This window comes from Pseudorhodobacter aquimaris (assembly GCF_001202025.1).
GTDB lineage: Bacteria > Pseudomonadota > Alphaproteobacteria > Rhodobacterales > Rhodobacteraceae > Pseudorhodobacter > Pseudorhodobacter aquimaris.
Genome location: NZ_LGHS01000075.1, coordinates 1 through 41989, shown reverse-complemented (window position 1 = coordinate 41989; position 41989 = coordinate 1). Strand labels below are relative to the sequence as shown.

General features: G+C 60.2%; 47 protein-coding genes and 4 pseudogenes. 15 read left to right on the top strand and 36 right to left on the bottom strand.

Annotated features, from left to right (window positions below):
• The first annotated feature begins 80 nt into the window (after positions 1-80).
• The 5 genes from AKU94_RS16870 to AKU94_RS16850 all read left to right on the top strand — a co-directional run bounded on the left by AKU94_RS16870 (position 81) and on the right by AKU94_RS16850 (position 1913).
• Entirely contained in the window at positions 81-293 is a 213-nt protein-coding gene (locus AKU94_RS16870; protein WP_050528426.1) for a hypothetical protein, read from the top strand.
• A 32-nt stretch (positions 294-325) separates the two neighbouring features.
• Complete coding sequence (locus AKU94_RS16865; protein WP_050528425.1) at positions 326-625, top strand: hypothetical protein; 300 nt, start codon at positions 326-328, stop codon at positions 623-625.
• Entirely contained in the window at positions 622-984 is a 363-nt protein-coding gene (locus AKU94_RS16860; protein WP_050528424.1) for a hypothetical protein, read from the top strand. Before AKU94_RS16865 ends, AKU94_RS16860 begins: the two co-directional genes overlap by 4 nt.
• A gap of 103 nt (positions 985-1087) precedes the next feature.
• Positions 1088-1315, top strand: a complete 228-nt coding sequence (locus AKU94_RS16855; RefSeq protein ID WP_050528423.1) for a hypothetical protein — start codon at positions 1088-1090, stop codon at positions 1313-1315.
• Positions 1305-1913 (top strand): DUF3489 domain-containing protein, encoded by a 609-nt coding sequence (locus AKU94_RS16850; protein ID WP_408633709.1) that lies wholly within the window; start codon positions 1305-1307, stop codon positions 1911-1913. The genes AKU94_RS16855 and AKU94_RS16850 overlap by 11 nt, the downstream gene beginning before the upstream one ends.
• A 21-nt stretch (positions 1914-1934) precedes the next feature.
• On the opposite strand, the gene AKU94_RS16845 is transcribed toward AKU94_RS16850, so the two are convergent.
• From AKU94_RS16845 to AKU94_RS16830, 4 genes are read right to left on the bottom strand one after another with little or no spacing between them, the layout of a single operon-like run.
• The gene (locus AKU94_RS16845) at positions 1935-2162 is read right to left on the bottom strand and encodes a DUF7220 family protein (RefSeq protein ID WP_050528422.1); all 228 of its coding nucleotides are present in this window, start codon (positions 2160-2162) and stop codon (positions 1935-1937) included.
• Positions 2159-2668, bottom strand: coding sequence for a hypothetical protein (locus tag AKU94_RS16840; protein WP_157056593.1), 510 nt, complete (start codon positions 2666-2668; stop codon positions 2159-2161). Before AKU94_RS16840 ends, AKU94_RS16845 begins: the two co-directional genes overlap by 4 nt.
• Positions 2665-4029 carry a site-specific DNA-methyltransferase gene (locus AKU94_RS16835; protein WP_050528420.1) on the bottom strand — a complete coding sequence of 455 codons (1365 nt, stop codon included), beginning with the start codon at positions 4027-4029 and terminating at the stop codon, positions 2665-2667. The genes AKU94_RS16840 and AKU94_RS16835 overlap by 4 nt, the downstream gene beginning before the upstream one ends.
• A complete protein-coding gene (locus AKU94_RS16830) occupies positions 4026-5285 on the bottom strand; it encodes a site-specific DNA-methyltransferase (RefSeq protein WP_050528419.1) in 1260 nt (419 codons plus the stop codon). Before AKU94_RS16830 ends, AKU94_RS16835 begins: the two co-directional genes overlap by 4 nt.
• 775 nt (positions 5286-6060) lie before the next feature.
• Here AKU94_RS16830 and AKU94_RS16825 point away from each other — a divergent pair.
• Both AKU94_RS16825 and AKU94_RS16820 read left to right on the top strand, forming a co-directional pair.
• Positions 6061-7359: a DUF4062 domain-containing protein gene (locus AKU94_RS16825; RefSeq protein ID WP_050528418.1), complete on the top strand. Its 1299-nt coding sequence runs from the start codon at positions 6061-6063 to the stop codon at positions 7357-7359.
• Positions 7356-8387, top strand: coding sequence for a PIN domain-containing protein (locus AKU94_RS16820; RefSeq protein WP_050528417.1), 1032 nt, complete (start codon positions 7356-7358; stop codon positions 8385-8387). The genes AKU94_RS16825 and AKU94_RS16820 overlap by 4 nt, the downstream gene beginning before the upstream one ends.
• Positions 8388-8603: 216 nt before the next feature.
• Here the strand turns inward: AKU94_RS16820 and AKU94_RS16815 are convergent, their stop codons facing one another.
• From AKU94_RS16815 to AKU94_RS16785, 7 genes and pseudogenes are all read right to left on the bottom strand, one after another.
• A complete protein-coding gene (locus AKU94_RS16815) occupies positions 8604-9263 on the bottom strand; it encodes a beta/alpha barrel domain-containing protein (protein ID WP_050528416.1) in 660 nt (219 codons plus the stop codon).
• On the bottom strand, positions 9260-9913 hold the full coding sequence (locus tag AKU94_RS20560) for a hypothetical protein (RefSeq protein WP_050528415.1): 654 nt from the start codon (positions 9911-9913) through the stop codon (positions 9260-9262). The genes AKU94_RS16815 and AKU94_RS20560 overlap by 4 nt, the downstream gene beginning before the upstream one ends.
• Positions 9914-9944: 31 nt before the next feature.
• Positions 9945-10358: pseudogene (locus tag AKU94_RS20555) on the bottom strand (DNA cytosine methyltransferase); the annotation flags it as partial.
• Between the two features lie 71 nt (positions 10359-10429).
• Positions 10430-11455, bottom strand: coding sequence for a helix-turn-helix domain-containing protein (locus AKU94_RS16800; RefSeq protein ID WP_050528413.1), 1026 nt, complete (start codon positions 11453-11455; stop codon positions 10430-10432).
• Positions 11452-11847, bottom strand: a complete 396-nt coding sequence (locus tag AKU94_RS16795) for a nuclease (RefSeq protein WP_050528412.1) — start codon at positions 11845-11847, stop codon at positions 11452-11454. The genes AKU94_RS16800 and AKU94_RS16795 overlap by 4 nt, the downstream gene beginning before the upstream one ends.
• The gene (locus AKU94_RS16790) at positions 11844-12113 is read right to left on the bottom strand and encodes a hypothetical protein (RefSeq protein ID WP_050528411.1); all 270 of its coding nucleotides are present in this window, start codon (positions 12111-12113) and stop codon (positions 11844-11846) included. The genes AKU94_RS16795 and AKU94_RS16790 overlap by 4 nt, the downstream gene beginning before the upstream one ends.
• Positions 12110-12367: a helix-turn-helix transcriptional regulator gene (locus AKU94_RS16785; protein WP_050528410.1), complete on the bottom strand. Its 258-nt coding sequence runs from the start codon at positions 12365-12367 to the stop codon at positions 12110-12112. Before AKU94_RS16785 ends, AKU94_RS16790 begins: the two co-directional genes overlap by 4 nt.
• A 569-nt stretch (positions 12368-12936) precedes the next feature.
• On the opposite strand from AKU94_RS16785, the gene AKU94_RS16780 reads away from it, so the two are divergent.
• Positions 12937-14256, top strand: coding sequence for a tyrosine-type recombinase/integrase (locus tag AKU94_RS16780; RefSeq protein WP_050528409.1), 1320 nt, complete (start codon positions 12937-12939; stop codon positions 14254-14256).
• Here AKU94_RS16780 and AKU94_RS16775 read toward each other — a convergent pair.
• Positions 14237-14848, bottom strand: a complete 612-nt coding sequence (locus AKU94_RS16775; RefSeq protein WP_050528408.1) for a hypothetical protein — start codon at positions 14846-14848, stop codon at positions 14237-14239. The genes AKU94_RS16780 and AKU94_RS16775 overlap by 20 nt on opposite strands.
• Positions 14849-15044: 196 nt before the next feature.
• Between AKU94_RS16775 and AKU94_RS16770 the strand changes: the two genes are divergently transcribed.
• The 3 genes from AKU94_RS16770 (at position 15045) to AKU94_RS20070 (ending at position 20094) form a co-directional block, all read left to right on the top strand.
• Positions 15045-16037: a helix-turn-helix transcriptional regulator gene (locus AKU94_RS16770; RefSeq protein WP_050528407.1), complete on the top strand. Its 993-nt coding sequence runs from the start codon at positions 15045-15047 to the stop codon at positions 16035-16037.
• Positions 16038-16264: 227 nt separating this feature from the next.
• A complete protein-coding gene (locus AKU94_RS20075) occupies positions 16265-17716 on the top strand; it encodes an SIR2 family protein (RefSeq protein WP_198144935.1) in 1452 nt (483 codons plus the stop codon).
• The gene (locus tag AKU94_RS20070; RefSeq protein WP_198144934.1) at positions 17716-20094 is read left to right on the top strand and encodes a hypothetical protein; all 2379 of its coding nucleotides are present in this window, start codon (positions 17716-17718) and stop codon (positions 20092-20094) included. The genes AKU94_RS20075 and AKU94_RS20070 overlap by 1 nt, the downstream gene beginning before the upstream one ends.
• Positions 20095-20210: 116 nt before the next feature.
• Here the strand turns inward: AKU94_RS20070 and AKU94_RS16760 are convergent, their stop codons facing one another.
• Complete coding sequence (locus AKU94_RS16760; RefSeq protein WP_157056592.1) at positions 20211-21119, bottom strand: hypothetical protein; 909 nt, start codon at positions 21117-21119, stop codon at positions 20211-20213.
• A gap of 707 nt (positions 21120-21826) precedes the next feature.
• Here AKU94_RS16760 and AKU94_RS16755 point away from each other — a divergent pair.
• Positions 21827-22468, top strand: a complete 642-nt coding sequence (locus AKU94_RS16755; RefSeq protein ID WP_083445111.1) for a hypothetical protein — start codon at positions 21827-21829, stop codon at positions 22466-22468.
• A 92-nt stretch (positions 22469-22560) separates the two neighbouring features.
• Here AKU94_RS16755 and AKU94_RS16750 read toward each other — a convergent pair whose 3' ends face one another.
• Both AKU94_RS16750 and AKU94_RS16745 read right to left on the bottom strand, forming a co-directional pair.
• Positions 22561-22821 carry a DUF6552 family protein gene (locus tag AKU94_RS16750; RefSeq protein WP_050528405.1) on the bottom strand — a complete coding sequence of 87 codons (261 nt, stop codon included), beginning with the start codon at positions 22819-22821 and terminating at the stop codon, positions 22561-22563.
• The gene (locus AKU94_RS16745; protein ID WP_050528404.1) at positions 22811-23515 is read right to left on the bottom strand and encodes an SDR family oxidoreductase; all 705 of its coding nucleotides are present in this window, start codon (positions 23513-23515) and stop codon (positions 22811-22813) included. The genes AKU94_RS16750 and AKU94_RS16745 overlap by 11 nt, the downstream gene beginning before the upstream one ends.
• 98 nt (positions 23516-23613) lie before the next feature.
• Between AKU94_RS16745 and AKU94_RS16740 the strand changes: the two genes are divergently transcribed.
• A complete protein-coding gene (locus AKU94_RS16740) occupies positions 23614-24486 on the top strand; it encodes a LysR substrate-binding domain-containing protein (RefSeq protein ID WP_050528403.1) in 873 nt (290 codons plus the stop codon).
• A 131-nt stretch (positions 24487-24617) separates the two neighbouring features.
• On the opposite strand, the gene AKU94_RS20995 is transcribed toward AKU94_RS16740, so the two are convergent.
• The 11 genes from AKU94_RS20995 to AKU94_RS16695 all read right to left on the bottom strand — a co-directional run bounded on the left by AKU94_RS20995 (position 24618) and on the right by AKU94_RS16695 (position 32847).
• Positions 24618-24725 carry a Pam3-gp28 family putative phage holin gene (locus AKU94_RS20995; RefSeq protein ID WP_456300042.1) on the bottom strand — a complete coding sequence of 36 codons (108 nt, stop codon included), beginning with the start codon at positions 24723-24725 and terminating at the stop codon, positions 24618-24620.
• Complete coding sequence (locus AKU94_RS16735) at positions 24694-25452, bottom strand: C40 family peptidase (protein ID WP_232295798.1); 759 nt, start codon at positions 25450-25452, stop codon at positions 24694-24696. The genes AKU94_RS20995 and AKU94_RS16735 overlap by 32 nt, the downstream gene beginning before the upstream one ends.
• Positions 25453-25596: 144 nt before the next feature.
• Positions 25597-25887, bottom strand: coding sequence for a DUF6127 family protein (locus AKU94_RS16730; protein WP_050528402.1), 291 nt, complete (start codon positions 25885-25887; stop codon positions 25597-25599).
• Positions 25884-26882 (bottom strand): hypothetical protein, encoded by a 999-nt coding sequence (locus AKU94_RS16725; protein ID WP_050528401.1) that lies wholly within the window; start codon positions 26880-26882, stop codon positions 25884-25886. Before AKU94_RS16725 ends, AKU94_RS16730 begins: the two co-directional genes overlap by 4 nt.
• Positions 26879-27700, bottom strand: coding sequence for an SPRY domain-containing protein (locus AKU94_RS16720; protein WP_050528400.1), 822 nt, complete (start codon positions 27698-27700; stop codon positions 26879-26881). Before AKU94_RS16720 ends, AKU94_RS16725 begins: the two co-directional genes overlap by 4 nt.
• Positions 27697-28371, bottom strand: coding sequence for a DUF2793 domain-containing protein (locus AKU94_RS16715; protein ID WP_050528399.1), 675 nt, complete (start codon positions 28369-28371; stop codon positions 27697-27699). The genes AKU94_RS16720 and AKU94_RS16715 overlap by 4 nt, the downstream gene beginning before the upstream one ends.
• A gap of 48 nt (positions 28372-28419) precedes the next feature.
• Positions 28420-29010, bottom strand: coding sequence for a hypothetical protein (locus AKU94_RS20550; RefSeq protein WP_050528398.1), 591 nt, complete (start codon positions 29008-29010; stop codon positions 28420-28422).
• Positions 29011-29172: 162 nt separating this feature from the next.
• On the bottom strand, positions 29173-29397 hold the full coding sequence (locus tag AKU94_RS20545; protein ID WP_232295797.1) for a hypothetical protein: 225 nt from the start codon (positions 29395-29397) through the stop codon (positions 29173-29175).
• On the bottom strand, positions 29340-31550 hold the full coding sequence (locus AKU94_RS16705; RefSeq protein ID WP_232295796.1) for a phage tail protein: 2211 nt from the start codon (positions 31548-31550) through the stop codon (positions 29340-29342). Before AKU94_RS16705 ends, AKU94_RS20545 begins: the two co-directional genes overlap by 58 nt.
• The gene (locus AKU94_RS16700; RefSeq protein ID WP_232295795.1) at positions 31537-31803 is read right to left on the bottom strand and encodes a hypothetical protein; all 267 of its coding nucleotides are present in this window, start codon (positions 31801-31803) and stop codon (positions 31537-31539) included. Before AKU94_RS16700 ends, AKU94_RS16705 begins: the two co-directional genes overlap by 14 nt.
• A 183-nt stretch (positions 31804-31986) precedes the next feature.
• On the bottom strand, positions 31987-32847 hold the full coding sequence (locus tag AKU94_RS16695; RefSeq protein WP_050528396.1) for a phage BR0599 family protein: 861 nt from the start codon (positions 32845-32847) through the stop codon (positions 31987-31989).
• Between the two features lie 281 nt (positions 32848-33128).
• Between AKU94_RS16695 and AKU94_RS16690 the strand changes: the two genes are divergently transcribed.
• Positions 33129-35219 carry an acyltransferase family protein gene (locus tag AKU94_RS16690; protein WP_050528395.1) on the top strand — a complete coding sequence of 697 codons (2091 nt, stop codon included), beginning with the start codon at positions 33129-33131 and terminating at the stop codon, positions 35217-35219.
• Positions 35220-35642: 423 nt separating this feature from the next.
• Here AKU94_RS16690 and AKU94_RS16685 read toward each other — a convergent pair whose 3' ends face one another.
• The 8 genes and pseudogenes from AKU94_RS16685 to AKU94_RS16665 form a co-directional block, all read right to left on the bottom strand.
• Positions 35643-36800, bottom strand: coding sequence for a hypothetical protein (locus tag AKU94_RS16685; protein WP_050528394.1), 1158 nt, complete (start codon positions 36798-36800; stop codon positions 35643-35645).
• On the bottom strand, positions 36793-37089 hold the full coding sequence (locus AKU94_RS19835; protein ID WP_157056591.1) for a phage tail tape measure protein: 297 nt from the start codon (positions 37087-37089) through the stop codon (positions 36793-36795). The genes AKU94_RS16685 and AKU94_RS19835 overlap by 8 nt, the downstream gene beginning before the upstream one ends.
• 189 nt (positions 37090-37278) lie before the next feature.
• Positions 37279-37911 carry a hypothetical protein gene (locus AKU94_RS19830; RefSeq protein ID WP_157056590.1) on the bottom strand — a complete coding sequence of 211 codons (633 nt, stop codon included), beginning with the start codon at positions 37909-37911 and terminating at the stop codon, positions 37279-37281.
• A gap of 72 nt (positions 37912-37983) precedes the next feature.
• Positions 37984-38223 (bottom strand): hypothetical protein, encoded by a 240-nt coding sequence (locus AKU94_RS19825; RefSeq protein ID WP_157056589.1) that lies wholly within the window; start codon positions 38221-38223, stop codon positions 37984-37986.
• Between the two features lie 846 nt (positions 38224-39069).
• Positions 39070-39271: pseudogene (locus tag AKU94_RS20945) on the bottom strand (hypothetical protein); the annotation flags it as partial.
• Positions 39272-39399: 128 nt separating this feature from the next.
• Positions 39400-39552 (bottom strand): DUF7697 family protein, encoded by a 153-nt coding sequence (locus AKU94_RS20540; RefSeq protein ID WP_456300041.1) that lies wholly within the window; start codon positions 39550-39552, stop codon positions 39400-39402.
• Positions 39553-39635: 83 nt separating this feature from the next.
• A complete protein-coding gene (locus AKU94_RS16670) occupies positions 39636-40073 on the bottom strand; it encodes a hypothetical protein (RefSeq protein WP_050528393.1) in 438 nt (145 codons plus the stop codon).
• A 3-nt stretch (positions 40074-40076) separates the two neighbouring features.
• Positions 40077-41015: pseudogene (locus AKU94_RS16665) on the bottom strand (phage tail tube protein).
• A 107-nt stretch (positions 41016-41122) separates the two neighbouring features.
• Between AKU94_RS16665 and AKU94_RS16660 the strand changes: the two are divergent.
• Positions 41123-41332 (top strand): hypothetical protein, encoded by a 210-nt coding sequence (locus AKU94_RS16660; protein ID WP_050528392.1) that lies wholly within the window; start codon positions 41123-41125, stop codon positions 41330-41332.
• Positions 41333-41372: 40 nt separating this feature from the next.
• Here AKU94_RS16660 and AKU94_RS20535 read toward each other — a convergent pair.
• Together AKU94_RS20535 and AKU94_RS16655 are read right to left on the bottom strand one after the other, a co-directional pair.
• Positions 41373-41507: pseudogene (locus AKU94_RS20535) on the bottom strand (acyl-CoA transferase); the annotation flags it as partial.
• A gap of 28 nt (positions 41508-41535) precedes the next feature.
• Positions 41536-41989: integrase core domain-containing protein (locus AKU94_RS16655; protein WP_157056588.1), on the bottom strand; the 454-nt coding region annotated here is incomplete at its 5' end.

Below are 41989 nucleotides of genomic sequence, written 5' to 3'. Positions count from 1 at the left end.
GCGACGCACTCGAAGAGGCCTTTGAAGCTGGACGCCGCTCCGCTGAAACCACCACACCCCAATCCTGAAAGGACACGACCATGGCCATCGCCACCACCGCCGACACGACACGCATCTTTATCGACCGCAGCCGCTTCATCGAGGCCATGAGCGTGACCACGCTGCAGAACCACTTCAATGACCTCAGCCTGAATTCCGAGGTCTTCGAGATGGCGGGACGGGTCGGGATCGACTGCCTCACCTTTGAGTTGGCCGATGTCGTCCCCGTCCTGAAACAGCACGGGCTCATCTGAGCCCGTGTGAAACCCGCAACACGGAGACACTCATGAGCACGCGCGCGCAGATCGCCATCGAAGTCAGGCCCGGGGAATGGGCCCACGTTTACTTCCACTATGATGGCTACCCCGGCCACATGTTGCCCGCACTGGCGCGCTGGACACCCGAAGACATCCTCGCCGCACGCGAGATCCGGCAGGTGCGCGCAGATCAGATCGAGGGGTTTGAGCACCCCCGAAACCCAATCCTCCTGTCGCGCCCGACCTGCCACTTCTGTCATCTCTACATCTGGCAGGACGGCGCTTGGGCCGAGATCATCCCCGACCCCTGCGAAAGGCCCCTGCCATGACGCTGCCTCTCAATTGCCTGCCCGAGGGCGAGACCCTCGCCGATCTCGCTCGCCGCGAGTGTGCCATCGGCTTCGATCTGCGCTTTTGCCGCAGCGTGGCCGTATCCGAGCACGACCGCGACACTGTTACCTGCGACCCGACCGAAGCGGAGTTTGCCACGATTTATGCCCTGACAGATCTGGGCGAGGCCATCGCCATTCATGACATGGGGCTCTCTAGCGCAGGGGCGGACGAGGTGGCCGCCGTCGCCCGCGCGCTGTTTGTCGCCATGATCAACGCACGGCGTGACCCACCCGACGCAGCACAACGACACGAAGCCGAGCAGGCGGCGCTGACCGGTTCCCACCAGGTATATTGATCATAAATCAATGATATTGCTCGTTATTGCCTACACTAAACACCCCATCAGAGCGATTGTGATTACACGAAAACGATGCAACTCACCGAAGGATGACCAAGCCATGACCACACGCCGCGCCACCGACAACTCCAAAGCCCTCGACGCCTTCATGGCCACCAAGGTCCAGATCGACGTCATGCTGGAACGCCTGAAAGCCCTGAGCGATGACCATTTCGAGACCGACCCCGACGAGATCAACTGGGGCGATGTCGGCACCGTGAACCACTATGCCAGCCTGCTGCGCCAGATCACCGACAGCGCCTTCAAGGAGGGCGAGCATGCCGCCTGATCCCGCCCAGCGTAACCAGATCGAACAGGAGCCCGTCATGCCGAAACTCACTGACACCCAGACCATCATCCTGAGCGCCGGGGCCCAACGCCCCGACAACATCGCCCTGCCGCTGCCCAAAGGGCTGCACGGTGCAGCGGCGAAGATGGCCGTCACCAAAATGATCGCACATGGCTGGCTGCAGGAGGTCGACGCCAACCTGCGCCGGGGCGAACCTCTCTGGCGCGAAACCGGCGATGGCCATGGCACCACGCTGGTGGTGACCGATGCGGGGCTGTTGGCCATCGGGATTGAGCCGGTGGTGGCCAGCACGGTGACCAACCTGCGCAATGCCGAGCCGGAGCCGGACCCGCAGCCGACCGCAGCGGAGACGCCGAAACCGGTCACCATCCGCGAAGGGACCAAGCAGGCCCAGATCATTGCGCTGCTGCAGCGCCTTGAGGGTGCAGCGATCACCGAGATCGTGGCGGAGACTGGCTGGATGGCTCATTCGGTACGCGGCATGATCTCCGGGGCGCTGAAAAAGAAGCTTGGCCTTCCCATTGCCTCTGAAAAGGTCGATGGCAGAGGCACAGTGTACAAGCTGGACGCGGCCTGACGCCCTGCGTCACCGCACGGATCAGCTGCGATGTGGACGAGAGCACCAGCGTTCGAAAAGGCGGCGAAGCGTGTAGCTGCGCAGCAATGAGATACCCATGAAGATCGCGCCGATGGCAAGGTTCTCGCCCAAGCTCGGATGCAGCCCGAACCATGGGAACACCACGATCTGGGTCGCCAGCGCCAGCGCATAGCCCACAGCCACATTGGTAATGGCCTCGATCAGCGACATGCGGCGCGACTGGGTCATATCACCGGTCCCAGAATCTGAAATTCCTCTCGGATGACCTTGGCGGTCTCGGTCGCCTGCAATTCATTGAACACGCGCGCTGCAATGCGGCCCACATTCACGATGATGCAGGCGTTCTCGTTTGGCGCGATCAGCAGCTCCTCGTATTCGGTATGGCGCAGGAACTCACACGGGGCCTCAAAGGTGAGGTGGTCGTCACTCGGGCGGATCAGCCAAAGCACGCCGGCGCAATCATCCGGCGCGTCGATCCGACCCTGCAGAAACGGTGACAGGTGTTCTTGCACCAGCCCGAATGCGACAGACGGACCAAAGCCGAGCTTGCGCAGGTCCTGTGCCGCCGCAACCGCCACAACATCTCTCCAGCTATACCAGCGCGCCTTTCCGGGCTTTGGCGTGTCTTCCGGCCGAAAGTCGTTCCGGGATATGGCTTGGTTCAGGTCCGCGCGTGTGATCGGAATGGTCCGTATGAGGTCGGCGTTTCGCCAGATTGGGACGTCGATAATCATTTCTGTCGTGTCTCCCTGCCAATGGTGGTCTCGTTACGATTTTCCAGCTGTGCCTTTCGCCCCGTCGCCATCTCCCACCGCCGCACGGCCACGTCGCAATAAACCGGGTCCAGCTCCATCGCGAAGCAGCGTCGCCCCGCGCGTTCGGCGGCGACGATCTGGGTGCCGGAGCCGCAGAACGGTTCATAGATCAGGTCGTTGGCATCGCTGAACGCTGCCAGCACAGCCTCGACCAATGCCACGGGGAACACCGCTGGGTGCGATCCGGCAGCGCCCAGTCCACCCTTATGGCGCATTATCCGAAACACGCTGTCGGGGATGCGGTGGCTTTGGATCGCGTTGCCGGTGCCGGTCTTGGCGTGAACGGTGCCGTCTGCCCCGCGCAGCCCACCGCCGCCAAGGGTTTCGCCAGCGTGCTTGGACGGGACGGTCTTGTGTGGTTTGCGGGGCGCGCGGTTGAAGTGGAAAATGAACTCGTGCGACGGGGCCAGGCGGCCTTGCCAATCGCCCGGCAGGCCGGGGCCCTGATCCCACACATACCAACCAAAGCGTCGCCAGCCAGAGCTGCGCATCCATTCGACCCATCCTTCCCAATAGGGCAACCATTCGCCATCGCGGTGCACGAGGCCGAGGTTGACCAGAAGCTGGACGTCGTCCGTGACCGGGGCCGCGGTAAACACGCCCTGCATCAGCGCATCCCAATTGCCGAGTTTTTCTTTGGCCGCGCCGTAGGCGCGCTGTTGGGCGTAAGGCGGCGAGGTGAACATCAGCGTCGCTTGCTCGCCCTGCATCAGCTTGGCCACGGCGGCAGGATCGGTAGCATCGCCACAGCACAGCCGGTGTTTGCCCAGCACCCAGATATCGCCCGGTTTGGTGATCGGTTCGGCTGGCGGTTCGGGGATCGCGTCGGCGGCATCGTCGGAAATCTCCGGTCGATCATCGGCGTCGGCCAATAGTGCATACAATTCATCCTCGGGGATCCCGATCAGCCCGAGGTCGAAATCCTCTATCAGCAGCGCCTGCAATTCTTGCAACAGCAAGGCCTCGTCCCAGCCGCCCATCTCGGTCAACTTGTTGTCGGCGATGCGATAGGCCCGGCGCTGCGCCTCGGTCAGATGACCCAGCACGATCACCGGGGCTTCGGGCAGTCCGAGCTGGGCGGCAGCCAGGACACGGCCGTGCCCGGCGATCAACTCGCCATCGGCGGCGACCAGCACTGGCACGGTCCAGCCGAACTCGGCCATGCTGGCGGCGATCTTCGCCACCTGGTCAGCGTCGTGGGTTTTGGCGTTGCGGGCATAGGGCTTCAGTCGTGCGAGGGGCCAGTGTTCGATCCGGCCGGGCAGCAGGGGCACGTTCATGCCGCCAGCCTTTTCGCCTTCAGGTCGGCGAAGGTCTCGCCAGTATCGGCCAGCAGGGCGTTGGCACCGGTGAATTGCTGCCAGCGCTCGATGGCCACATCGACATAGGCAGGGTTCAACTCGATGCCAAAGCACACCCGCCCGGTGGTTTCTGCCGCAATCAGCGTGGTGCCCGATCCCATGAACGGCTCATAAACCGCCTGACCCGGGCTGGAATTGTTCAGGATCGGGCGGCGCATGCATTCGACCGGTTTCTGCGTGCCATGCACGGTGGCCGCGTCCTGGTCCTTGCCGGAGATGTGCCAAAGCGTGGTCTGTTTGCGGTCCCCCGCCCAGTGGCCCTTGCCGGTCTTCTTGACGGCATACCAGCAGGGTTCATGTTGCCAGTGATAATCACCCCGGCTGAGGACAAGGCGGTCCTTGGCCCAGATGATCTGTGACCGGACGGCGAAACCCGCCGCAACCAGGCTCTCGGCCACCTCGCCCGCATGCAGCGCGCCGTGCCAGACATAGGCCACGTCGCCGGGGAACAGCGCCCATGCTTCGCGCCAGTCGGCCCGGTCATCGTTCAGCACCTTGCCGGTTCTTTTGGTCTTCGCGGCCCCCGCCTGGTTGCGCCAGGACGGATCGTATTCCACGCCATAAGGCGGGTCGGTCACCATCAGCAGCGGGCGCACGTCGCCAAGCAATCGCCCGACCACATCGGCGGATGTGCTGTCGCCGCAGATCAGCCGGTGCGATCCAAGCTGCCACAGGTCGCCCGCCACCGACACCGGCGTGACCGGCGGTTCCGGAATGTCATCCTCGCCCTCGACCGCGCCGCCCTCGACCTGATCCGGATCGCGCAACAGGGCGTCCAGATCTTCGTCGGCGATCCCCAGCAGCGACAGGTCGAAATCCTCGGCCAGCAGCCCAGCGATCTCGTCGCGCAACATGGCCTCGTCCCACTCGCCCAGCTCGGTCAGTTTATTGTCGGCGATTCGGTAGGCCCGGCGCTCGGCCTCGTCGAGGTGGCCGAGCCGGATCACCGGTACGTCGGTTAACCCCAGCATGATCGCAGCCAACACCCGGCCATGACCGGCAATCAGCTCACCATCGTCGGCCACCATGCAGGGCACGGTCCAGCCGAACTTGGCCATGCTGGCGGCGATCTTCGCCACCTGATCGTCGCCGTGCATCTTGGCATTGCGGGCATAGGGGCGCAGCCTGTCGAGCGGCCAAGTCTCGATCTGGCTCGGTGCGAAGACCAGGTCCATGGGCGGTTCTCATTTGGGGCAGGGCGGACGTGCCGAAGCGCGCCGGGCAATGCCAGGGACACGATCGGGATCCGCGATGTGGAGGGAAAAGAAAGCGCCCGCGAGGGTTTTCCTCCGGGCGCAATTCTTCGATGATTAATAGGTAGGTCAAGGGGGCTAGAAATGTCAATCCATTTTCTGCCTTGGAATCAACGTGTTCAGAGATGGCCGGAAGCTTCTGGCGGAGAGATGCGTTCCTATGGTGGCTACTGGCGAGGGTGGCTTCCGTCAGGTGGCCGCCCTGGCTTCCGAAAGAAATCCACCTTGCCCACGCTGCGTGCCGGGTAAGTCACTGATAATGAGTCATAATGCCGAGGCGATCTGTGGGGGTGGCTTCCAAGTGGCTTCCCCGGTGAAAAAGCCACGCGCTAGCGAAATGCCGCGCTAAGCCCCCCCGTATACGCTGAAGGTCCGGGAGGAACCATGCCAGGGGGGACTGCGGTCGCTACCGGCCATGAGCGGCCAGCTACTGATGGTGAGGCGCTGCAATGCAGCTTCGCCAAAATGGTCATCCGTGCTTGCTGCGGCATTTTTGACGAGCAGTGTTCGCTTTACGGACATTTCGGTCATTCTAGGAGTACTCGCTTTTACTGGACGCAGACTACCACCGACATTTTAAAGAGCAGGTTGGGCGCGCAGTACTCCCCAGCGTTTAGAGCTCAAGACGAGAATAGCTATCCGAACGCCTTGACACGAGTGCCAATCCCCTGTGTCTGGAGGTCGTAGGAGTGCACCAATGTCCACCAAACTTCGAGTATTTGTTAGCAGCACGATGAGAGATCTAGGTGATGCGCGCCGGGCGGTCATCAAGAGGCTGATTGCGCTTAACTTGGAGCCAGTCAACGCAGAGGGAATGCATCCAGACGGCGGCACGAGCTGGGAGGTTATCCGTTCTGAGATCGATAGTAGCCATCTATTCGTCCTGATTAGCGGGGAGACGTATGGCTGGATACCCGACTCCGGTCCCGGCGCCGGTGAGGGCAGGTCGGTCACTCACATGGAAGTCATGCACGCAAAGACACTCGATCTGCCGATACTGCCGTTCTTCAAGTCTCTGAACTATGATTCGCCTCGTGGTACCCTCGATGCGAACGCCCGCGACAATTTCAGGCGCGAGATCGCAGAGTGGGGAGCTGGTAGGTTTCGGCAGGAATTCAAATGGAGTGATGACCTTGAGCGAGCGGTAGCAGATGCGCTACTCGACCTTTTCCAAGGTTCCGTCCTCAAGGAACTTACATCGCGGACCCGTCCGCAGAGTTTCGCACCAATCACCTCGAGTAATGCCGCTTTAGGTCGTGTATCCATTCCTGCTGGTTTTGTCGGTCATGACCCCGTGCTATTCGTCGGCGCCGGCATTTCAGCGCCTGCGGGATTGCCAACGGCGGCAGTGATGACCGAACTTTTTGGTGCGCGTCTGTCTCTTGGCGTAGATGGCGATCAGCTGCTCGGGCGACATAGGTTCGCCGACGTGGCGGCCGCCTTGGAACTGCGTTACGGTCGAAGAGAACTCGAACGCACGGTGGTCCAAGCTTTCGATATGGCGCAGGGGGTCATCCCGACCCCCGGCCATCTCGCCGCGGTGTCGAGTTTCCGCCACATCGTCACGACAAACTACGACGATTTATTCGAACGTGCCGCAGTTGAGAAAGGTATCCCTCACACGGTGCTCCATTCGAATGGAGCAACACTGGGCGAAGGCACGGATCTGACCATCTTTAAAATAGACGGGTCGATTGCGTGCCCTGGTAGCCTCATAATAACAGAAGACGACGCTGCCCGCGTCCGTGCTAATGGGCCGTATTGGGACACTATCGCGGCCGCGATAGGTGACCGACCCGTGGTGGTCATCGGCCATTCGCTCCGAGACGAAAATGCCCGGAAAGTCCTCAAGCGACGCGGAAACGGAAAAGGTATATATCTGTCCCTCACGCCCAATCCGATGGACGACATAATCCGTGGACGATTTGAACTGATAGGATGTGTTGGTACTGCCGATGACTTCCTACTGTCGTTCGAAAAATCTACCGCACAATGACAGTTCGGATTGTTCTCGACACTTGTGTCTGGCTCAACCTAGCGGGAGACTATCGCAACCTTCCCCTGCTCCACCGCATGGAGAGCACGGTCGACGAGTGCGAGGTCGAGTTCATGGTGCCTGACGTTGTGCAGGCCGAGTTCGAACGCAACAGGGACCGCGTCATGAAGGCCGCCAAAACGAGCCGAAAAGACCATTTCAAGCGCGTGCGAGCGACGATCAAGCAGTTTGGAACTGGCGACACCGCAGCAATTCTTGAAGGTATTCTCGATGTTGAGCAGAAGATGCACATGCACGGGGACGCAGTTGACGAAACGCTGTCCAAGGTCGAAGAAATCATGGCAAAGGCGACCCATTTGGTGCCTTCCGTCATCGCTAGGTCTAGGGCTGCCACCCGTGGCCTGGACCGAGTAGCGCCGTACCACAAGACAGGGATCGCGGACGCCGTAATTCTCGAGACCTACTATGAGATTGTCGAAGAAAGCGCCCACGAAGATCACCGCTTTGCCTTCATCACCAGCAATACGGACGATTTCACTCATGCCAAGGTCGACAAGAGCAAACCTCATCCAGATATCGCTTACTACTTCGACGGCGTACGCTCAGTTTTCGCCACAGACATCGGTGATTATTTTGGCAACCTGATGATAGACTTAGATCCGACAGGAGCTTTTGACGATTTTTACATTCCGGACGATCCGCGTGTATCTTCAGAGATCAACGAGGCAATAGCTTTCCTGTGGGATCAAGTCTGGTACACCCGTCACGTGTACAATATGGAAAAAATCGATAGCGGAGAAATCCAGGTCACCGACGAGATGCCAAAGGACAAGCCATACGATCAAACAAAGATCACCAAAGGCAACCTAGCGACCTTGCGCGCGGCCGGTGAACGGGTGCGCCATAAGTACAACGATCGGCCCGAGGTTCTAGGACCGTTCGAAGATTTCGAATGGGGCATGATCAACGGCAAGTTGAGTGCGCTGAGGTGGGTCATGGGCGAAGAGTGGGACTTCTTGGACACTTGAGGATGGCATTAACACCCTCGACGACACTATCGTCAGCGTGCAAATTGTAGCCAGACTTGTTTCGACCGAAACCGGCCATTGGCACAAGATGCGGCGGACAACTACTTTCCGACCTCCACGTCGATCAATGACCGGAAACGCTGTGCAGAGATCGAGCGGCTGCTTCGGGTCGCTGCCTCACCGGCATCTGTCGGCTTCTAGCCCATTGTGACTTTGTCAACCTGTTCCCCAAGGTCTCACCTTCGGCATAACTGCCGCCACTTCCATCTCCCTTAACATTCGTCCTGCAACCAGCCCATCGCGCACCCAATCCAACGCCCGCCACCAATCCTCATACCCGCGCCGTGCGGCGGCGATCTGTTCCGGATGTGGCCGCCATGTGACCGGACAGGCCCGCACTTCGATTGTACGCCATTTCCCGCTGATCAGTACTCTTTCAGTGCCTACCGCGACGCTGACAGCGCGGTCCCCATGGCGGTTACGCTTAATGTCGACTGGCACGCAACGTGGCACCGCGCCTGGCATCCAGTCGGGCGTTATCCCTGCGCGCGCCATTTCGGCAACGCTGATTGCCATACGGATGCCGCCGAGGCTGCCGGGTATGCCGGCGACAGTGGCGGCGATCACGTCTGCGTCGGCATGGGTGTAACTGCCCATCTTGTGCTGGCCACCATCCACCTTGCAGCCCAGCGCCGCACGTTGCAGCAGAACATATTCGAGGCCAAAGCCGAAGCCCTCTTCCGACACATCCTTCGGCGGCGGCAGTTCCAACTGCGCCTTTTCCACCCGAAACGCCCATTCCAGCGCCGCTTGCACGCCCAGCGCGCGTTTCATCTTCGTGCCGCCGTTGCGGCTAATCCGTCCCTGCATGCTCATGGCCGCAATCTTTCAAACAGGTTCATCTGCGCTGGGCCCTCCGGCCCATCCGTCGGCCGCCAAATCCAAGGGCCCGAGGCCATGGGCAGATGCGAGAGCGCGCCACGCATGTGCTGCTGCCAGCGGATGAACTCCGTTGCCGAGCAGGCGCAGAGCGCGTGCCCGATGGGCCAGCCCATCAGCCATCCGACGAAGAGCGGGTTCAGTCGCCGCCGTGCCCGGCCCTTCAGGATCCGCCGCGAGACGGCGCGCCCATGCGAGGCAATCATTGAAACCCAGAGCGGGCGCGAGATCGGGGCGTGCGGCAAGGACCGTTGCCCACGCATCCCGATCACCGGGTCCGGGTGGGTGAATCCCTGTTCCGCGCGGTAATGCAGGATATCCATCCGGGATTTGCCATCTGCGCGGATCACACTCGCCTCGCTGCTGCCCTTCCAGTTCTGCGCTGCTGGTGTTGGCCATTGCGCAGCCTGTGCTGGCAGGGGTGGCGTTCCGCCCGAGCCATAGCTCTGGCCCGGCCCACCCTTCGCGCCATCGGTCGCTTTCGGTGTCGACCAATTGCTGATGTCCAGCGCCAGAGCCTCGGCCTTGCGGGTGAAGTCGCTGTTGCCCGCTGGATTGTAGTTGGCCGTTCTGGGGTGCAGGCTCATCGGCGTGGGCCAGGATGAAGATGCGGTTTCGCTGGTGCGGCGCGCCGACTTCTGCCGCAGAGAACAGGCCCGTCGCAGGCGTGTAGCCCATCTGCCAAAGCTCTCGCAGGACAGCTTCCAGCCCGAGGCTGACGTGCCCGGGGACGTTCTCAAGGAATACCCATTCGGGTTGGCATTCCCCAATGACGCGAGCGACGTCGGGCCAGAGATGGCGGGGATCGTCGGCACCGCCGCGTTTTCCAGCTGCGCTGAAGGGCTGGCAGGGATATCCGGCGAGGACGATGTCAAAGGCACCGCGAAAGGGTTGGGCATCGAAGCTGCGCAGATCATCCCAGATTGGCGCCGGGGCAAAATACCCGGCGCGCTGGGCGGCAATGAGGACGGCTCGGGGCCATTCCTCCCATTCGACGAAGGCGCGGGTGTGATAGCCGGGTTCGGCGAGCATGAGGCACAGATCCAAGCCTCCGCCGCCTGCGCAGAGGGACAATCCGTGCCGGGGACGTGACACCATGCCATTCACCGCACCCCTCGCATCCGGAGTCGTTCGGGTGTGACGAGGCCGCGCACCAACATCAGATCGCGGATGCTGTTGTTGATCGCGCTGACCGGCAGGAAGCCATCGGCGTTGACCATTTTGGCGTAGAAGGCCGCCTTCTCGTCATCGCTGAGCCGGGGAGGGTCTTCGCACTTGCGCCGCCGTTTCGTCTTCTGGCTCTTGGCGTTCGCAATGGTCGCCTGCGCATCGCGCTGGGCGGCCCGTTCCATGAACCGGTCGAGGGCTTTGGGCCCATCGGGCGGATTGGGATGATCGGCTCGGGTCTCGGTGGCTGTCTCGACGATCCGCTTCTGCGAAAGTCCGAGATCATCGATCCAGCGACGAACATGCGTTCTGGCTGGCCAGCCTTGCCACCAAGCGGGCAGGGTGGCATTGGCGGCAAAGCCCAGTGCAGTCAGCAACTCTGCGAAGAACCGATCAAAATCGGCATCGCGCGCTTGCGCGTCCTCCTCCTCCTTTACTGGTTTACTTAAGGGTTCTCTTACAAGGTTAGTGTCCGGATTTCGGACACGGCTTTGGCCATTTTCCGGACACGGGTCGGGGCAAAATCCGGACACGGCTTGCGCGTCGATCCCGTGTCCTGAATTCGGACACGGACCAGCCTCTGGGAGGGAATCCGGGCCGCAACCGTCTGCCACAGATGGGTTTTCTCTGAGGGCGCTATCCCCGTGTCCGGTTTCCGGACACGGAACCACATCCGCCGGTGTGAAGCCCGGCTCGAAGCACAGGATGTAGCGGGTTGGCAGCTGGCGCTTGGTTGCTGGATCGATGCGGGGAATCCTGCGCAACAGGCCTGCCGCCTCAAGCTGGCCAATATGATCGTTAAGGGTCGAGCGGCTGATTTCACAATCATGCGCGAGCCTGTCCTGCGAGGGAAAACAGCCGTAGTCCGGGTTGAAACGGTCGCAGAGATGCCAGAGCACGATCTTGGTGGTGGGTTTCAACCCGCGTTGCTTGATGGCCCAGTTGGTGGCTTCATGGCTCATGGCACTGCCCTCCGGGTGGGTGGCGCAATGCGCGTGGTAAAGCCGTGGTCGGCCAAAGCGCCCAGCGCGTCGTCAAGGCTACGCACTAGCGCCCAACCGAAGCCCTGCGCCAAAACGGCATCGCGAAACGCTTCCTGTGCGGGGCTGAGCCGGCCCTTGAGGGATTTCAACTCGAGGAACAGCACGCGCCCAGCGCAGAGCACGATCAGATCGGCAAAGCCTGAATGGACGCCCATGCCCACCAGGATCGCTTGGCGTTTTGCGCCGCGGGGGCTGGCCTCGGTCACCTCATTGGCGCAGTGATGAATGATGGTCGAGCGGGGCAGGGCAAAGTGCAGGGTCTGCACCACAGCGCGCTGCAGATCGGCCTCGGGTGTGCCGCGGCGCTTCATGACCGCCCCTCCCGATCTGATCGATTATGATTGGTACGCCCGGGTGATTTTGCATCAAGGACGACCAATAGGATCCGGGCGTCTTCACGCTCGGCAGGCGTCTCCCCATGCTGGACCAGCACGTTGCACGCGAGCCGCAGCAGGTGGTCGGAATGGTTCACAACATCGGCCACGACGATGCGCGCTTCGTGCCGTCGCTCGTCGATCCAGTCCTGGCGAACCTGATCGCGGGCGCTGCGCTTGCGGAAGGGCAGGGGGATGCTCATCGACGGCCTCCCCGACGTGCGCGGCGATTGTCCGCCGCTTCCTGCTCTTCCAGCCATTCGACAACGGCGCTGCGGCGATAATAGATTTTCCGACCCGCGCGAATGCAGGGAGGGCCCCAGCGTTCGGCGGTCCAGCGCCGCAAGGTGCCTTCGGTTACCTCGAGTTCCTGGGCAAGATCGGACCTGCTGATCCAACCGCTCAGCAGGGCGCGCGGCGTTTCCCTGCCTCCTTTAGCGTTCATGATTTCCTGCATGTGAAGTCTCCAGTGTGAGAGCCCGAACGTGGGCAAATGCTGGGTCCAATCACGCACATCGCGAAGGGTGGCAGGGAGGCACGGGGTGGCACGAAACTCGACACCCCCGTGCCACCCCTTGTTTTATTGGCTTTTCGGCAGGTTCTGGTCCGGCGACCACAGCCGTCGCTGCGGCGCAGCAAATTGGTCCGCCGCGTGCTCGCGCGTATTCCTGCGCAAATCGGCGTATTCGCGGGCTTTCGCACGCATTCGCGATCAAACTGGGGGTGGCAACGTGCATAAACGCGTGCCACCCCCATATTTTATTGAAGATTTCTCTGCTTTCGCCCGCTTTTGATGGTGATTCTGGTGCTGAGAGGCGCGTTCGGGTGGAAATCATGATCGGCGAAAGTGGGTGCCGCGTTGGTCAGCATCCGGCCCAGCGCGCAGATTGCCAATAAAATAAGGGGTGGCACGGCACCTGTCTCCGGCGTGCCACCCCGTGCCTCCCTGCCACCCCCAGCGCCATGCTCTGCTTGATAGACGGCCCGATCTACGCGTCATGACAGGGGCAAGAGAGAGGTTTGCTGATGGTGAACAGACAGAAACTGACGGAAGTGATCGTACGCGATGCCGAGCCTGCGGAGGGCCGGGATTACCAGATCTTTGACACAGAGGTGCGCGGCTTTGCCGTTTGCATCTATCGCGGCGGTGGCCGCGCCTTCACGCTCGACTATCGCTATGCGGGTCGGCAGCGCCGCATGACCTTTGGCCGTTGGCCGGAATGGAGCGTGTCGGCGGCGCGCACGCGCGCCAAGGAACTGCGGCGGGACATTGATGCTGGGGGCGATCCTCTGGCGAACCGCGACGCCCTGCGGGAAGCGCCCCGCATCGCAGATCTGATCGCCCGCTACGTCGATGTGCATCTGACGCATCTCGCCAAGCTCAACGCCTCCGATCAGCGATCGATGATGGAGAAGTTCATCACACCAGCTTGGGGCCGGATGCTGGTAACTGAAGTCAGCGCCTATGATGTAGAACTGCTGCTGAACAAGGTCGCGGAGGGGCGCGCACGACCGTCAAAGCAAAAGCCCAACAACCGCGCGCGCAAGTTGCAGGGTGCCAAGCTCACACCCGTCCGCGCCAACCGTGTCGGCGAGGTCGTTCGCAAGATGTTCGCCTATGCCGTCAAATGGGGATGGCGCGACGACAACCCCGCGACGGGGTTTCGCCGCCGGATGGAAACGCCGCGCGAGCGGTATCTCTCGCAAGAGGAAATCGCGTGCCTAGCGACGGCGCTGGATGCGGCGGAGGACGACCGCGCTGCCGGGATCATTCGGCTTTGCATGTTGACCGGTGCCCGGGTGGGGGAAGTGCGACAGGCGCGGTTCGAGGATTTCAACCTCGAGCATCTGTCATGGACCAAGCCCGCCACAACGACAAAGCAGCGCCGCGTGCACCGCGTGCCAATCTCGGACGAGGCGGCGGCCATCGTGCGCCAGCGCCGCCTTGCGGTGGTTTCCGGCTCGCCATGGCTGTTTCCGGGCGACACGCCCGGCCAGCCCGTGCAGGAAATCCGCCGCTTCTGGGCACGGATCCAGAACGAGGTTGCCATCCCCGACGTGCACATCCACGACCTGCGCCACACCTTTGCATCGCTGCTGGTGAGCGGTGGTGCCTCGCTTGAGATGATCGGGAAGTTACTGGGTCATAGTCAAATGCAAACCACCCAGCGGTATGCGCATTTGATGGACTCGCCGTTGCGCGCGGGCGTCGATGCCGTGGCCAACGCCTTCAAGCCCAAGCCACGGCTGGTTCATGACGCAGATCGGCCCGCTGCTGCGGCCAGCCCGCCATCAAGGGCTGGCCAGCGCGCTGGCGCGAAACATCTTACCGTTTCGGGTTCTTGAACTTCACGGCTTTGAGGAACGGGGACAATCGCCGCCGGATCGAGCGCTCGTCTGGAAATTCCCCGGTTTCCGACTGCGCGGCGAACCAGTCCTGCAACTCCCTGATCCATTCGGCCTGGGATTTGGGCAAGCCCTCTTCGAACACCCGGCGCGTGATCTCAACACTCATCCCGGGCCAGTCGTAGTCCCCATCGTCGCCAAGCCCAGCGCCTTCGGCGACACGGCCGAAGAGATTGTTGATGTCCTCAAAACGCTGCACTTCATGGCCAAGGATCATCAGATCGCCGATCGAGACCAGTACGCCCTCCTCGGGGGCGGTGATATAGAGCCAGTCCTCTCCTTCGAGTTGCCGCACACGCCGCAAATACGCTTCTTGCGGACCAGTCCCACAACGCCTGAACATCGGCAAGATATCCGCGGGCTCGATCTGCACCAGCCCAGCGATGCGCACTTCGTCACACGCGATAGGCGGAATGCCCGTAATGAACTTGAGCATCCCCATCGCGGCCCAGCCAGCGATGTCGGAAACCGTGCAGCCCCAGCGTGCAGCGGTTTCGTGAACAGGATAAAAAACACGTTGTGGCAGGCCCATACTCAAATCCTCCTTCAAGGACCGCCGGCCAGATCGAGCAGAGCCTGGCAGCGGGTGTTAAGCTTTTGGCGTCGTTGCTGATCGGCGAAATCACTGAAACAGCGTGATTTTTGATTCGCATTGGCGTAAGACCTGTTTAATCTCCCTATGGGGTAAGTTGCTTACCCCTTGCGCAATCAGAGGGAGAATATTCACCATGTCATTCGCCAAGGCGCAGGACCTGTTCCGATTGGCCGAAATGGCCAAGGCGCGCTACCGAGGCGTAAGCTTGCGCGACATCATGGCGGAGTTTGCCGTCAATGAGCGGACGGCCCGACGCATGGCACGTGCGCTGGAGGACGTGTTTCCCCGGATTGATGTTGTGACGGATGATGAACGCCGCCGCTGGTGGTCCCTGCGCGATGTTGATTACATCCGCCACCGTGGGTTTCGCGACAGTGAACTTGCTGCGCTGGATCTGGCGATCCGCAGGGCTGATCGAGACGGGGCTGCGAACGAGGTCAAATCTCTTACGGAGATGCGCGACCGGCTCCTCGCGTCCGCGCCGCCCACACAAGCTCGGTCGGCCGAAGTGAGTTCCGAGGTCATGCTCGAGGCGAATGGGTTCGCGTGCCGTCCCGGGCCAGCGAGTCAGGCATCACCGTATTATCTGAAGTTATTGTTCGAGGCTTTCATCGCGCCGATGTCAATCCGCATGACGTACCGGAGCGCGCGCGATGACGCACCCCGCGAGCGGGTTGTCGAACCCTATGGCGTCATCCTTGGCACCCGGCATTACCTTGTGGCGCGAGACACGACGCCGGACCGACGGATTCGTCAGTATCGGTTTGATCGGATCAGCGAAATGGCTGTGACGGGGCAGGGCTTCGCGCGCGACCCGAACTTCTGCATCAACGTCCACTGCGCGCAATCGTTCGGGTCATTCTTTTCTGAAGCCGAGCACGGGCCCGTCCGCTGGCGCTTTGCGCCTAGCGCTGCGCCCGTCGCCCGCGACTTCCGGTTCCATCCAAACCAGGTGATGAGCGATTTGCCGGACGGCAGCCTGCTGGTTGAATTCAGCGCGAGCGGATGGGTGGAAATGGCTTGGCACTTGGTTTCATGGGGCAGGGCGGTCGAGGTTCTGGCCCCGCCTGAACTGCGTGTAATTTTGGAGAGGGTGCGGCGTGGCGATGTTGATGTCTTGCCGTGATGGCCAATATCGATGTGCCGACATTGGTAGTTTATACATGAAGGGCGGGGAGCTGCAGTTCGCTGCCGAAGCAAAATCGTGTTGTCTCTTGTGGGCAGCAGACCTTCGAGCCAATGGTGTAGCATTTAGTGCCGTTTTCCTGATGTCATTTAACACGGTTACCAAGCCTGATACGTTCCGGAAAACCGCAAGCGCTTAACAGAGAAGATATTCGAGAGGGTGATTAAATGCAGTTCATTTCTGCGGGGCCAGATATACCGGATGAGCTACTGCAAGCGCAGGAGGAGGGCCGTCTGGTCTTTTTTTGCGGCGCTGGAATTTCTTACCTCGCAGGCCTTCCGGGGTTTAAAGGCCTCGTAGAACAGATTTACAAACACACTGGGACCAGAAGGTCGCCCATCGAGCAGGATGCGTATGATCGTGGCCAGTACGATGCCACGCTCGACTTGCTCGAAAGGCGCCTGCCAGGTCAGCGCTTCGCCGTGCGAAATGCTTTAGCACAATCGCTGAAGCCAAAACTGCGCCGTAGGGGGGCGACAGACACTCATACGGCTTTGCTTCAACTTGCGCGCAGCCGCGAAGGCGCTCTGCGGCTGGTTACCACTAATTTCGATGGCGTGTTTGAAGTAGCGGCGAAACGTGGTGGACAGCAGTTTAATTCATACTCCGCTCCTATGCTGCCTATCCCGAAGAACAGCCGTTGGAATGGGCTGATCTACCTGCATGGTTCGCTGCCCAAAAAAGCTGATGAAGCTGCGCTCAACCGACTTGTAATTACAAGCGGTGACTTCGGCCTAGCCTACCTCACCGAACGATGGGCCGCCCGTTTTGTAAGCGAGTTGTTCCGAAATTACTCGGTCTGCTTCGTTGGTTACAGCATCAATGATCCAGTTTTGCGTTACATGATGGATGCATTGGCCGCTGACCGTATGCTGGGTGAAAGCACCCCACAGGCTTGGGCCCTGGGCGATTGCGAACCTGGGCAGGAGCCTGCGAAGACCATTGAGTGGGAAGCCAAAGGCGTGACGCCTATCCTGTACGAGGTCCCGGTTGGCAGCCTTGACCACTCGGCTCTTCATAAAACTTTGCATGTCTGGTCAGAAACTTATCGAGACGGTGTGCTTGGCAAAGAAAAGGTAGTCGTAACCCACGCGCTTGCACGTCCGTCAGCCAGCACACGCCAAGATGACTTTGTTGGCAGGATGCTATGGGCACTGTCTGACCCATCTGGGCTGCCAGCAAAACGATTCGCCGAGTTTAACCCTGTGCCCTCGCTAGATTGGCTACTCGATGCATTCTCTGATGAGCGTTATCAACAGGCAGATCTTCCTCGCTTCGGCGTGCCAACACTCCTCAAATGCGATAGCAAACTTAAGTTTAGTCTCGTTCGTCGACCGGCGCCTTATCCGCTCGCGCCATCAATGATGTTGGTTTCGGGAGGCATCGAGATTTCGCAATGGGACGACGTGATGTTTCACCTCGCGCGCTGGCTGCTCCGACACTTAAACGACCCAGACTTGATTATCTGGATCGTACAACGGGGCGGTAAGCTTCACGAACGTTGGTCTTTGCTAGTCCAACACGAATTGATGCGCCACAACAGTTTGGAGAGGGAAGGCAAGGTAGCAGAACTGACAATATTCGCGTCAATGCAGCAAACGCGATCCCTGGACCGGTAATGCGAACGCTTTGGCGCTTACTTCTTAACGGTCGGTTAAAATCACCTTGGAGACAGCGCGATCTATACGATTGGAGAAATCGCCTGACGCAACAGGGGATCAGTGCCACTCTTCGAATGGAATTGCGTGATGCTCTGACGCCAAAAGTTAAGCTTTCCAAACGATTTAGATGGGGAGATGAACCCGAACCAAGCGGTGAGCCCTCTAGCGTCGGTCAAATATTGGACTGCAAGTTTGTCTTGGCGGCCGATGATGTGAGCTCAACCCTCCGCGACTTAGCAGACGACAAGTCCTGGCTGGCACTATTACCTCAATTGATTGATGATTTTCGGCAACTGCTGATCGACTGCTTGGATATTATGCAAGAGTTAGGCGAGGCTGACGAGTACAAAGATCGATCAAGCTGGGACCTTTCGTCCATAAGTCCGCACTGGCAAAATCGTGGACTGCGCGGTTGGGTGACTCTGATCGAGCTACTGCGAGACTCATGGTTGGCCGTTCGAAATGAAGACCCCGCCAGAGCCAGTGAGATCGCAAAAACATGGTTTGAGGTTCCGTACCCGACATTCAAACGTTTGGCCTTTTTCGCAGCGGCCCAGAACGACTGTATCCTTTCTGAGCTATGGGTGAATTGGCTCTTGGCGGACGATTCCTGGTGGCTCTGGTCTCCTAGCTTAATGCGTGAGGTGCTCCAGCTTCTTGTACTGCGTGGGGGGGATTTGACCCAACCTGCGCAGAAGAGGCTGGAAATGGCTATCTTGGCCGGCCCTTCTCGCCAAAATTATCGCGATGATCTTGAACCTGAGCAGTGGGCTGACTTGAAGGATCGTTCGGTCTGGCTACGGCTGGCCAAGCTGAGCGCATCCGGCATCGCGCTCGGGGCGGAAGCTTCGCTGCACTTTGAGGATTTGTCGCGCGCGCATTCAGTGTGGGAGTTAGCTCCGAATGAGCGTGATGAGTTCTCGATTTGGACCAGTGGCACCGGCGACCCGGACGACGAAGACCGGCAAGAGATCGATATCGCACCCTCCAAACGTAGCGAACTTGTTCAGTGGTTGAGACAGCCAGTGCCCGACGATTACCATTTCTATGAGGATATGTGGCGGGAAATTTGCCGCACGCGTCTCTCTCTTAGCCTTACCGCGCTCTGTGAACTGGCGCGTGACGGAGAGTGGCCGGAGATCCGTTGGAGGGAAGCGCTTCAATCGTGGAGCGGAGAAGGACTTACCCTGCGATCTTGGCGATACGGCGCTTCGCTGGTGCAAGCCATGCCTGATGATGTGCTAGTGAAGCTCGTTCGCCAGGTAACATGGTGGCTCGAAGCTGTTTCTAAATCGATCAACCAACATGAGGCCATCCTTCTCGAGCTCTGCCGACGCGTACTGGAAATGCACCGTGATGCTGATTCAGGCATTGAGCCGGATGATGAGCAAGCAGATGATCCAATAGGAGCAGCGATCAATCATCCGATTGGGCACGTCACCCAAGCTGTTCTCAATCTCTGGCTCAAGGGCGCGCCAAATGACGACGACCACCTTCCCGACGACATCGAGCGCATTCTCACGCCAATATGCGATGTTGATGTGGATCAATTCCGTCATGGTAGAGTGTTGCTGGGCGCGCGATCCATTGCGCTTTTCCGTGTGGATAGGCCATGGGCCGAACAAAGGTTGCTGCCGCTATTTGATTGGGACGCCTCACCGGCGCAGGCAAGGGCTGTGTGGAGTGGGTTCCTTTGGTCGCCCCGTTTATATTGGCCTTTGTTGAACGCACTCAAACCACAGTTCCTCAGTACTGCTCAGCATTACGCAGTATTGGGCGCACAGGCCAAGCAGCTAGCTGCCTTTCTGACGTATGCGTCGCTAGAGCCCAATCAGAACTTCTCTAGGGAGGAGTTCAGTGCCGTTATTGCGTTGTTGCCGCAGGAGGGGCTTGAGGTGGGGGCAGACGCGCTAGCGCAAGCTCTTGAAGGAGCGGGCGATCAGCGAAAGGAATACTGGAAAAATCGCATCCTGCCGTTCTGGCAGCACGTATGGCCGAAATCGCGCGACCTTGTCACTGAGGGGATCGCAGAAGACCTCGCTCGGCTCAGCATTGCGGCCGGATCAGAGTTTCCAGAAGCACTGAAAACCGTCGAGGATTGGCTGGTCCCAATCCGACACCCACACTCCGTTATGCATCGATTGCACGAGAGCGGACTGTGCAGTCAGTTTCCGGAGGATGCCCTGAGGTTTCTTGGTATCATCATCAAGGATCAGCCATACCTTTCCGATGAGTTCAGGCAATGTTTGAGTTCAATAGCGCAGACGAGGCCAGCGTTGACAGAAGACCCCCAACTCAGGAGGCTAAATGAACACGCTCGACGCTTGGGAATATGAGTCTGAGAAATGGTGCGCTGCGTACCAAACGACCGCTTCGGTAAAGCAGTTGTGCGGCGTTGGAGGGGCAGTCATTGTCCGCAAAGGGCCGGGCTGCGTCGAAATTGGTCGGACGCTTAGTCGGATGGTTGAGCCTCCGTCGCAGCCTCGACCACCCGAATGGTCTCGTTCACTTGCCCCAGCCCTCGAACATGCGCTTTGCGCCAGCTCGCCCCCCTTGCTGTCCGCATGTAATGCCCTCGAACCCGATGGGCCCGACGTCGGGCACCGCCGACACCGCCCTCCTCGTCGTCAACCGCCTGTAGGTGCAGCCGCCCCTGGGCGTTTACCCGGATCTTGGTTACGACCTGCGGTGCCCCAGCGGAAAGCGCCCCCTCCCGCTCCATCCGCCGCCGTTCCGGGCGTGAGAACATCGACTCATCTTCCACATCAAGAGGCCCACCCTTCGCAGCGATTAAGTGCATTGCCCCGACCGCGTTCAGGATTGTCCAGCCAGTCTGCGGGAATGCCTCACCGAAAAACTGGCTGACTCGTTCATCCTGGGTTCCCTCAAAACCGTTGATGAACCGAGGAGAGGTGAACGGATCGGCCCGCATATCGAGCTTTGCATCAGCGTCCACCGTCAGGAATAGCAGGGGCTCAATCAACGGCTTACCCATTTGCCGGTGAAAACTGCAGACAAGAATTTTGCCGCCAATCTTCTGAATCAGAACACCGGATCCGTTCCGCGACCCGCCGATATCCTCCTCAAACTCCATCCAGACCGAGTCAAACGGCAGCGGTGCTTCGACGAGCAGCGGTCCGAAATCCTCGACAAGCTTGACGCCGGACTGGACAGTGGCGATCAGGTCGAGCGCAGCTGGTTCAATGACGAACGATGTGGCACGATAGGCCAGATCACGGACCATCTTGACCCGCCGGTAACGCTCCTCCTGAGCATCGCTGCGGAGCTTCATGAAAAACGGGTCCGACTCCGGGTCCGCCAAATGCCTGTCGTAGGTCTCTCTGACCATTTTAAGAAGCACGGACCATCTCTCCTACAATTGCAGTATCGCACTTCGGCGCGACGCTTCGCCAAAAGCATCCCCTGAATGGCCTGAGTATTTCAAGCGCCAAACTGTCAGTCAAGCAATCCTGTGGATGCTATCTGACCTCTGATCCGGCATTTAACATGCCGAAGGCCCGTAAGTTTTGCTGCGGCACCGCTTGGACGGCCGCTAGGGGAAATGCGGCCACACAGCACTAATAGACCTCGATCGGCAGGAATGGGCCGTTCGCGATCATCATCCAGCGGGGCAAGGATATTGTCTACATCAACGCCACATCAACCCGCGAATGCGCGTTTCGCGCTGTGTTTGCAGCCGAATGCGCGTGAATGTCGGTGAATGCGGTGTGGGAAAATCCGTGAAATCAAAGCCTTATCACTTAAGGCGCTGATTTAATTAACTTATTTTAATTGCTTGATTATAGGCTCATAACCTGAAGGTCGTAGGTTCAAATCCTACCCCCGCAACCAAAATATCTAACCATTACAAACACTTAAAGCCCGATAAAAACACTTGTGTATAAGCACTCCCGTTTTACGTCAACGCCACGTCAACGTTTGACAAGCCCCCTGAAAACAGCGGGGGCCTTTTTGATTCTGGTACGATCAGCAGCAGCGTTGCATCCGCCACCGTTGAAACCATCCTTCGCAACTGTCACATGGCTAAGTCATACCACGGAGGCGCAGATGACCGTCAAAACCACCCTCAGCTTTACCGACCGCCATCACCACTTCGTCGCGGAAAAGGTAGGGCAGGGCGTGTTCGCTATCCAGAGCGCAGCAGTTGCAGCCGCCCTTGAGCAGATCCGGTACAATAAAGTCATTAACGAATACGACTTCCCACCGCTTGAGGTGCTGCACTACGTTCTGATCACCCTCCGTCTGGGGCGGCACTTCAAAGGCGAGTTCAAGCTGACCAAGCGCGGTGCGGAACTGGCCCAGGCGCCGGGCAAGCTGTTTGCCGAGTTGATCCCTTTCTTTGTCCTGAAACTCGACCATGCCTCCTATGCCCGCTTTGAAGAGCGCCCATTCGGAAAATGGGATGTCTGGATGAACGTGATCAACGTCGAGGCTAACCTCGGCACAACCGAACGCGCGCTGTTCGCGGCCTTCTATGGCCAAGAGCATGATTGGGATAATGCCGGATGGCGAGAGATGGCCGCCTTCTCGTCCTGCGCCTTGCACCCGCTCGAGTGGGCAGGGCTGCTTATCCAGACCCGTGAAGAGCGCGACGGCAAGCACGTGCACCACGTCTTCAAGACGCCGCTGTGGCGCAGCGCACTCAAACTGGACACCGATGATATGTTGCAGCCCGTGAAGGTTCAGTAACCTTCCGACAAGAGCGGGCGTTCGCGATTGATGCAGCAAAGGTCTCAAATGAGCCCATTTTACCTGATGCTGCACTTTCTTAAATGTCTGGTTCACGACGGAGACCCGCTCGCCATTCCCGCAATCATCGCACCGAGTGCGACAAGATGGACCAGCATCAACGCCCTGTCATTCCACAACACGCCAACAGCAAACCACCCTAATACGCCGATCAGAAACAGATAGAGGTTCCATGGTGTCCATCCGAACCTTGTAGCGGTGTAGCCCATGATCTGGATGATCGATGCGCCCCATTTGACCGCAAACACCCCGCGGTCAAATCGTGGACGCTCGATGACAACATCAGACGGCACGGGTCAGACCTCCGTCGATCCGCAGGTTTTGGCCAGTTATGTAGCCGCCACCTTCGGAAGCCAGCAGCGAAATCACCGAGGATACCTCTTTCGCCCGCCCATAGCGCCCCATCGGAATGCGGGCCTTGCGATCTTCGGTTTCCGGAAGGCTATCAATGAACCCCGGCAGGACATTGTTCATGCGAATATTGTCGGCGGCATATTTATCGGAAAATAGCTTTGTGAAAGCAGCAAGGCCCGCCCGGAAGACGCCCGAGGTCGGGAAGAGTGGATCAGGCTCGAAGGCGGCAAATGTCGAGATGTTGATGATGGTGCCGCCGCCCTGCGCCTGCATGACAGGCGTAATAAGGCGTGTCGGACGGATGACGTTCATCAGGTAGACTTCCATGCCCTTGTGCCAATCATCATCCGAAATCTGCAACAACGGCCCTTTGGGGCCATGGCCCGCGGAGTTGATCAGGGCGTCCACACGGCCCCAACGGTCCACAGCACCCTGCACCAATGCAAACAGGTCATCGGAGTTGGTGTTGGAGCCAGTGACACCAAAGCCGCCCAGCTCAACGCCAAGCGCCTCGCCTTTCCCTGACGAAGAGAGAATGCCCACTTTGAAACCATCTGCGGCCAATCGACGGGCGGCATCTGCGCCCATGCCACTTCCGCCTGCGGTGATGAGCGCTACTTTTTCTACCGACATTATTCTCTCCATTTCGACTTTAGCATAGCAATATTACATTTCTTTCGATATAGCCCCTGAGAATTGATGCTTCATGCCTGTAGGAATACTATCGCCAAATGTCGCAACTTCCTCCGCTCAACGGGCTACGCGCATTTGAAGTGGCTGGTAGGTTTCTGAACTTCCGTGCTGCTGCGGGTGCACTCGGCGTCACTCAAGGGGCCGTCGCCCAACACGTTCGCCAGCTTGAGGCGCATCTGGGCATGCCATTGTTTGAAAGACTGCCGAAAGGGCTGGCCTTCACTTCGGCGGGGCGAAGTTATCACGTGAATGTTGCCGCCGCGTTCGACGCACTTCGCAGTGCGACCGATCAACTAAAGCCAGAACCCGGCAAAGTCCTTGTGAGCGTCACGCCAACATTCGCGGCAAAATGGTTGATCCCCAACTTGCCTGAGTTTTCGGCCAGGCACCCTGAGATCGACCTACGCATTCTGGCAACAGAAAAGGTCTCAAGCTTTCACGGCGACGGTATTGATCTAGCTGTCAGGCAGGGCAGGCCGCCATTTGGTGCCTCCCTCGACGCTCACCTGTTGTTTCGTCAGGAGGTTATCGCAGTCGCAGCATCAAGCCTTGTTTACGGGCACACTTTGCCTGTCAGTGCTCAGGTCATGTCGTCTATGCCCAAGCTTCACGACTCGCATGATCTCTGGTCGGAATTTCTGGGATTGTTGAATATCGAGGACAAAGGAGGTCGTGGACTGCGCCTTAGTCAAACGTCCTTGGCCGTGGATGCTGCACTTTCTGGTCAGGGCGTGGCTCTGGTAAGCCGATTTCTTGTGGCTGCGGAACTTGAGGCCAAGCGATTGATCCAGATTACACCACATACCCTGTTCGGCGAACAGGAATTCTACCTGCTCGCGACGCGAAAACCCAAGCTGAACGCCGCGACAAATGCAGTGGTGGCGTGGTTTTTAGAACGAGCTGAAAGGTAGTCCCTTTCTGACTGTGCCAAAGGAAAACTGCCAATTGCAGACATTGGAGCAGTCGCAGCGAATTCAGACTTTGTCCGCAGTGCGGTCACTCAAGCTGAATGCCCTGAATAACCGCGCCGCTGCAACTGGTCCTATCGCGCCCGCTTATCCGTAACCGACCAGACCACCGACCCAATGGTCAGCAGCGCGCCGATCACCGGTTCGATATCAGAGGCTTCGACATATCCCTTGGCGACCAGCGCGGTGCCAGCGACGGTCAGAATTTGGCGCAGCAGCGCCAGGATTGCAGGTTTCAGCATGGTTTTCTCCTGTTCGGGTTTCATTGGTGGTTGCGAGGTATTCGCCCGGCTTCATCGTTGGCAGACGCTGCGGGCGGGGCGGAAACGTTGCGGGCCAACGCGCGCCGAGCAGGCGTGACTTGGCGATCCGCGCGATGGTGACGGCATCGGATTGGTTGCCACCCAACACGTAGAAATGCATGTCGTCCTGACCGATCGCGAAATCGACGTGGCCACCGGACCCGCGCTCGAAGATCAGCACGGCGCCAGTGATCGGTTGCACCCCGCGGCCAAAGAGCAGCCAATTCCGGGCCCAGTAGGGATTGGTGCCCAACGCGCCAAGCAGCGGTTCGTCAGGCAGCCCGATACGGATGCAGGTTTCCACGAAATCCCCACACCACGGGTTCTTCGACGGATCGCCCAGGGACCGGCCATCACGTTTCAGCCAATCCATTAGCCAGGAGCGGTCACGGGCCTCATGGCGGCCCAACGCTGACTTCGCCTCAGTGATCCAGGGCAGCGGGCCGGGCGGTGCCACGGATGCCGCGCGGCCGTTCGCCGCCAGAAGCGCTTTCAACGCGCGGGCGGTGCGCAGACCCCAGAGGCCATCAATGGCGCCGGGAGAATGGCCAAGTTTATCAAGGCCGCTCTGGATCAGGCGGAGGGGTTCACGTGTATCTGTGGGCATGGGAAGGCTCCTTTCGCCCGTCGCCGGGCATGAAAAAACCCGCCTTGTGGGCGGGTCTGGTTGGATCGGGCTTGCTGGCGGGGTGATCAGTCGGTTTGGCCGCGTTGGAAAGCTTCAAACTTCAAATCGGGGATGGCGCGGGTGTCAGCCACCCGAGCCAAAGATTTTTATCTTCAGCGCGATGCCTGCGAGCAGCGCCAAGATGATGCCTGTGGTGATGAGTTGAACCGCGCTTTGAACGGCGGTGCGGCGCACAAAGCGGATGGCATCGAGGAGGGCGCGCAGATCCCGGATATCGAGGGCGGCTTCCTTGCCATCGAGCCCGACATCGGCAAGCGCGCGCTTTGCGCCTTCTTCTGCCGCCCGGGCCAGCAATTCCTCAAATTCGACATCGGGCATGCGGACGTGGTTCTCACCGGAGCGATGCGGGCTCATGCCGAGACGATCCGGACTTCGCTTGGGAGCGTGAGGCTGGTCCAGGCGCTGTTGTCGGCAGGGTTCACCGCCCAACTGGAATAGAATGCCTTTGGCGCGACCATCGGCACGGTCAGGGGCGGCGCGTCATAGTTCACGCCGCCTAGGCGCAAGAACCCGGCGGTGGCATCGGGTCCGTCCGTGCCGCCTTGGGCGATCTGCTTGAGATGCAAGCCCGCGATGGCCGAGACCGACGCGGGCCCCGTCGGGCCGGTGAGCGAGAACGACATGCGCTGGCCCGCGGAATTGCTGGCAACCCGGGTGGCGATGTCGCTGTCCTTCAGCGCATCGATGCTGCCGATCATCTGGTTGAAACTGGCGATGGCGTTCGGGCTGCGGCGCACGAACCGCCGTCCGATAGTTGAGACCCCGTCTAGCGCGGCAATATGGGCGTAATACCAGGTGCGTGTCGAGGAGGCGCCGTGAAGGGCCGTATTGGCAAAGAGGATATGCCGCGGCTTGCCCTCGGCGCTTGTATTGGCTGCCGTGGCCGCCGTCTGCAGCACGCCTTCGACATAGAACTCGACGGTGATCTCGGCGCCGACCGACAGGCGAACGTCGATCCATTGCGGCTGACCGTTCGGCGCCAGGTAACTCGAGCTGCCCTGTACGCTGGTGTCGCCTGAGGCGATGGCGTGATAGCGATTGGTCGAGGTGATCGGCTTGATCTGGGCGATCATCACGTTGTTCGCGTCATAAAACTCCAGAAAGCTCGTCTCGGACCGGGAGATGCTGTTGGCGTCGGTGTTGGGCGGCACATAGCGAAACCCGAGCCAAAGATCCCCCAGGGGCTCAGCGACGGCGATAGAAAAGGGTGCTGAATAGGTGCTCCCGCCAACATGCCGGATGGCGTTTATGTCGAGGGTGGCATCGAACCCTCCGGCCGTGGTGCTCAGCAGCCCCGAGATACCGGCGATGTCAGTGGGCTGGTGGCCCAGATGCAGGATGTAACTCATAGCAATTCCACTTCGATATAGAGGGCGGTATGGGTGGCGGTCAGGGCTTTGCCGCCACCAATAACGAGCCAGGCGTCAAACTCACCAACGCTGAGATCCTTGTCCCAGCCGAACTCAAAGAAGACGTCGGCCTCAAAGATTGAGAGATCGGGGTCCGCAAAACCCAGCGCGCGCGCGACGGGCGGGACGGGATAGCTGAACTGCGAGGGCAATGAGCGCAGCGTGCCGCCATCACCGGAATTGCGGCCCTGGATTTGCGGATAAAAGGCGGTGCTGCCGCCTGCGGTCCAAGTGGCAGCACCACTCACCGGATCGCTGTGCCAGATGCCGTTCTTGCCTGTCCAGAGGCTGGCTGTGGCCGGATCGAGAATAAACATCAGCACATCGCCGCTGCCATGGGATGGCAGACCGGTCATGCGCTGGGAGGATGCTGTAGTATCGGAGGACCAGAGCGTGCCGTTGCCGCGCCAACCGATAGAGCCCAGCGTGATCGGGTTGTTGCCAGCATTGAACTCTTCGCGCTGTTCGGCCGAGACGACGCCGAAATAACCGTCGAATGCGGCGGCGCCGCCTGGGGCGCATAGCACCTCCCAATAGCGCCGCCCGTCCGAGGGCAGGATCGCCTTGGCGGTTGGCACCCAGCGCTGGTAGTTGGTCCCGCCCGAGGTGTTGACGGCGGTTTGGTTGTCATTCGAGAGCGTGTAGCCTGCAGGGCGACGGGTGACGTCCAGTTGCCAGATGCTGCCAATATCGAGCGGGGGGCCTGCACCGGCAGCACTTTGCTCCAAGATCGCTGCGCGCAGCATCAGGCGGCTCATGCGACGGATCCGGCCAAGGCGCCTTGAATGATCCAGGCATCTACCCCGCGTTTGGTCAATGCCGCCCCCGCCCATTGGCCGGTCAACGCCACCGATCCGCCTAAGGTGCCATTTAGCGAGACGCCCGATGCGATCGTGATCGTTGCCGCCCCGGTCCCCACTTGCGTGATGTTGATCAGAGTGCCGATCTCGAACGGCACGCTCACCTCGGCGGGGATTGTCACGGCGACGGCGGAGGAGCCGGTGGCCTCAATGATGCTGCCGGTGTCGCTTATTTCCAGCGTATGCGCCGTGGCCGTTAAGGTGCGGATCGTCACAATGCCGGGGCGCTGCACCTCAATCCATGCCCCGGCGCTGAAGCGCACATGGCGCGCCTCGTCGGCGATCCAGACTTGCCAGTCGTCCTGCGGCGGCAGAAAGACCCAGGCCGGGGTTCCTGCGATCTCATCCCAGAGTGCGATGGTATTGGCATTGGCACCGGCTGCGGCGGGCACGATCAGAACCTGGCCTGCGCTGCCAGTGGTGGGCAGCGGCGTGCTGCGCGATGCAGCGCGCGCCTGGATAAGTGCCGAGAGGCGCCGCAGGTCCTCGCTGACGCTGGTGCCCCAATTGCGTTGACCGGGATCGTAAAAGGCGCGCAGCCCCAATCCGGGCATGATCCGTTCCGGCATGCTCGTCCTCGTTCGTTGTGGTTTTGGTAAATGTGACAGTGGCTATACTTAGGCGCCCCAGAGAAAGCCCCAGCCCCGATCCCACCCGGCGGCAATGGGGGCCGTCAGGCGAAACCATCTGGCTTCCCGATCCGAGAGCCAGGCGCCCTCAACAAGGCGCACAGATCGCACGGCCACATTGATCTCGGCGGTACGGTAGGGGGCGCCAGTCTCAGAAATATCATCCGGAGCAAGGGTCCAACTGCTGGTAAGACCCGCATCAATCACGATGCCCGCAGGCAGAATGGCTATGCCGGTGTCCGGGTCGATCCATCGGACCTCGATGCTGTAGCGCACCCTTGGCTCTGGCCCGATGGAAGCGGCCGTGTGATCGGTGATCACCGGGCTGGTCTGGGTTAGCCGGTCGCGATGCGCCCAGCTGAGCAGCAGATCACCTATGATCAGCGCATCCACATTGGGGGTGTAGCTGCCATTGCCCTGCACGCGGCCGGGCGGCAAGGGCCGGATCGCGCGGCGGTCCAGCGTGAGGATGTCTTCGGGTGCCAGCGCAAAGGCCAGTGTTCCGCGCCCGGTCTCGGGCAACAGCCGTGCGGCCAGCGTCTCGCCAGCGGCCCATGCGTCTTCGGTGATCCGGGCCACCTCGTCAAAGAAGATGACGGGCGTTCCGGCCGCATGCGCGCGCGGAACAGTGTCGAGGCATCCGCGCCCAACTGTGATCGCCGTGGCCGTGATCCCGTCGACCCGAACAAGTTCCCCGCCTAAGGCGGCCAGCGTGCCGATGCCAACCTCACCGATATCGCGTCAGCCGGTCACTGCGATCACGCGCACCTCTGGATCATCGGGCTGGTCCGCGGCCAGCAGGGCCGTGGGCGCGAAGGCGACCACACCTTCCTGCGCAGGGCCAGTGCCGGAATTGACCCACAGCTCGGCAGCCAATGCGTCCGCACTTGGGCGCTCGCCAGTGGCTATCAGCGCGCCTGCACCGGGATCCTCGCCAAGGATGCGGTCGACCTCGCTATGGCCCAACTCGCGTACCAAGAGCCAGTAAGGGGCTTCCTCGACCATGCGGCGTGCCAATGTGCGCGGCGGGGCGGCGACACCGCTGCCGCTTGGTTGTCGTCCGCCCGCGATTGCGGTTGCACCCAGCGCAAAGACATCCTCGGCGATCTTGAGCCGGATGCCATTGTCGCGCCCGTCGCCCTGTCGATCTCGGAAATGCGCATAACAACATCCGCAATCCCGCGGCGCGCCGAGTTGACCAGGATCACATCGCCCGGCCCAAGGCTCGCACCCTCGCGATTGATGACAATCTCACCCGCCAGCAGCGGGGCGGAGAGCGCGCGCAGGTCGCGTTCGGCGACGCGTACGGCCAGCCCCTGATAGCGGATGCCTGGGTAATCAAGCGTGGTGGCCAGCACTTCGCCCATGGCCTGCACCCGGGCGGTATCGGTAACGCTGACAGCGCCGGTGTCGTCGGTCCAGGCATCGGTAAACCTGACGGTGACGCTGTTGACCAGATCGGCAGGCGAGCGGCGCCCGAGGCGGCCCCAATCGACCACATTGGTCTCGTCGAACACAGGGATACTGGCCACCGCATAATCGGCCCGGACGAGCTTTAATTCCCAAAGCCCGCTGCGCCGGTCGATGAACAGCGTGGCATCAATATGATCTAGAATGCTGCCAATGAACGCATCAATGGAGCTGTCTTGCTGCCAGATCAGCGACAGCCCGAATCCTTCGGTGTAGAGCGCATCCGCAGCCCCCGTGAAACTCACCCCGATCTCGACCGTGGAATAGCCCAGACCCCAATCGCGGTTGGTCAGGCATTCTCGGATGATATGGGCCGGGTTCATGTCCGGCCCATTGCCAAACGCCCCGCGCAAGGAGGCCACTAGCGCTTGCGGATTGCCGGGCGGGATGACCGGCACGCCGTCAACGGGCGTGTTGTCGATGCGTGCGGTGTAGGTCGTGTTCGTGAGCGCGATGTTAAAGCCGAAGATGTCGGTGGGGGGCAGGGTGCGGATGAGGACGAGGGCTGCCTCGACGGAAGAGGTGGGCGAGGGTTCGCCGTCAGTCACAAAAATCACGATCCGGCGCTTGGAACCGCCACCTGCGAAGAAGGCGCTGGCATCTGTGAACGCCGCATCAAAGCTGGTGCCATCCGAGGTGGTATTGGGCAGCGCCAGCATCCAGCTCTCGAGGGCCGCGTAATCCTCCGAGCCCATGCCGCGCCGTTCAACCGATCCGGCGACGGCAACGTTCCAGAGCACAATGCGGATGTCATTGGGCAGGTCGGGATCGACACTGGCGCCAATCTCGCGGATCAGGGCTGCCACGCCTGCCTTCTGGGCTGCCATGCGGGTGCCCGACATTGAGCCCGAGACGTCGAGGGCAATGTAGATCGCGGCATCCGAGATATTCGCCTCTGGGACGATGGCGGCCTTCTCTGGGTACCATTGCGGTGAACCTGCCTCGCCTGTCAGCACCCGGGTGAAGCGGACGGCCCAGGGTTTGAGGTAGGGGTTGATGCCAAGATAGGCTTGGCGCAACACCAGACTGCAAAGCCCACGGTAGGTGGGTACATCGCCGCCCATGCGCGCGGCGAGATAGTCGTTCGGGCCCTGGCCGGGACCGCCCATCAAGACATCGACATCGCCGACAATACCGCCCTCGCGGCTTTCGCCTCCGAAGAGATCGGGTTTATCGATGCGGATACGTCCGCCGCCAGCCCCTGCGTTGCTGGTCCCTGTCGTGGCCTCAAACACCACGACCGATTGTGCGGGCAGGCTCAAGGCTTCGGGAAGGACGGTCCAGCGCGTTATGTTGGTCGCGGCATCATAGGCAACGCTTTGCAGCGTGATGGTCTGGCTGGAGCCGTTCGCTAGGGCGAGGCGGTAATCCCGCCCGACGCGCACGCCTGCGCGCATCCACGGGAAAGTGATCGTAGCACCACTGTCGCCTGCCAAAGCTTCCGTTGCGGATAGGCCTGCAACGGTGCCGATCCGGGTCTCGACGGCGGCGCCACCGCCGCTGAAGTTGCCGCCCGTCGTGACAGACCAGGCCGTGCGGCGATCGACGAGGATCTCGCGGATCGCATCCACCGGTCCGTGGCAAAGCGCGAGATGCACGCCCAGCGAATAGCGATAGCCGACGGTTTGAGACTTGCTACTTCCGCCCACCCTGCGCCTCCGGACGTCCTGACACCAACCCTGCCGCGATCCGTGTCTTGGCCTCTTGGATTACGGGTTCGATCAGCGCATCGCCGGTGCTGTGCAATCGCTCGGACGCGATGCCGTGATCGAGGAACTCTTGCCAATCAAAGCCATGCCTTTGAAACCAAGGGCGCACGCCCGCGAGGCAATAGCGGGCGGATCGGAGGTCTTGAATGGTGACCCGCAGCGATGCTGGCGAAGTTTGATCCGGGTCTGTCACTTCTTGCCGCCTTTCTTCTTGATGGGGACGACGCGGAGGTCTCCGGCCCAAACGACGTTGGGGCCAGTGATCAGCATGGTGCCGATAGGAAATCGCAGACAGCACGAGCCCGAGCACGAGCCGCGCGATAAAGGTCCAGGCCATGTGGGGGTGCCGTTTCCTGTTGGGGGGCGCGGGGGCGCGTCAGACGATGGAACTGCCGCCAAAGGGATTGCGGCCCGGGATCTCGGGAAAGCCCCCGAAGTTCAGGATATTGACGAATTTTGCAGCACAGGTGGCGGCGCGCAGATCGCAACCGGGAGCGATGTCGGCGAGGACGGGCAGGGACGCGCCTGTGACGGGATCGATCTCGGGGGCGGCGAGGGCTGCGGCCAGATCTGGCATGGGGCGTGAGAGGGTCAGAGCCGCCCCTGCGTGCCCCGTGATAAACCCAAGCTGGGTGCCGAACCGCAACACCCCACCGCGAAACCAGCCATCGGGTTGGGCTGCGGCCTCTGGGATTGTTACCGCAGTACCGGAGGCAGCCGTCACTGTTCCGGTTTGCCAGTGCAGCGCAATATCGAGCCCGCAGCCGCGCCCATAAAGCGCGTGGCGGCAGAGGCGCTGATACTTTGCGCGCACGCCCGCGCGGCGCAGGGTGCTGAAGACGGACTCGCAGGTGAGCAAGATCCGCACGCCCTCGACTTCGGCGCCAACCACACGGCCTTTCCAATGCGCGACGGTCTCGCCCAAGACCTGTTCATGCCCGCGAAAGATGGTCAGTGTCATCGGCGTATTGCCAAGCGGGGCGAGAAACCGCCGCGCAAAGGGATGCGAGAGCGGCCAGGTTAGCACCAAGCGTCCACGCTCAATCTCGCTGGTTTGCGCCACATCGACGTGTGCCACAGCAGCGGATCTCCAGGTAATGGTGTCGCCGCCGCTGCCTGCGCTGAGCCAATCCTCGGGCCTGCTGGTGAAACGCCAGACCTCTGCGCCCTCAATGAACTGGTAAAGGTAATAGGGGCGGCCATCGGCGGGGGAGGCTTCGATGGTGTCGTAGGTCATGATGGGGGTGTTTCCACGCATAGGGTCAGGCGAACAGGTTGCACCCGCGACCGGGATGACGGTGCATTATAGGGCAGCACGGCGTGTGCAGGCGCGTGTCCCAGGTCGTTGCGGTGGAACAGGGGTTGTTCGGATGAAAGAGCGGGAGCGGGCCTTCACTGCGGTGGTGACCGAGGTCTACAATGCGGGACAAATTTGTTATATGGCCCACTTTCTCAAACTCGTATAAATACCGCAAATCCGGATCAGGCTGAACGCTGAACTACAGGAATGAGAAAATTTTGTCTTCTGCGGAATATACAACGACAGCTTACAGGGCTGAAATAGACGGACTAAGAGCCTTTGCTGTGCTTTCGGTTGTTTTATATCATGCATTTCCTGCGCTCTTAACGGGCGGCTTTATCGGCGTTGATGTCTTTTTTGTGATTAGCGGGTATCTTATTACTGGCCACATCTTCGCGAGCCTTGACCAAGGCAAGTTTTCTTTTCTCAACTTCTTTGGCAAACGCATCCGGCGGATCTTCCCAGCCCTCATTCTCGTGATGGTTAGCTCTCTCACTTTCGGCTGGTTCGCCCTGATGTCAGAAGAGTTCCAACAGCTTGGACAACATGTTGCCGGTGGCGCTGCGTTTATCGTCAATTTTATACTCGTGGGCGAAAGCGGATATTTCGACACCGCAGCAGATACCAAGCCCCTGCTTCATTTGTGGAGCCTGGCCATCGAAGAGCAGTTTTATATCTTCTGGCCAGTCGTTCTGTGGCTAGCGTGGTGGCAGCGATTTAATCTCATATGGGTCACATTGTTGGTTGCTGTGTTGTCGTTTTACTTCAATGTCTGGTTCGTGGCGTCGAAACCGACCGAGGTTTTTTTCTGGCCCTTCGGCCGCTTCTGGGAAATGTTGAGCGGTAGCGTTCTTGCTTGGCTAATGCTCTACAAGCGGGATGCGCTTGATCGTGCCAAGATGCGCGTCGATACATTTATTGGGCGGGCCGTGCCCTTGTGGATCGTGCCGGGAAAGTTGGCGCTCACTGAAAATGTTATGGCCCTTGGGGGACTTTGCCTCCTGATCTACGGTTTTACCGAGATCAGCTCAAACGTGCCGTTTCCGTCCATCTGGGCCCTTGTTCCGGTTTGTGGTGCCATTCTCATCATAGCAGCAGGAGCAACTGCGTGGTCCAATCGGATTTTTATGATGAACCCGGTTGCTGTATGGTTTGGACTCATCAGCTATCCACTTTATCTCTGGCACTGGCCCATTCTGTCGTTTCTCCAAATTGTCGAAAGCGGGGAGCTTCCGCATAGGAATGAACGCATTTTGGCGGTCATTTTGGCGGTCATTCTTGCTTGGTTCACAATCAGGTTTGTTGAAAGGCCTTTGAGATTTGGACACCGGAGCGTTCGCCTTAAGATAGTCGGTCTAACGGGCGCGATGTTTTGCGTAGGTATGGCTGGGCTCGTGATAAGCCGAACGGACTTCTCTGAGTCGCGCAGGCTCGAAGACCTGCTCATCAAACGCCCGGGAGCCGAACACATTTATGGTTCATCTTCCAAATGGTATCGGGGGAAGGATGGGTGGCTCTTTTTGGGGAATGCATATGATAACACAGTTGCAAAACTGAAGCTCGCCCACATCCCCCTTCCGGAGGACACTGCCCGGGAGGCAAGGCTCTTCGCGAACCTCGCTGAAGCCGCAGAAACGGTAAACACGTCGGTTGCTTTATTGATTGGCCCCAACAAATCGACGGCCTATCCGGAGTTTCTACCCAACAAGATCAAACCTTCTGACAGGCGCTATGTAACCTATTTTACAGAACAATTGAATGCTATTCCGAATATGATTGTGGTTGATCCGGTCGAAGACTTTCTGCGTGCTAAGGCAGGCTCTGGATTGTTGTATTATAGAACAGACACGCATTGGAATGATAAGGGAGCGTTTCGTGCCTTCTCAACTTTGGCAGAGCGCATGGGCTGGCCCGTCCCCGAAGTGTCATTTGAAGCTGGCGAGCTGCACCGGGGTGATTTGATCGCGATCTCCGAGCTTCACGACTTTCCGGTTGCCGTAGGCGATAATTGGGAAATCGGATGGGGTAGCAATCCAGACTTGGAAATCATGTCTCTTCCGAGCCTGCCGAAAACCTCCTTTGACCGTGCGAAGATTGTGATTAACAAAGCCCCACTGTCTGAGCAGACCGTATGGGTTATTGGTGATTCATTCACAAATGCTCTGGCGCACTACATCGACGCGACCTTTAAGGAGGTCCGTTATCTTGGACACTGGAAATCAAACCTTCGAACGCTTCCTGAAGAACTTATTAGTTCAGAGGAAAAACCCGATTTAATCATAGTGGTCCGCGTGGAACGGTCCTTTTGAGCCGAAGCAATGAATGACTCTTACGTTTCCTAGCTGGACTGCCAAGCCTTGCAAGCTGACTCGGTGAGTGATCGGTTCGATGTCTGTGTATGAACCACTAAAATACTTGTGAGCTTTCCGCGAGCAGTGCCCATTTCTATTATTGCTCTTTGGTAGATGCTGTAGTTGCGAAGCCCAAAAACAGTCATGCATCCGAAGGGGCCATGTGCGTTTTGATCCGCGTATATGGCCTTTGCGATAAGCGCCACGAAGGTCGGTTTCCAGACCTTTATGGTGTCCACATCGGGCTTGATCTGCCGTTAACCGCACCGTCCAGTAAGGCTAGATCTGGAACCGGCGGCGCTGTGTGCTGCCACGCCTACGCCCTTTTTTGATCGAGCACGTCTCGTATTGTTCCTCCTCCTTCCATGCCTTTACCGGACCTCACCCTGCAACCTCCACGACCGGCAATGTCACTTCGCTCGCCACTGCGCCATGCCGGATCTCCACCCTGTCAGCGTCAGAACGCACCATCGTCATGAAATGCACTTTTGTGCCTAAGGGAATCGGCTCACCGAGGCTGGAGGAGATCGTCAGACGGTGATCGATCCCATCCGGGATGGCGGCCGTGATCGTCCGAAACCGCAGCGCCCCGAGTATTTCCAGCAAGATCGGGCGTCCCACATAGCCCGCCAGTGACGCGACAGGTGCCACGCGCATCAGCGTCGATCCTGAGGTCATCGCGGCCCGCAGTTGCAGCTCGCGCCCCCAGGTTGGCAGCCAGAAGCTCGATTGGCGGCCGCGTAACGACCAGAGCCAGCGGCGCTGCGCCCAGCGTGCGGGCGCGCTTTGGGCCTTGAGCGTGATCGCCTCGCCGCGCTCAAACACATCGCGCAAGGGCTCGACCATAACGGGGCCGAAACCATTGTCGACATATTCCACTGCGTTGCGGAAGCTGGCGTTGACCGGGCTGCGCACAAGGCTCGGGTTGGTCTGTACCGGACGGCCGAGATAGCTGGGTAGAACGGGCACCGAGAGGTCAGCGGCATCGCGCAGCAGGAAGGTCGCTGTGACCATGCCATCACTCTGACGACGCCGCGTGAACTCGATGGCCGAGGCGAGGACGCCCTGCCGAACGGGGGCGACGGCGATGCGAGCGGCGTTGACCGACAGCGCGGGCAGTTGCATGCCCAGTGGCTCTGCCAGGAGAATACGATCCGCGGCCACGGTGACAATCTCGACCAAAACGGCTTCGCGTCCATCGATGGCAAGGACTGCAAACTCTGCCGCCCGGAAATCCGACAGCGTGGTGTCCAGCAGGATCTCGGTTGCCCCCTGTGCGAGATCAGCGGTCGGCTGCAGGGCTAGGTGCCAAAGCGGTACCTGCCAGCCGCCTGCGAACCCCGCGCGTGACAATTCTGCAGCGCGCGCCATGCCACGGGCATCACAGCGATGCTGGAGTGTGATGATTTCGCGCGGCCGGGGCCGCAGCGCGATGCGCTGTTCTCCGGCCTGCGCTGACAGGATATCCGTGCGCCATTCCAAAACTTCGGTGATCTGCTGTACCGCCGGGAGGGGCCATAAGGGCAGTTGCTCAGGCATTGATGGCCCCGCGATTGCGGCGGATGACGTTCAGGATGTCCCGTTCCCCCGAGGGCGTGGCGAGATAATCGCCAACGACGCTGGGATCGAGCACGTTGATGATGCGCGTGGACATCTGGGCCGCGGGGGCCGCGCCATCGCCGTTCATCTCGACGCCGAGCCGTCCGCCACGTCCGCGCTTCAACGGCATGATGGCCTCTGGTCCCGCCTCGCCCATCAGCCCGATGCCCGAGGCAAAGGGAAAGACGGTCGGGCGATTGACGACCCCACCGCGTGCAAAGGCGGTCATCTCTGAACCACCCGCAAACACCCCACCCTTCGCAAATCCAAAGAGGCTTGCAAGAAAGCCACCGCCGCCGCTACCACCCCCGCCAGAAAGCGCATTGATCAGGGCATTCTCAATCGGCTTGAAGGCAAGATCGATCAGCCGGGATGCGAGGTTTTGGGCGATGCGCGAGATTGCCCCGGCAAAGGTCTCTCAAGTGAACTCGCCGGATTTGAGGGCGTCCTTGATGGGGCCGGTGATATCTTGTACCAGACCTTGCGCGATCTCGCGGGATCGCTCGGCAGCGGCAAGCACGGCTTTGGACGTGGCTTCCCAGGCATCTTTTGCGGTCTTGGCCGCATCGCTGAGCGCTGTCCCCGCCGCACGCCCCGCACCCGCGGCGCGGTCCGCCGCAGTGCCAGCACCATCGAGCGCGTCTGAGAGCCCGGCAGCCGCGCCCTGCGCTCCGCCGAGACCATTGGCCGTCTCAGCCGTTCCCGCAGCAACCGCCGCGCGCAGGGCGGCCACAGACTGCAGGGGTGCTGTCGCCGCCGTCGCAACCTCGCCCATCATCTCCTTGAGGCGCGCCGCCTCGCTCCGGGCCGTCTCGGCAGCGGTAGTGAGCCCCAGATCAGGTGGCGTGATCGGATCACTTGAAAACGCTGCCTGAAACGCCGCGCGCGCCTCGGCACCGGCATTCGCCGCCGCTCCGGCAAAGGGGTTCTCAACCCCGCCAAGTTCGATCGTGCCGATCAGGGGCACACGCTTCTCGATGCCTAGGACATCAAGACCGGCGTTGATCCCCTCTAAAAACCCGTCGATCCGGCCCGCTACGCCGTTCAGCATGGCTTCGACACCACCGATCATTGCGTTAGCAGCGCCATAGGCAAAGTCCCCGATGGTGGCGGGCAGGGCGCCTCAGAGCACTTTGATCGCATCAAAGGCCCCTTGGAATGTGTTCAGCGTGGCATTGCCAAAACCTACCACGGCTTCAAGCCCGGTTTGCAACGCGGCAGCAATGCTCGCGCTGATCTCCGTCCAGCCCGCAACAATGGCGAGGTCCAAGGCCACCATGCCAAGATGCATGCGGTCCCAGACCTCGCGGGCAAGATCCCCCAAGAGCCCCAGTGCCGCCCCAAAACCGCCCGCGCCTTGCACCAGCCGCCCGAACTGAAAACACCAACTCGCCCGTACCGACGATCAGCGCGCCGATCCCGGTTCGGATCAGTGCGCCTCGTAGGATCACAAGCGCCGTCGCGAGGCCCCGGACGGACAGGACGGCAGCGGCAAGCCCTGCAACCCAGCGCCCCGCCATGAGACCGGCGAAGGTGGCCGCGTAAGCAGCTATGCGCCCCATATTGGAACCCAATGCTTCAAGAGCAGTCCTGAGCGCGCCGCCTTCGCCTGCCAGGGCCACGAAAACCTCGGCCAGCCATGTGACCGCCGGGGCCACGGCCACAGCGATCTGGTTGCGCAGCCCATCGAACACCAGAGAGAGGCTGCCGAGCGCAATCTGCGTCTGGCGCAGAGAGGCCAGAGCCTCACCGTCAAAACTGCGCCGACCGCGCGGGCCTGATCGCCAAATCGCGTCATCTCGGCCCCGCCATCTCGCAAGAGAGGCAGGAGGCGGGTGGCATCTGAGGCCATGGCCTCAAGATAATAGGTCATCTCCTGCTGGCTCAGACCGGCACGGTCGAGAGAGGTCACATAAAGCTGCAGGGCTTCGGGCCCCGAAAGCCGGGCAAACTGATCGGCCGTGACGCCCACGCGGGGGGCCACCTGTTCGAAAAAAATCCTTCATCGGCCCGCCGCCGGTCTGCAAAAAATCCCCAACCCGGTCGTTCACGTCCTTCAAGATATCTGCGAGCTTTTCTTGCTCGACCCCGACGGTGCGCGCGCCTGCCGCCCAGCGCTGGAAGCTCTCGGGTGTGGCATTGGCCACTTGCGCGAACAACCGGATCTGATCTGCGCTCTCAGCGGCGTTGCGCACGATGATCCCGAGCCCCGCAGTTGCGGCGGACGCTGCCGCCGCCATCGCGATGCCAGCCCGCCGCGCAAAAGCGGCAAGCCGGGTGTTTGCCGCATCCATCTCGCGCGACAGACGCCCAAAACCCCGGGCGCCTGCGTCGCCAATGCCCTCCAGCTCTGCGCGCACCTGGCGGCCGCCGACCGCTGCGAGGCGGACAGAGACGCGTTTTTCTGCCATGGGGGAATGTCCTTTTAAAGCGTGTCGCGTTCAATTGAATTCACCGGACCGGGCGAACGCGTTATGCTTCGCAAACGCTGCCTCACCCGGTCCGGTGAATGCGTGAACCCGGCTAAACGCGATGCGCTCTAGTCGCCAGACAGATCAGTCTGGCTGTTTTGTTTCGTCATGCCGCGCACCATTGCGGCCTCAATCCCGGGCAGAAGCTCAACAACGGCCCGCGGAGAAATGCCCAGCGCCGTTGCCATGGCCAAGGCTGCGGTCATGTCCCAGCCTAGGATGGCGCCCGGTATTGCGCGGATCTGACCACCAAGGCGTTGTGCGAGGTCCCAGACCTGCCAGCCTTCGTGGGTTTGGGGCGCGTTCAGGATTTGTGGGCAGTCTTCGCAGTGCCCTTCGCAGGCTGCGCAGTAGCGCTCGCCCCCACCGAAGACCCAATCGGCAAGGACGGTGAGCCGTTTTTTTCGGCCTCGAGCTCCAGACCCTTGGCGACATAGGCTGTCTGGAACCTCTCGAAGATTGGCCAGAGGTCCAGAAGGGCGTCGATGGCCTCGGGGCTTGTGGCGATAGGAACACCGTTCTCGTCCCCCACACCCTCCCATTCGATAATGGCATGGGTGGCAATGGACTTGGCAAAGACCACGGCGATACTGTCGTCAGGTGTGCCGGGGGCAATAGTGCGCACCCGTGGATCGGTGCGGGCGGCAACCATGATAGCCGTCGTGAGGGGGTCGACCTTGATGCGCACGCCAAGGGCCAGACCAAGCCACTCAGCTTCGCGGGTGAGGTTCAGGCGCAGCATGGATTAATACTCCTCAATGTCGTTGATAAGGGTGGCAGTGCACATCCGGCCCAATGTGGTGTCGCGGGCTGCTTGCCAATCAAAACTGGCCTGTACGCCCTGCGGACCGGAAATCTCGATCCGGGGGCGCGGCAGATAGACGGCATGGGCGGTGAAGGTGAAACTTTCGCCGGAGGGCAGGACGTAGGCAAACTAAAGCGCACAGGGATCGCCCGCGATAGCCTGGTTGACCAGGACCTGATCGGCAAAGCGCACCTCAATCTTGCCGGTCAGGGCTGCGATGGACGGGTCGGCCCCGTCGATACGGCCGTCCGAGCGGATGGTCTCAATCCGGTCGAGGCTGTTGGCATAGGTGATCTCGGCCGAGACGATATTGCCCAAGCTCGCGCCATTGCGCGTGATCGCTCCGTTGAAATGCCCGAACCGTTTGAGGGCAAGTTCGGCCAGCGCGCCCGCAGCAGACGTGCTGGCAACGGCTTCGCCCTGTGCGACGAGGCTTGCCGTCGCGGTCAGCAGCCCAGATCGCTGCATCTGCCAATTGAGTGTGTCGAGCACGCAACCCGAATACATGGCAAAACGGGCCACCTCTGGCATGCCGGTCTCGATCGACAGGCTGGGCAGCGTCCAGCCCCCGGAGCGGAACGCGTGGGTCCAAGGGCCGGTGCCGGTGGTCACAGGTTGCCCGAAGGCCGCCTTCAGCCAGAAGCCAAATGTGGCCGCATCAATCGGCAGGACGACATTGCCGTCTGCCGTCACCGCGTCCTTGATCGGCGCCAGAGGGTCGCGGCCATAGCCCAGCAGTTCGCTGTTCAAGAGCGGCTGTTCAGACCCCAGCGTGGTGCTGGCGAAGGGCATCTTGGTGAAACCGCCAGCAGGCGGAGTGCCGTAAACTGTCTCGAACGCAAGCGCCATCTGCGCCCGCGCGCCTTGCGCACGTGCCATGAAAAGTGTTCCTTTTTTTTGAGTTACCTGTATTCGGGCATTGTACAATTTTGTAATTGCCCGGAATTTACTGGCAGTGTGATCCGAAGGGAGTTGAAAGAAGCGTTATGTTTGAAACTGGGTTCGGCATTTTGTTTGCGCTGGGGGCGTTTTTTTTCGCACTCTGGATTTTTATCCTGCTGCCTGCAGGAATGGCGTCGAAGCGGGGCCGCACTGCCTTTGGATGGGTGCTTTTAAGTTTACTTTTTTCTCCAATCCTGGCCTGCCTGCTGCTCCTTCTGCTTGGAAATAACCCGAACGGCAGGCGTGATTATTAGATGAGGTCTGGCACTTTCTGTTCAGGCCTTTCGCTTTGGGTCAGAGAAGCGGACCACTTGTAGAATAATGCAACACCACGATGATCACCGCCGCCTTTAGGGCTGCAGCGCCCTCAATTGGTAGATCTACCGAGGCCGGGGCTTCGGGTTCGACCCAGTCGCACGGTAATCCCCCCCTTTTTAACGAGGTGCATCCGTAGAACTTACGCGGCCATTTTCAGTTTCTGGGCGGGAGTGATGCCGCCGATGCCCCGCTGTCCGGCAACGGTTTGCAAGCAAACCGTGAGAGGAATGTTCGGGCGGTCGTTGTTGTATGTCCATAGCCATTGCGTGGCGTGATCTTGTGCCTCCTCTATGCTTTCGATGATGTATTGGTCCAGCCATTCATGCCGGACCGTCCGGTTGTAGCGCTCAATGTAAGCATTCTGTTGAGGTTTGCCGGGTTGGATGTGTAGGATGGTAACCCCTTGTTCCTCGGCCCATTTCATTAGCTTTCCACTGATGTATTCCGGGCCGTTGCCGACTCTTATGGTGCCGGGCTTGCCACGCCATTCGATGATGCGGTTGAGGCTTCTGATCACGCGTTCCGCTGGCAAAGAAAAGTCGACCTCGATGCCCAATCCTTCGCGATTGAAATCATCCAACACGTTCAAGAGC

Excerpts from the sequence above, each read along its gene's own strand:
- AKU94_RS16870 (WP_050528426.1), top strand. The coding sequence starts at position 81 with ATGGCCATCGCCACCACCGCCGACACGACACGCATCTTTATCGACCGC.
- AKU94_RS16865 (WP_050528425.1), top strand. The coding sequence starts at position 326 with ATGAGCACGCGCGCGCAGATCGCCATCGAAGTCAGGCCCGGGGAATGG.
- AKU94_RS16860 (WP_050528424.1), top strand. The coding sequence starts at position 622 with ATGACGCTGCCTCTCAATTGCCTGCCCGAGGGCGAGACCCTCGCCGAT.
- AKU94_RS16855 (WP_050528423.1), top strand. The coding sequence starts at position 1,088 with ATGACCACACGCCGCGCCACCGACAACTCCAAAGCCCTCGACGCCTTC.
- AKU94_RS16850 (WP_408633709.1), top strand. The coding sequence starts at position 1,305 with ATGCCGCCTGATCCCGCCCAGCGTAACCAGATCGAACAGGAGCCCGTC.
- AKU94_RS16845 (WP_050528422.1), bottom strand. The coding sequence starts at position 2,162 with ATGACCCAGTCGCGCCGCATGTCGCTGATCGAGGCCATTACCAATGTG.
- AKU94_RS16840 (WP_157056593.1), bottom strand. The coding sequence starts at position 2,668 with ATGATTATCGACGTCCCAATCTGGCGAAACGCCGACCTCATACGGACC.
- AKU94_RS16835 (WP_050528420.1), bottom strand. The coding sequence starts at position 4,029 with ATGAACGTGCCCCTGCTGCCCGGCCGGATCGAACACTGGCCCCTCGCA.
- AKU94_RS16830 (WP_050528419.1), bottom strand. The coding sequence starts at position 5,285 with ATGGACCTGGTCTTCGCACCGAGCCAGATCGAGACTTGGCCGCTCGAC.
- AKU94_RS16825 (WP_050528418.1), top strand. The coding sequence starts at position 6,061 with ATGTCCACCAAACTTCGAGTATTTGTTAGCAGCACGATGAGAGATCTA.
- AKU94_RS16820 (WP_050528417.1), top strand. The coding sequence starts at position 7,356 with ATGACAGTTCGGATTGTTCTCGACACTTGTGTCTGGCTCAACCTAGCG.
- AKU94_RS16815 (WP_050528416.1), bottom strand. The coding sequence starts at position 9,263 with ATGAGCATGCAGGGACGGATTAGCCGCAACGGCGGCACGAAGATGAAA.
- AKU94_RS20560 (WP_050528415.1), bottom strand. The coding sequence starts at position 9,913 with ATGAGCCTGCACCCCAGAACGGCCAACTACAATCCAGCGGGCAACAGC.
- AKU94_RS16800 (WP_050528413.1), bottom strand. The coding sequence starts at position 11,455 with ATGAGCCATGAAGCCACCAACTGGGCCATCAAGCAACGCGGGTTGAAA.
- AKU94_RS16795 (WP_050528412.1), bottom strand. The coding sequence starts at position 11,847 with ATGAAGCGCCGCGGCACACCCGAGGCCGATCTGCAGCGCGCTGTGGTG.
- AKU94_RS16790 (WP_050528411.1), bottom strand. The coding sequence starts at position 12,113 with ATGAGCATCCCCCTGCCCTTCCGCAAGCGCAGCGCCCGCGATCAGGTT.
- AKU94_RS16785 (WP_050528410.1), bottom strand. The coding sequence starts at position 12,367 with ATGCAGGAAATCATGAACGCTAAAGGAGGCAGGGAAACGCCGCGCGCC.
- AKU94_RS16780 (WP_050528409.1), top strand. The coding sequence starts at position 12,937 with ATGGTGAACAGACAGAAACTGACGGAAGTGATCGTACGCGATGCCGAG.
- AKU94_RS16775 (WP_050528408.1), bottom strand. The coding sequence starts at position 14,848 with ATGGGCCTGCCACAACGTGTTTTTTATCCTGTTCACGAAACCGCTGCA.
- AKU94_RS16770 (WP_050528407.1), top strand. The coding sequence starts at position 15,045 with ATGTCATTCGCCAAGGCGCAGGACCTGTTCCGATTGGCCGAAATGGCC.
- AKU94_RS20075 (WP_198144935.1), top strand. The coding sequence starts at position 16,265 with ATGCAGTTCATTTCTGCGGGGCCAGATATACCGGATGAGCTACTGCAA.
- AKU94_RS20070 (WP_198144934.1), top strand. The coding sequence starts at position 17,716 with ATGCGAACGCTTTGGCGCTTACTTCTTAACGGTCGGTTAAAATCACCT.
- AKU94_RS16755 (WP_083445111.1), top strand. The coding sequence starts at position 21,827 with ATGACCGTCAAAACCACCCTCAGCTTTACCGACCGCCATCACCACTTC.
- AKU94_RS16745 (WP_050528404.1), bottom strand. The coding sequence starts at position 23,515 with ATGTCGGTAGAAAAAGTAGCGCTCATCACCGCAGGCGGAAGTGGCATG.
- AKU94_RS16740 (WP_050528403.1), top strand. The coding sequence starts at position 23,614 with ATGTCGCAACTTCCTCCGCTCAACGGGCTACGCGCATTTGAAGTGGCT.
- AKU94_RS16735 (WP_232295798.1), bottom strand. The coding sequence starts at position 25,452 with ATGCCCACAGATACACGTGAACCCCTCCGCCTGATCCAGAGCGGCCTT.
- AKU94_RS16730 (WP_050528402.1), bottom strand. The coding sequence starts at position 25,887 with ATGAGCCCGCATCGCTCCGGTGAGAACCACGTCCGCATGCCCGATGTC.
- AKU94_RS16725 (WP_050528401.1), bottom strand. The coding sequence starts at position 26,882 with ATGAGTTACATCCTGCATCTGGGCCACCAGCCCACTGACATCGCCGGT.
- AKU94_RS16720 (WP_050528400.1), bottom strand. The coding sequence starts at position 27,700 with ATGAGCCGCCTGATGCTGCGCGCAGCGATCTTGGAGCAAAGTGCTGCC.
- AKU94_RS16715 (WP_050528399.1), bottom strand. The coding sequence starts at position 28,371 with ATGCCGGAACGGATCATGCCCGGATTGGGGCTGCGCGCCTTTTACGAT.
- AKU94_RS16695 (WP_050528396.1), bottom strand. The coding sequence starts at position 32,847 with ATGACCTACGACACCATCGAAGCCTCCCCCGCCGATGGCCGCCCCTAT.
- AKU94_RS16685 (WP_050528394.1), bottom strand. The coding sequence starts at position 36,800 with ATGCCTGAGCAACTGCCCTTATGGCCCCTCCCGGCGGTACAGCAGATC.
- AKU94_RS19835 (WP_157056591.1), bottom strand. The coding sequence starts at position 37,089 with ATGACCGCCTTTGCACGCGGTGGGGTCGTCAATCGCCCGACCGTCTTT.
- AKU94_RS19830 (WP_157056590.1), bottom strand. The coding sequence starts at position 37,911 with ATGCTGAACGGCGTAGCGGGCCGGATCGACGGGTTTTTAGAGGGGATC.
- AKU94_RS16670 (WP_050528393.1), bottom strand. The coding sequence starts at position 40,073 with ATGCTGCGCCTGAACCTCACCCGCGAAGCTGAGTGGCTTGGTCTGGCC.
- AKU94_RS16660 (WP_050528392.1), top strand. The coding sequence starts at position 41,123 with ATGTTTGAAACTGGGTTCGGCATTTTGTTTGCGCTGGGGGCGTTTTTT.